The sequence below is a fragment of the Streptomyces scopuliridis genome (assembly GCF_042790125.1).
Taxonomy (GTDB): domain Bacteria; phylum Actinomycetota; class Actinomycetes; order Streptomycetales; family Streptomycetaceae; genus Streptomyces; species Streptomyces scopuliridis_A.
In genome coordinates, this window is the sequence record NZ_JBHTZS010000027.1 from 55,333 (window position 1) to 104,641 (window position 49,309).

Consider the following 49,309-nt stretch of genomic DNA (forward strand, 5'->3'; position numbering starts at 1 on the left):
GCGTTGGCGGGCGGCTTCGACATCGTCGGCGACGTGGTTGGTGTATTCGCCGATGACGGCGGCGACTAGGTCGGTTTTGGTGGGGAAGTGCCGGTAGAGAGTGCCCACGGCCACGCCGGCGGCGGCAGCAATCTCGTCTGTGCTGACGTCGGGTCCGTGCAGCGTGATCTGTTCGCGGGCGGCATTGAGGATCTTCTTGCGGTTGCGGACCGCGTCGGCTCGCAGGGCTCGGGCCTGGGGCACAGGAGGACTCGCTCTCCGGGTGTCGAAACTTGCAATAACATGAACCATGGCTCATTATAAAAGTGAGCCAACATTCATTTTACCTTTTGGGAACTATCATGACCACCACCAAGACCGCTCTCGTCACCGGCGCCTCCTCCGGCATTGGTGAAGCCGCCGCCCTGAAGCTGCACGCGGCGGGCTACACCGTCTACGCCGCCGCCCGTCGTACCGACCGCCTGCGTACGCTGGCCGACCGCGGCATCCGTCCCCTGGGCATGGATGTCACCGACGACGATTCCATGCGCGCGGGCGTCGACCGAATTATTGCCGACACCGGCCGCATCGACGTCCTGGTAAACAACGCTGGCTACGGCTCCTACGGCGCAGTCGAGGACGTCCCCCTCAGCGAGGCCCGCTACCAGTTCGAGGTCAACGTCTTCGGTGCCATGCGTCTGGCCCAGCTCGCCCTGCCTCACATGCGCGCCCAGCACTCCGGCGCCATCATCAACGTCACCTCCATGGGCGGGAAGATCCACACTCCCCTCGGCGGCTGGTACCACGGCACCAAGTTCGCCCTCGAAGCCCTCAGCGACTGCCTGCGCATGGAGGCCAAGCCCTTCGGTATCGACGTCGTCGTCATCGAACCCGGTGGCATCAAGACCGAATGGGGCGCCATCGCCGCCGACGCCCTGCGCAAGGCCTCCAGCGACGGTGCCTACGTCAAACAGGCCGATGCGGTCGCCGATTCCCTTACCTCCGAAGCCAACGCCAAGCGTCTGTCCTCCCCCCAGGTCATCGCGGATGCCATCGTCAAAGCCACAACCGTTCGCCGTCCCAAGACCCGTTACGCCACTGGCTTCGGTGCACGCCCGATGATGACCCTCCGTCGCATCCTTCCTGACCGCGCCTTCGACGCCTTCATCTCACGCGCCACCGGTCTCCCGCGCAACTGAGCCCGGTTGGCCTTCCTGGCTCGGTGGTCCCGATGTACCCGCTTCCCACGCCCAAACGGCGCCATCGCTGAACTTGTCGCCGAGCACGGTGCCTGGCCCATGGCGCCCCTTGCGGAGTGGCGACGGCACCACGCGGCGGGCGAGGCCGGCCTCGTGCCCGCGACACCATCATCGGCCGCCATGGCTGACATGTGCCGCACGGAGCGGACGACGGGGCGCGTCGCCTCAAGCACCTCCGGTGCGGCGTACGCCTTCGCGCCCGAGAACCTTGAAACGGAGATCTCCATGAGCAAGGTCTGGTTCGTCACCGGCTCGTCCCGTGGCCTCGGTACGGCAACGCCGTCCTGCCGCTGCCCCTTGACGTGACCGACAGAGGGGCTGTCACCAGCGCCGTCACAGTCGCGTACAAGCACTTCGGCCGTATCGACGTGGTCGTCAACAACGCTGATTACGGCCTGTTCGGCGTGATCGAAGAACTCACCGAACAGTAGTTGCGCGCCCAGAGCGAGTCCCTCGCCCAAGAGGTCCAGGGGGCGGGCATCAAGGTCACTGTGGTGGAGCCGGGAAGCTTCGACACCGACTGGGCGGGCAACTCCGCCGTACAGGCCGCGCCCAACCCGGCCTACAGGCAACTCCACGAGGAGATAAGGGCACGCGTAAGGCCAGGCGGCCCGCCGATCCTGCCGCTGCCGGCCGGGCTCTCCTGCAGATCGTCGAAGCGGACCGGCCACCGCTGCGGGTCCTTTTCGGCAGCCAGCCCGTCGACTACGTCAAGAACCTGTACGCCGACCGTCTGCAAACCTGGGCCGACTGGGAACACGTCGCCCGTGCGGCGCAGGGCTGACCGATGCCAATGCTTCACGGCTTAGACCGTGTCCTATGTGGAGATGGCTCGTTGGGCTGTGTATGGGGCGGGGTACGTGGAGTTGGATTGTTCCGGACGGCTTGTGGGAGATCGCTGAGCCGTTGATTCCTGCGTCGAAAGTCCGGTCGCAGGGTGGCGGGACACAGGACACGCCTGATGAGACGTTGTTCGCCGCGATCATTTATGTGCTGGTGAGTGGTTGTGCCTGGCGGGCGTTGCCGCCGTGCTTCGGGATATCGAAGTCGACGGCCCATCGGCGGTTCGTGATCTGGTCCAGGGCCGGGGTGTGGGGACGGCTGCACGAGGCCGTCATCGACCGTGTCGATGAGTGCGGGCTGATCGACCTGTCGCGTGTGGTCCTCGACTCCGCGCATGTCCGGGCCAAAAAGGGGGCGAACTCACAGGTCCGAGCCCCGTGGACCGGGGGAAACCGGGTTCGAAGATGCACGTCCTGTCGGATGCGAACGGACTGCCCCTGGTCGTCGGCGTCTCCGCGGCCAACACCCACGACAGCCTCGGGCTGAAGCCCATGGTCGCCGGCCTCCAATCGAGACACGACCCTCAAAACGGCTGGAACTACAAGCCCCGCAAACTCCACGCCGACAAGGCATACGACGTTCCTGACCTGCGTAAATGGCTCCGCGGCACACGTATCGGAGTTCGCATCGCCCGAAAAGGAATCGAGTCCAGCGAGCGATTAGGGCGCCACAGGTGGGTGATCGAGCGCACGATGTCCTGGCTGACCGGCTACCGCCGCCTCAACCACCGCTACGAGCGCCAACCCCGCAACTACCTGGCCTTCCTCGGCCTCGCCGCCACACTCTGCTGCTACAAACGACTTGTCCGCCTCACCACATAGGACACCGTCTTAGAGGTTGTCTCACGTGGCAAGTTCCGCGAGTTTCTTGAGTAGCTCAGGGCGGTGGCCATGGCCAGGCTTCGGCTCTGCCGGTCGTTGCGGTGGTCGACGTACGGGATCTTGAGGCCACGAGTAGCCCATGGCAGGCTCATGCCGCATGATCGATGAATTCGCGAAGAACAGCCTGCACGGGAGACTGCGGCGGGACCGCAAGGCGCTGCTCTGGAAACTCGACGGCCTGTCCGAGTACGACGCCCGTCGACCTTTGACAGTGACCGGGACCAACCTCCTCGGCCTGGTCAAACACGTGGCCAGCGTCGAGGCCAGGTACTTCGGCGAGGTCTTCGACCGGCCGTCCCCGCAACCGCTGCCTCGGTGGCAGGACCACGACGGCAGCGATCTGTGGGCGGCTGAGGACGAGGCGCGCGACCAGATCATCGAGTCCTACCGGCGCACGTGGGAACACTCAGACGCGGCGATCGACGAGCTTGCCCTCGATGCCCCCGGCCACGTGCCGTGGTGGCCGGAGCCTTATCGCAACACGAACCTGTTCGCCATCCTGGTCCACGTCCTCGGCGAGACCAACCGGCATGCCGGGCACGCCGACATCCTGCGCGAAGGCGTCGACGGCCGAACCGGGATGCGCCCCGAACACGAGATGCAGATCGATGAGGACGCCCGCACCGCCTACTGCGCGAAGATCGAGCAGGCCGCCAGATCGGCCGCATCAGGCAAGGCGTAGAAGGCTGTCCCACGCATCTTGATGTTCGAGCGGCATGATGCCGGCCGTGAGTGCTGATCTGCCGAAGCGTCCGGTTCCTGATGCACTCTGGGAGCTGGTCGCCCCGTTACTGCCGTCGTTCGCGGCTCGACCGCAAGGTGGCGGGACCGCTCCGCGTGACGAGCGGGCCGTGTTCACCGCAGTGGTGTACGTGCTGACCAGCGGCTGTGCGTGGCGGCAGCTGCCGCCGACGTTCGGCACGTCCTCCGCCACCGCGCATCGCCGCTTCACGGTATGGACCGAGGCCGGCCTGTGGCGTCGGCTGCACCGGGCGGTGCTGGACGAACTCGGGGTCCGGGGCGAGGTGGATTGGACCTCGGCGATCGTCGACGCGGCCTCCGTTCGCGCCAAAGGGGGGATCGCTGACGGGGCCGAATCTGGGCGACCCCGTGATCGTCACCGGCTTCAAGGCCACCGCGCCCGTAAGCTCACCGCCAGTCAGAAGGGCGCCAACCGGGTACTCGCCGCCGGACGCGCCCCGGTCGAACGAACAGGGTGGTCAGACCGTTGCGGACGTAGTCATGAGTGCGGCGCTCGGGCATGCCCGGCATCATCGGCAGCACGGGCTGGGAGCGGTCCAGAGCCTGGATCTGGGACTTCTCGTCCACCGACAGCACCACCGCGCCTTCGGGCGGATTGAAATACAGCCCCACCACGTCGTAGACCTTCTCCACGAACAACGGATCCGTCGACAGCGTGAAGGTGTCGGTCAGATGCGGCTTCAGTTGGAACTTCCGCCAGATCCTGCCCACAGTCGACTTCGACAGACCACTGCGCTCGGCCATCGACGCACGCGACCAGTGAGTGGCGTTCTTCGGGATCTCCTCCAGCGTGCTGACCACGACCGCCTCGACCAGATCAACACTGATGGTGGGCGGCCGGCCCGGTCGGGGCTCGTCCACCAGCCCGTCCAGCCGGCCGGCCAGAAACCGGCGACGCCACTTGCGGACCGTGTCCGCCGCGATCCGCAACTCCCGCGCCACCACAACAATCGGTGGAACATGAGCACCGGCACATGCCAGCACGATGCGCGCCATCGTTTGCCGGCACAGGGCCTATTTCTGGCGATGCCCGCGGGGGCTTGCAACAGCGTTCGTTCAGTCCTCGGGCCTGGGGGCGAGGGCGATGAGGGCGGTGGCAATCTGGTCGAGGCGGGCAGGGGCGAGGGCGTAGAGAACGTAGTAGCCCTCGCGCTGGGTGGTGGTGAGTCCTGCCTGGGTGAGCTGATGGAGGTGGCGGGAGGTGACGGAGGGGGACAGGCCGAGGAGAGAGGCGAGTTCTTGCGTGGTGCGGCTCTGGGCGGCGAGGTGGGTGACGATCCGCAGGCGTGGGGCGGCGGCCAGAGCCCGGAGCGCGGTGAGGGTGTCTTCCTGACTGGCGGGGCGGGCGGTCGAGGCGGGCGCGAGGGGCAGAGCGGGGTAGGTGATCCGCAGGGGCCAGGGGGCGTCGCAGGTGACGCGGACGTGGGGCCAGACGTAGTGGCTGGCGGTGAACGTCACGGGGTGTTCGCGTGTGACGGAGATGTCGTGGTCGTGCGGACGGTCGAGGCGCAGGGTCCGGCGGCCGGGGTCCACGCGGATCTGGGGAGCGAGGGTGCGGAGCATCGGGAACAGGCCGTGGTGGGCGATCCGGGCGCCTGAGCGGGTGATCGACTCGTACAAGGAGGGCTCGATGCGCTCCCACTCCTGGGCGAAGGCGGCGTCCCAGTAGTCCTCCAGCACGGTGAGCGCGTCGTCGAGGACGGGGAGGGGGTCGGTGAGGATGCCCTCCAGGCGTGCCGCCCGGCTTGGGTCGCTGTTGCGGTACTCGGTGAGTACCGCGTCGCGGGTGGCGCGGTCGTCGACGAGGTCGTCGCCGGTGTGGCGGGTGGTGTCGACGAGCGTTCGGGCGAGTTCGGCGGCCAGCAGAGCGGGCGGCAGGCCCCGTACGGCCGCGAGCTGGTCCGCGAAGTCGGCGTCGTGATCACCGGTGCGGCTCTCGAAGAAGGCGGGGATGTAATCGGCCACGACGAAGTCGTGCCCGCGCATACGCCGGCGCAGGGCGGCGGGCAGGCGGCGGCACCGCCTGACCCAGGGGACGTGCAGGGCGTGGTGGCCGGGGTCGGTGAGGACGTGCCAGGAGTGGACGGCTTCGAGCAGGGGGGAGACGGAGAAGGCGATGTCCTCCTCGGCCGTCTCGGCGAAGCGCAGGGTGATCACGATTGCAGGATTTCACAATCAGTTGATCGGAACCGGTCGTCCCGGTCAGGCTCAGGAGCGGATCGCGCGCCGTCCGGCCGCAGGTCGACTCCCCTCCGTTTCGAGCAAAGGCTGCAGGTGACTCCATGAGTACGCCCGAAGCGCCCTGGCAGGCCGTACTGGACTCTGACGGCTGCCCGTACACCGTCCACCAGCATGCCGCCGCGCACAGTGTCGCCGAGCGCCAAGCCCTGCCTTTCCCCTGGTCGCAGGCGGTGAAGACGCTCGCCTTCGCTACGTCGGACTTCCCGCTGTTGCTCGTGGTGCTGCGGGCGGAGGATCGGGTGGACTTCGCCCGTCTGGCGGCTCTTTCGGGCACTAGTCGTTCCCGGCTGCGCGCGGCGGACGCCGGCCTGCTCGCTGCGGAGGGCCTGGTGCCCGGTGGCGTGCCTCCGGTCAGCCACCGACCCGGGGTGCCGTGCCTGATCGATGCCGCGGTCGCCAACCCAGGCCGGCCCGTCTACTGCGGTGCCGGATCGGCCGACCGCACCCTCCAGATCAACTCCGCCGACCTGGCCCGCCTCCCCCGCGCCCAGGTGGGCGCCCTCTCTCGGTAGCCGTCCCACCTGCGCGCCGGGCCCTCCCCTCGTCACTGCTCACACCACCGCACCGCCCTTCGCCGGTTGCGCGGCACAGATTAGGAAGTCCCAGCTCATGGTGAAGACGGAAAGCCTTCTCGCGTTCGCCGCGATGTCCCTCGTCGTGATCGCGATCCCCGGCCCGAGCGTCCTGTTCGTCGTCGGCCGCGCCCTCGCGCACGGCCGCCGCACCGCGCTCGCCACCGTCCTGGGCAACCTCCTGGGCTGCTACGCCCTCGTCCTCGCCGTCGCACTCGGCGTCGGCGCCCTGGTCCAGAGCTCGACCACCGTGTTCACCGCCGTGAAGCTGGCCGGCGCCGTGTACCTCGTCTACCTCGGCGTCCAGGCGTACCGCCACCGTGGCCGGCTGCGCGCCGATCTGACGACAGGGGAGGGCGAACGACGCGGTGATCTGCGCACCGTCCTGGACGGCCTGCTGGTGGGCGCCACGAACCCCAAGAGCCTGGTCTTCTTCGCCGCGGTCCTGCCACAGTTCGTGAACCACGACGCGGGGAACATCCCGTTGCAGATGACGGCCCTTGGCCTGATCCCGGCCGGGATCGGCCTGGTCTGCGACACCGTCTGGGGCCTGGGTGCCTCGGCGGCCCGAACCTGGTTCGCCGGCTCCGACCGGCGCCTGTCGATGATCGGCGGCGCGAGCGGCATCGCACTGATCGGCCTCGGGCTCGCCGTCGCCACCACCCGCCACTGACCCCGCTGCAACGTCCACCCCGCGCGTCCGGCGGTGCGAGCGCCCCGGCTCCGCCCGCAGCCGCCTGCCTGTCAGTCTCCAGTGCCGTCGTCTTCGTCCAGTTCCGGCGCGTCCGGGTCGCGCAGCGGGCGCAGGGCGCCGGCGGCCGGGGTCGAAGCGGTGAAGCTGTAGCGGCCGAGGAGGTTCAGGTTGCGGTGCTTGAGCGGGGACAGGCGGGCGATGTCCTCGTCCCCGCGCGTCGTGGCCCTCGGCGCGGAGCTGGGCGACGGCGGCGTCGATGTACTTCGTGGTCCAGAGCACGATGGCGTTGAGGACCAGGCCGAGCGGCGCCGAGCTGGTCTTATCCGAACTTGGCCAGCACGGCCGCATGGATGTAGGAGCCGACGTTTCGCTCACTCCAAGTAGCCGCTGGGATGGTGTGAAGCAACGGCCCGCCGGGCGTGTCGTGCGCCAGCGTGATGCGCTGGCACACGACGAGGGTTTTGCTGGTCCGGACCGACATCACTCCTTATCCGGAACGGCGGTTGCCTGCGTACAACTTGCTCCCCACTGAGCACTCCTCGATGCCTGGCGCCGAAGCGTCTACGACTGGCCGGTCGACGGAACCCACTCTGGCCACCTCGTCGGTAACCTCGGCGAGTTTTCCGTCGATATCGATCGATGCGGCGAGAGCATCGTGAAACTCGGCGAGGCCCTCCCGCACGAACTGATCCATCTCGGCTGTGTACTCCGGCTCGGACGCGGTCATGTCACAACATCCCGTTCTTCTCGATCAGTCGAGACAGGTTTGAGCGAGCTCGGCGCAAGTTCTGCCGTACATTGTCAGCTGGTACCCCCATAGCCTCAGCGGTCTCCGCCGGGCTACATCCGTCGAACCCGAATGCCATCACAGCCTGCTGCATTGGCGGCAACTGCCGCAGCAGTTGAATGATCTGAGACCGGCCGACCACATCATTGGTGGCGTCGTCCGCAGGATCCTCCGGTAGGGAGAAGACCAGCTCGTCTATGTGGTTCTTGCGCACCAGTCGTAGCCACTTACGATAGGCCGTCGTGCGCAACCAGGCCGACCGGTGGCTCACTGCGTCCCACACACCCGCGAGCTCAACGAAAGCGGATTGGACAGAGTCCTCCGCGTCCGGCTGTCGGGCACCAGCCTTGATGAGGAAACCCACCAACCGAACGAAGTACTCGCGGAACAACGCCTCAAATTCTTCATCGAAACTGGGCCCCGGGCGCACACCGACAGAACGTTCGTACTCCAGCCGCGCGTTCTTCAGCAGCGTGGCCCACGACACCACAGTGGGGCGTCTACGGAGGAGCGCACGGCGCTCCCGCTCCGTCATCCCACCCCATACGCCGAACACAACACGGTTGTCGAGTGCATCGGCAAGGCATTCCGTGCGCACGGAACAGCCGGTGCAGACCGCCTTCTCTCGACCCTGCGCCAGTTCTTCGGTACTCAGCTCGCCAGGGTTTCTGGTCCTGCACGCGGCCTGGCTCGTCCAGTCAGTTACCCACACGCTCGTCCCCCTTTCCGGGGTAGCGCCGAGGTAAGCCCAAAAGGGGCCATGGAATGATCTTGAAGACGGGCGCGGCTTGGCACAGCGGCGGATGTGAAGTAGTTGAGGTGTAGGAACTACCGGCGAGAACGATCATCGTCGGGTGCGCACCTGGTTCCTGGCACACTCGGGCCATGACCAACCGCTCCACTTGTCGCCACGGACACGAATACGACGAGACCGCCAGTACTTGATCTTGATGGGTCCACTCAACGCCCGGTGCGAGCCGCGAGACTGTTGATGCGGTTCTCGTACTCGCGGTGGGCCTTGCGCTGTGCCGGAATCACCGAGGTGCCCGGGGTGCCGTCGAGGGGCTGGCAGAGGTCGGGGAGTCGGCGGTGGATCGTGGGGACGGCGGTGACGCGCAGGGTGTGGCCCTGGCCGCGCCGTACGGTCACGCCCTGGTCGAGCGTGGTGCGCTCGGCGGGTTCCAGGTCGGTGGCTCGGAGGAAGTCGGCGACCTTGCCCAGCATGTCGAGGGCGACCGGCAGTTCCGGGGCCGGGGTGCCCGGGTCGGCGGCCGTGTGCTCGGGCAGGAGGTCGGCGACGGCGGTGCGGATGGCGCCGCGGCTGACGTCGTGGTCGCGGGCGAGGGCGGCGATGGACCGGCCTTCCAGGTATGCGGTGCGCACGGCGTCGGTCTTCGCGCGGCCGGGGCGGCGGGGCGGCGCCCGCCCTTGTTGCCCTTGGCCTCGGCGGCCCGCAGCCCATCGTAGGTCAGTTCGCGCTGGAGGTCGCGCTGGAGTTCGCCGGCGGCGGCGAGGGTCTGCACCATGAACTTCACGGTGGACAGCAGTTCGCCGGTGCGCGGGTGGCGGGCGGTGAGGTCCATCGCGGAGAACGCGCCGTCGTGGATACGCAGCGCCACCTGGTCGCGGTGCAGGACGTCGAGCACGTCGAGGATGTGCCCGGTGCCGCGTACGAGGCGGAACATCTCGGAGATGTGCACGGTGTCGCCCGGCCGCGCGTAGGTGAGCAGTTCGCCGAACTTCGGTCGCTCAAGCGGGTGGAGGCGGCTGGAGGTACCGGCCTGCTCCTCGAAGGCGACCGGGTCCTCGATCCCGGCCTCGTCGAGGACGAGGTTCTGACGGTCGGTCGACTGCTGGTCGGTCGACACCCGCTTGTAGAGAGGTTGGCCATGCCGCTCCCCGTGATGGTGGCCGCATTCGACCCTAGCTGTCAGCAAACCCTGTCATCAGCCGTCATCGGATCTGATTGGATCCGCGCCGCCATCGGCCCCGGAAAATCAGGGTTCATTGGACGTCCGCCGCACCTGTCGTCATTCGTTCGTTTGCCGACAGGTGGTCCGCGGTCACGAGCCGGTCCCCCGCTGTCGGACCGGGCCCGGGTACCAGCTTCGTGGGTTGGTTGACGCGCTGAGCCAGGGCTGTGACGGTCGTATATGAGTGCTCAGGTGCCGTTGGCACCGAAGCCTGCGACGGCGACCCGGAAGGCGCGGTCCGCCTGCATCGCCGGGTCGGTGTAATTCTCGGTGGCCAGGGCGATTCCGACGATCAGTATGAGCAGATCGTCGATGGTGATGTCCGCCCGGACAGTCTGGTCGTCAATGGCCTTGCGTAGCAGCAAGGCGCCGGCCTCACCGATGGCCGCCGCACAGGAGTCCTGGGTGGCCTCGTCCTGGAGGGGCTGGTAGGAGAGGACGTCTGCCAGACCACGTGCGGCGAGCGAGTAGGCGAGCAGCTCGCGCAGCCATTCCACCAGCGCGGAGCGGCTGTCGTGCTCGCCGCAGAGCGTATGAGCGCGATCGCACAGGTCATGGACGCGCTGTTTGAAGACGGCTTCGAGCAGGGCTTTGCGGGTGGGGAAGTGGCGCCGCACGGTGGCTGATCCGACGCCTGCGATGCGGGCGATCTGCTCCAGGGATGCCTGGGCTCCTTGGGTCGCCACCTCGGCCTCGGCCACGGCGAGGATGTGCGTGTAGTTGCGGCGGGCGTCCGAGCGCTGGCCGGTCATGATCTCCCCAACATTGATAAGTGGCGGGCCCCGCCGTATTGTAGCGAACACGAAACGGCGGGCCCCACCGTTTGTAGTGTGCGTGACCATTGAGGAGATGTACACATGACCACTGCCGCAACACCGGTTCTCGTCGCCGGTGCCACTGGCCGCCAAGGCGGTGCCACCGCCCGCGCCCTGCTCGCGCAGGGAACACCGGTGCGCGCCCTGGTGCGCGACCCGAGCACGCCGCGTGCACGGGCCGTCGAAGAACTCGGCGCCAGCCTGTTCGTGGGCGATCTCACCGAACCTGCGACCCTTGAGGCGGCCATGGACGGCGTGCGGGCCGTCTTCTCCGTGCAGATGCCCGCATACACCGAGCAGGGGTTCGACTTCGCCGGCGAGGTCAGCCAGGCGGACAACCTCATGACGACTGCGCGGGCCGCCGGTGTGGAGCAGTTCGTCCAGTCCTCCACCAGCGGCGTGGGACAGCATGTCGAGGCCCCGGGCTGGGCCGAAGGACGGTGGGCGGTGATGGAAGCCCCGCTCGGCACGAAGGCTGCGATCCAGGACCGGCTGCGCGAACTCGACTTCCCCTACTGGACGTTGCTCAAGCCGTCGTTCTTCATGGAGAACTTCGAGCCGTCCATGCGGTTCTACTTCCCCCGCGGCGTCGAAGGTGGTCTGGTCACCGTCGTCAAACCGGGCACGCACCTGGCACTCGTAGCAGCCAAAGACGTGGGCCGAGCCGCGGCGGCTGCCATGTCCGCCCCCGCCGACTTCCACCGAGTGGAACTGGAGCTCACCAGCGATTACCTGACCATGACCGAAATCGCCGAGATCCTCTCCCGCGCCGTGGGCGTCCCGCTGACGGCCCCGGACATGACCGAGGAACAGGCCCGCGCCGCCGGAATGGGAGACATGGGTGCCACGCACGAGTTCATGGAGGTTGTCGGCCAGCCGGCCCGGCCACAGTTCGCTCGTGCGCTGGGTATCGACCTGACCAGCTTCGAAGAGTGGGCGCACGAACACCTGCGGACCGCCGCCTGAGCAGGGAGGTATGACGTCAGCGTGTCGCCGTGCGCCTGCTCGACGGCTTCGGGGTAAGCCTCGCGCTTGGCGTGCTCGGCCAGCGCCCGGTAGATGCCGGCCACCGAGGGCTTCTACCCCTTGCGCTAGGACGTCGCGCACATCGTCCATGGACATCATGATGCCGACCCGGACCCGGCCTCTCAGGCAGCGGGACCGAAGTCGGCCGCGGGCGCCCTCACGTACGGAGACGGCCACCCGCATCAGGTGGCGGAACTGCAAGTCGATCAGGTCGAAGTCGATGACGTTCTTGCCCACCTCGCCGAACAGGGCGTCGATGTGCACGTACTCCGTCTGCTTCGACGGCCGGTAGAAGGTCATGCCCTTCCAGTTCCTGATCCTGGGCATCAGGTCGAAGCCCAAGAGGTGCGCGAGCGCGAACACCGGCTGGGACTGACCCTGGGTATCCGCGTGCACGGTGGTCTGCTTCACCTCGGACGCGTTCTTGAGCAGGCCCTCGATGATGTACGGCTCGGGGGAGTCGCTGCCCGGCCGCCCGTCACGGCGTGGGCAGAGCTCTCGGCGCCGGTGTGCCCGGTGGGGGCGATGCGGCCGGGCGGCATGACTCGTGGCTGACGAGGGCCGGGGTCATTGTGACCGGTATGAACTGATGTTCGCGTGGGATCGGCGGGACAGGGCGAGTAGTTCGTCGATCGCCGGCTCTGGACCGTCATTGGTGAGGTGCGCGATGGCTGCCATGGGTGCGGTTACGTGGCTCCAGGCATACAGCCGGTCCCCGTCGAGTCCGCACGCGGCCGCCACTCGCTGGCAACGGGCCTCGACACCCTCGTGTCCGGCGCCGGCCATCACGTAGTCGACGGCGTCGAAGCACGGGTCGCCTGTGCATGCCTTGGGGTCGATCGCGATCAGACCGCGCGACGGGCCGCCGTCCAGGACGTTGCCGAGGTGCAGATCGCCGTGGAGCAACACGAGTCTGGCCTGACTGTCCAGGAGCGTCGCACAGCGTCGTATCGCCCGCTGCCACGCGGCCACGTCGATCCGTGCGCCGATGGCCGGCTCGGACAGCCGCCGGCCGATCCGGACGAAGGCCTCGTCACACCGACCGCGCAGATCCAGTGGCCAGTGCGCGGGTGGGGCCACGGCGTGCAGTGCGGCAAGCAGCTCTCCCCACTGCTGCGGCAGTGACGTCTGCGGCATGTCCTCGGCCGCGGTGCCGGGCAGGACCTCCTCCAGCACCATCGCTCCGGCGTCCGCGTCGGCAGACAGTACGGCCGGCACCCGGCCTGAGGGCGCGAACACGCGCAGCATCTCCGCCTGCTGGGTCAGCAGGGCCCGATCCGGGCTGAGTTTGAGCACCGTCGGCGTTCCGTCAGGCCATTGGCAGCGCAGGACGACAGAGGAGGCTCCGCTCTCGAACAGCTCACCGAGTACGAAACCCCGCCGCGCGGCCCGCCGCGCGGCGAGGTCCGGAACCTCAGCGGGCCAGCCCTCGGCCTCGGGGCCGAACCGGCCCGCCAACCGCGCGCCGGCCTCTTCCATGTTCACCCAGGCAGCTTGCACCCCGGACTGCCTTCATGCACACGCATATCGACAGAAGTGACGTTACGCGACGCGCCGGGCCGTGATCCGGCTCGGCCGGCCCGGTGACCGCACCGGGCGGCAACTCGGGGTCGTCCGGTGCCGTGCACCTCGCCCGGTACCGGGCCGCCGGATCATCTCCCTGTTGTCGTACGGCATACCGGCGCAAGCGCGGACCGGTCGCAGGGGTTGGGGCGCCGCGCGGTGGGCTGTCCGGCGATTTCGCCAGGGAGCGGTGGACGGCGCCGCGGCCGGTACCCCTGCCCCCTGCATCACGTGGAAAGGGGCATCACCCCACGAAGCGCCCACTCGCACCGATCGAGTTCGAACAGTGGATATGTTGTCGCTCGCCGTATAAAACTGGTGTCTGCTCCTGGGGATCAATCTCGGTGGAACTCGGAGCCCCCCGGCGCGGTAATCGGGCCTTCATGACGCCCACCCCCCGCCCAATGCGCCGAAATAGCCCATCGCTTGAGCTGGCGAGCCGTTATGCAATGTCGAAGCCAAGACTTAAACGCCTTTTTTGAGACAGCATATTGGCTTGAAATATGCAGCGGTCAATGCGGCGATCAAGGCCCTCTTGACACTCTCTGAACCGGCATCGTAACTTTGGTAACTCCCGCCCCAAGCGTTTTTCGCCGTCCTTGTTTCACGCGCGGTTGTTCGCTTTCCGTTCATGCGTCTTATCCTGCCTGTGGTCCGTCCGTGGATTTCTTTGGGGAGGGATTCTCGCCGATCGATTGACGAATGCAGCGACAACGTCGCGCCACGAATGCCTCATGCGGCTCGACCATGTCTTCGGCCGGCACCCGCTCATTTATCCTCGCAGCTCGGCGCACATTGCATCGGAGGAAAGATGGACAAGAGGAAACTGGGAATCATCGTGTGTGCGCACGACGGGATATCCAGCCTGTATGCGGGCGTTGGCACGGCAATCGACGGTTACTTCAGAGGCATTGACCGATTGCGGGACGAACTCGAGGCGGAGTACGAGATCCGGGTGTGGGCTATTACGCCCTGGTCCGCCCCGTCGAACTGCGGTTACAGTCCCGCCCAGCTGGAGAAAATTCGTCGTATCTGCCGGTCGACCGGCGGGGACGTGCTTGAATGCTTCAATGTCTCGGATGGATTTAATCAGTATGGTGACATCGAAAACTGGTCCATCACTTCGCCGACGGCGGCGCTGCTTGCTTATCAGGTACTGAAAGACTTTGCCCCTGACGATGCCATCGTTGTTGCTGCCTGTACTCCGTTCGCGATGATGCCGGCCATCCTCAAGAGGCATGTGGACTTTGACGTCGACCTTCGCGCGGTATGGATTCCGCACAACACTTCACTGATTGAGGAACGCGGCGCCTACGATACCAAGCGTATAGAATTCGAGCTGGCCGCGGTGGAGAGTATCAATGCCACGCCCGGATTTTTTGCCGGGTACCTGAACCCGTACATGAGAGAGCATCTTGGGCGTGACTACGGTGTTCAGGACGACAAACTCATTCCCCTGTTGAACGGTATATCGGAGAATGCGGTCCCCGCTTATCCGCAGGACGAGATCCGTCAGGCTGTGGAACAGAGAGGGATTCCTGCGGACAAACGGATCGTCTTCATGTTCGGCCGCGGTGTGCACATCAAGGGATTCGACATCTTCATGCGGGCCGCGGCGGAGCTGGCCGACCTGGATTGCCATTTCGTTCTTCAGGTCGCCGCCTGGTCGATGGATTACCCGATCGTGGCCGAGCTGAAGAAGCTGCAGCAGCCCAACATCACGTTGCTGTTCGGCCTTGACCTTGTCTTTCCCAAGCAGCTGATGCAATGGGACAACACCGACATTGTGGCGGTTCTGTCGCGTCATGAAGCGGCAGGACTGATCCCTATGGAGGTCCGATCGTATGGCAGCGCGCTTATTCTCGTCTCAAACGTGGGCGGACTGCCCGGTCAGGTGCGCGACGGGGTCGACGGGTTTGTTACGGAGTTGGGCGTCGACGACGTTGCCCGGACTATGCGGGAGATTCTGTCGCTTCCTGAAACGCGAAAGTCTGAAATTGCGGCTGCCGGCGTCAAGCTGATTCAAGAAGAATACATTATGTCGAAGAATTTTATGGCGACCATCATGCTGCTCCTGGAAGGAGGGCAATATTCTGGTGAAGGCTGCGAGCAAATTTCCTGAGTATGACGTATTGATCAGAAACTCGATCGAGGGGTTCTTGCTGAGGGTGTAGCGGACGTGGGGGCCGTGGAGGAAGCGGCGCATCTCGGCGGCGAGTTGGGCCTGGTTGCGGGCCCGGTGGCTTTGGGGGAGCTGTGTTTCAGGTCAGCGTTGACGGGCTCGTCGGGGTCCGGTCCGGGCGGGTACGGCGGCAGGCGGTACGGGCCGGTCTCACCGGCGTGACGGGCCAGGTGGTCCCGGGCCTTCTCCGGGCGGTACGCAACGTGCCCGCCGGCCACCGGAGGGACCTCGTGGCCGAAGTGTCCGGCCGGACGGGCCGGGAAGCGGCACAACACGGCGGAGCCGAAGCCCCCGGCGAAGACCACGAAGTGCCCCCGGCCTTCGGCGTTGACCGCGGACGTCGCGTTCACCGGGAACCGGCTGCCGCACCACCGCACGACCGGAGTCCCGCCCCTGGCACCCCCGGGCCCGTCCACGGGCCGGGCCGGAACGCATACCGGCCAGGCCCGGCCCACGAAGAAGAGCCCGCCGCCGGGGCCCGCGAAGAAGAGCCCGCCGCCGGGGCCCGCGAAGAAGAGCCCGCCGCCGGGGCCCGCGAACCGGATACCGGCGCCGCCGCCCCGGCACGGATCACCGGCCCGGCTCCGCCCGCGCCGGCAGGCCACCATGCCCCCATCTTCCATCCCGCATCCCGTCGCACGGCCCGTCCGCCGCGCCGCCGCGCCGCCGGAAGAAAACCCCCACCGCTCCAGACACACGCCCACACCCCGTCCGGCCGGCCGCACCCGGCAGAGCTCCCCGACCAGCCCACCGACCGCACGACACACCCACAACTCTCCGGCCGGCGGCCGCACCGCACGAACAATGACCGGGCACCACCTGCCGCACCACGCCACCCACCCAAAGCCCGGCCCAGAACCAGGAACACACCCACCGGACGGCCCTCCGGCCCGGCAACAAACACATCCCTCCCGCCGGCCCGCCACTCCGCCCACCAACTGCCCACCGCCTTCAACGACCCCCCGAACACCACAGCCACGCCCCACCGCCCCGCCACGCCCCGACCGCCCCGAACACCACCGCCCCGCCCCACCGCCCCGCTCCACCGCCCCGCCCCGACCGCCCCGCCCTCTCCAGCACCGCCACCGCCCGCAGCCCCAACGCCACCCGCACCCACAGCGACAAACACACCGCGCCCGCCACCAGCTCACTCACACACAACACAACAGCCCGGAATCACCGGCATTTCGGATCAACAGGTTCCGTGCCGGCCCGGGACGGATTCAACTGTGAGGCGGCGAGTCAAGGTTGACCGGTTGGGCACCGGCCGCGGCGGCCGGCACCGCGGGTGCGGCATCTGCCCACGCATCGACGACCGCGCGCCGCGCGCGGTGACCGGATCAGGCGAACCGCTCGGCCGCCGGCGCTGGAAGATCGAGAAACCCGCCGCCTTGGCCGGTCTTGAGAACGTTGCACAATCGGCCATGATCAGCCGGGGGCCGGGGAATCTGACTTAATTGCAGCGGTGAACTTGCCCCTGAAGGACCGAATAGCGAAGCGCTAAACCTCGTGGCGACCACTTGTTCACATCGTTTGCGGTATTGCCCGCAGCCACCGGAGTATGTCAGCCTGCTGACTGTAGGACTGGAGTCACCGACCACAGAGAAGGAGATGCCAGAGATGGATGATCAGATGTTTAAGAAGGAACCCGCCTTCTTCCCGTTCGTCAGCGCGGAGATATTCTTCGAGGCTGAATCCGACGTCGATGAAATCGACTTCGGAAATGCGCTCGACAACGAGCTCGACGAAATGCTGAAGATCAGCGACTCGGCATGATCATGGCGCCAGGAAGAGGACTTTCGGTCCTCTTCCTGGCGTCTCACTTCTTCTGAGATTGGAACAGCCTCTAGATGGAGTTTAAACGCAACTCATTTCACGATACCATGATCGGCCTCAGCTGCAGTCCCACTGAATACCGTGCCGACATTTTCTCCCGGGCATGCGTCGAGTCCTTCGACTCATGCGATTGGTTTCAGTTTGGCTATGCGTTCACCCAGGTGTTTGAGCCTGCGGTGCTCCACGAAATCGCTCTGCTGGAAGGTACCCGAATCGAGCCGCTTGCCAGGCTCGCAGATCGCCGGACGGAAGCGCTGGTCAGACTGGGCGCGATGCTCGACCAGGCGTCGGAGCACACGGTGGTCGAGCTGCTGAACGCAGCGTCTGCCTTGATCAGTATCTCGCGGTTTGAACTCGTGCGGAATGTACTCGCCATCCTTTCCGAACGCCAGACGACCCCCCGGGAGGATTTCGAGATCGGCTGGCTGGAGTTTGCCGTATCCAACCGCTGCGAAGGCGGCGCCGGCTCCCCGGCCGCTTTTGAGAGGATGCGCACGGCGGTTATCACGGGTGAAGTGCCGGCCAGCCGGGTGCTGGACGCATGCACCCAGGCAGTCGTGTGGTACGTGAAGCGCCGCGAGTTGCCGACCGCGGACTTCGAAAGATGGCGGGAACTCGGGACCTCACTTTCAGAAATCCCGGACCGGGTCGAGCCCGGCACCTTGTCGTCGTGGTACCGGGGTGTCGCCATGCTTCCCGCGGCGAGCGGGGATGCTGCGGCCACTCGCCACTATATGAATCAGGCCCGAGAGGCCGCGGACATGTGTACCGGCAGCGAGTCCCGGGCTGCTGATTTAAATGCGATAAAGACCTACTACGAATCTTCGGTGAAGGAGTATCTCTACGTTCAACGGGACGTGGATGCGGCCGAAGAGGCGGGTCGGGCACTCATCGCATTGGACCCGGTCTGGTCGGTCAGCTATGGAGAACTCGCAGATGTCTACGTGCAGTCGAAACGGATGGAGGATGCCGCCCGGCTGTACGAACAGGCCGCCGCAGCCGGCCCTCCCTACGTCGCGCACCATCTCCTGAAGGCGGCGACATGCCGTGAACGATGTGAGGACCTGTCCGGCGCCATGGCCCATTTCGAGACGCTGGCAGGCTTCGCCCCGTACAGCCGTCAGGTCATGACGGAGGGCCTCAATCTGGCCCGCCGCCTCGCACACCCGTCGGCGACGGCCTTTGAGCGTGGCCTCCTGGAGATCGAGTCTCATGCCGCCCACTGACGCACCCGCGTTTCGCCACGACCCGAGGAAAGCGGTGCTCGAACTGCGGAAACCCACCGACAGCACGTTCCGGTGGGACGACGAGCCCGTCGTGTGCGGTCACCGCCATTTCACGCACCCACGCAAGGACGGACAACAGGTCTCCGTGCCGGTCTGTGCCACACCTGTCGCGGTGGCCCCTCTCGGCGCCGTCTTCGCCACCTACGACGGCCGCGTCCGCCTCTTCGACAGCAGTCTGGAAAAGCTGTACTGGGAGCGTCGGCTCGACAACGCGGTGTACGCCTCCCCGGTGGTCGACCCGGCGAGGCAGGCTGTCGTCGTCGCAACGACCAGCGGCCTTGTACGGTCACTGGACCTGCGCGGCCGCACCCGTTGGTCGGCCAACGTGGACGCACCGGTGTATGCCACCCCCACCACTGTGCCCGGCACGGATGTGCTCGTGATCGCCGCGTTCGGCAGCAGGTGCGTCGGGCTGAGCCTCGACACCGGCGCGAAGGTGTTCGACCGGGAGCTGCCGCGCCCGTGGCACGCACAGTGGGGCGGCTCGGCCGCCCACCGGGACCCGTACGCGAGCCCGGCGACACTCGACACCGCAGACGTGGCCGTCGCATGTGCCGAGCACGTGGTGTGCCTGACCCCCGAGGGCACGCAGCGGTGGTGCCGGGATCTGGGTGCCAGCGTCCGGGCGTCGTTGGTGGCCGTCCACAGCGAAGGCGCACTCGTCGTGGTGACCGTGGACGGCCGCTGCACGTTCCTTGACAGCCGCACAGGCCAGGAGCGCGGCGCCGTGGTGCTCGGGGGCAAAGTGGTGGGCAGTCCCGCGCTGTCCGGCACCGTCCTCGCCGTTGGCACCCAGGACGGCGTCGGCTTCGGGATCGATGTGCGCACGCACGAGGTGTGCTGGCGCGTGCCCGGCGCCGCGCCACGAGATCACTCGTCATACACCGTCACCCCGAGCGGGGACTTCGCGGTGACGACAGCACGGGGCAACGTCGTCGGCCTCGGCCGCGACGGCCGGTTTCTGTGGGAGACCAGCCAGCTACTGGGTCTCCCCGGCCATGACCCGGCGCTCGACATCACTCCGGTCGTGGCGCCCGACGGAAACATGTACTGCGGCTCCTACTCCGGGATGGCCTACCGTTTCCGGTTCCGTCCCCGGCAGGATCCGACATGACAGCCGGCCTGTTCACCGATGACATCGATCCCGCCCGCGCGGCCCTGGCCCGCACGGCGGCCCGGTTCGGACAACTGGCCGCGCAAAGCCGGCTCGAGGACGCCGATGTGGAGGAGCTCGCGCTCCTGTCCGCGAACGCCGCGCACTTGCTCACGTATACCGAGGGCAACCAGCGCCACTTCGGGCCCGCCCACGCACTGCGCTCCAGCCGGCAGCGGCTGCTTGCCGGCCCGGAGGCCGACGCGGCCCTGCTGGTGCTGCTGGAAGGCTCGGTGTGCAAGGAGGACACAGCCGAGCGGACCCGGCGCGACCTGCTCCATTGGCTGCGCGGCCGAGCCAGGGTCCGGGAGGAGACCGCGACGGCGGAGGTGGCCGCCATGTATCGGCAGGCCCGTGACGCTCTCCAGCACATCGACCACGCCCAGGCGGCTCTGCTGCAACGCCTGGGGCTGCGCACCCACGGGGCCGCACCCGCCACCGTGTTCTACCGGGCGGTGAGCACGACGACAAAGCTGTCCACCCGCGACAAGCTCGTGCGCGCCTGGGAGGCACAGCGGGCCCGCCATGCCGGCCCGGTGCTGGAGCAGCTCGACGCCGTCGTCAGGCTCCGCCGTGAACAGGCGCGTGCTGAGGGTGCGTCAAGCGTGCTCGGCCGCACCCTGGATCGGTCAGGCCTGGACGAAGCCCGGGCCTCAGCGTTCATCGACGCGTATGTGGAACGTGCGGTGGACAGCACCGGCCGTCTCGCGACGCGCATCCGGGCAACGACCGGCGCGACGGACCATCCGCTGGCCCACTTCGGCGCCTACGCGCGCACGCTCACCGGCGGTGCCGCGCTGCCGTCCTTCCCCCTCGACGGCTGCCTGGACTACCTGGCCGCCATCACCCGCGATGTCTTCGGCATCACACTGACTCCATATGCCGGGGATCGGCCGGACGAACGCGTCGTCCTCGCAACCGCCGACGGACAGGCGATCGGCGTCGCCTCCTTCGACCTGATGGAAACGCCGCGTCGCACCACCCGCGGCCGGTCCGGGGCCGCACGTGGCGATGCCCCGGACCGGCGCGCGGAGTTGTCGGCAACGCTCCCCGAAGCGCGTGTCCTGTGCCGCTACCAGTACGACGCCCGCGGCGGCCGGACCGTCTCCTTCGAGAGCCTGCACAGCATGCTGCACGAGTTCGGGCACGTCATGAACCACTGGCTCCTTCGGCGGCACACCCCCAGCGAAACCGGACTGGACTACCTGCCACTTGAGCGCATCGAGGACCTGAGTACCTGGTTCGAGAAGTGGGCATACCATCCGCGGCTCGCCGAGCATCTGGCACTCTCCGCCGACGACGCGGCCGCACTGCGTATCTGCGCCCGCATCAAGCGGCTGGAGTTCCTCAACGCGAACCTCGACCGGGCGGTCGTCGCCGCCCTCGACTTCGACGTCCACCGTCAGCACTCCGGCGGCCTCGCCACCTCCTTCCGCCGACTCGGCACACGCTTCCGGCTCGGTGACCTGTGCCGCCTGGAGACGGTCGCCGGCTACCTGCTGTCACCACTGTGCCGGGCATACCCCGGCGCGAATTTCGCCTATCTCTGGGGAGCTGCGTTCGGTGCGCAGGCCTTCGAGCCGTGGCTGGGCACCGGCCGGGGCGACTGCGCTGCGAGACGGGCGCGGGCCGACCGGAGCCTCAGACCGTGCCTCGACCCGGACGCCCCCAGCCGGACGCCCGAGCTCGACCCCCTGTTCCTGTTCTACGACGCAGATGGTGAGCCATGCCTGTAGACCTGCCCGTCGTTCCTGACTACGAGAGCCTCGACCAGACCGATGCGGCACTGGACGCGATGATGACGCGGCTGCGTGCCTTGCTGGAGCCGGACGACCTGAGCGAGGACGCCTTCGTCGAGATCTGCGCGATCTACAACAACGTCGCATACATCTTCCTGTACCTGGAATCGAACGAGGCACACGTCAATTACGAGCGACTGCTGCCCTGGCGCAACGCGTTCCACCAGGACGCGGAGGCCGACGCGGCGCTGCACGACCGGCTCCTGGCGCTGCGCTGCGCCCACCCGGAGACCGAGGAGGCGCGCACCGCCTACATCGCCCACCTGCGCGCCAAGCTCGCGGCCGCGCCCGGACACAAGAACGACGGCGTGGATGAGCAGCTGCTCGTCGAGGCCAAGGACATTCTCGACGGGGTCCGGCACGACGGCGCCGTGCTGTTGCAGCGCATGGGCAGCACCAGCCGGGCCAACCCGAACGCCACCTTCTACAAACTCGCCAGCTCCACCAACAGCGCCGCGACCCGCACCAAACTGGGCCGGGTGTGGCGCGCGACACGCGACCGCCGGCTGGGCGAACTCACCTCGGTGGTCGACCGCATGGTCGATGCGCGCCGCGGCGAAAGCCGCGAGCAAGGTGCCCACTCGGCGCTGGCGGTCACGCTACGCCGCTGCCGGGTCTCCGAGGAGGCGGCCTGGCGTCTCGTCGAGCAGTATCTGATCGGTTCCCTGGAACACCAGGAGCGCCTCGACTCCGAGGTCCTCGCCGCAACGGGTGCCCCGGACAACGCCATGGACCACTTCGGCCACTACGTGCGCACTCTCCAGGCGGGCCGGGTCGTCCCACTGTTCCCGGTGGAGGGCTGTCTGTCATTCATCCGGCACGTGGCAAAGACACTGTTCGGTCTGACGTTCACCGAAGCGCCCGCCCGGTCGAACTCTCACGTACTCGCCTTCGACGTAGAGCTTGACGGGCGTCTCATCGGCCACGTGAACCTGGATCTGTGGCAGACCGATTCCCGGCGCCGTACCGCGAACACCACGAAGGGAATCCGAAACCGCACCCAGTGGCACGGCATCGTGCAGCGGCCCGTCGCCTATGTGTCCTGCCGGTTCCACAGGGCTGAAGACGGTTCGAACCGCATCACCTTCCAGAACGTGCACAGCCTCTTCCACGAGTTCGGGCACGCGGTCAACCACCTGCTCATTCGCAAACGGCTGCCCACACAGTCCGGATTGGAGTACTTGCCGCTGGAGCGACTGGAAGATCTGAGCATGTGGTTCGAGAAATGGGTGTACCACTCCCAGTTCGCCGATCACCTGGACCTGTCGCCGGCCGAGCTGGACGGCCTGCAGCTGTGCCAGGACGTCAAACGGCTGGAGTACCGGCGCTCACACGTGGACCGGGCCGTCACCGCGGCACTGGATTTCGAGCTGCACCGCAGGCCGGAGGGTGGAATCGAGGGCGCTTTCCGGCGACTTGACGAGCAGTACGGCATCGGTGCGCACTGCACGCTCGGCGACTTCCCCCCTTATTTCACCTGGCCCATGTTCCGGGCCAATCCGGGTGCCAACTTCGCCTACCTCTGGGGCGCCAGCACAAGCGCGCAGCTGTTCGCACCGTTCCTCGGCACCGCCGTCGAGGATGCCGGTGAACCAGCGGCTCTCTGGGAGATGTTCGCCCCATGTTTCGAGTTCGACCGGCCCAGTGTCGAGCCCGACAGCGCCGCTATTTTCGCGTTCTACGAAGGCCGGCCGCGCCCGGCGGCAAAAGGCGCGGTGACAGGAGAAGGGAAGGCTGAATAGTGCCGCCTCCAACACGTTACGTGCGGGCTGTGTTCCCTCCTCGCGAGGAACTGCTCGACCGTATCCTGCGCGAATCCCTCCTCACCAACGGCCTGCGGCCGATGCAGATCGACGACAACGCGGCGCGGGTACTTCAGCTGCTGACGACGCTGCAGCGCCCGCGGCAGGTGGTCGAGATCGGTACATACTTCGGCTACTCGGCGATCCACATCGCCCGCGGTCTGCCTCCCGGTGGCCGCCTCGTGAGCCTGGAGATCGATGCCGGCCTGGCGGCTCTGGCGCGGGACAACCTGAAGAAAGCCGGCGTGAGCGACAGCGTGGAGGTCATCGCCGGCCCCGCGGCAGACCACCTCACCGCTCTGGCTCCGGAGAGCCTGGACATGGTGTTCATCGACGCGGACAAGGTGTCCTACCCCACCTATCTCAAGCTCTGCTATCCACTACTGCGCCACGGCGGAATACTCGTGGCCGACGACGCATTCGCCGACGGCGACTTCAGCAGCGAGTCCCCGGGCGACGACGGAGCCGGCGCGGTCCGCGCCATCAACGCGTACAACCGGGCCACCGCCCGCAGTCCGCGGATGCTGTCCGCGTTCATCGGCACCGACAGCGGCCTGATGGTCAGTTACAAGCGATGAGGGATACCTACCACCGGCCAGGAGAGGCGCTGATATGCGAAAAACGATCGAAGTCGTCGACGACTTCTACCGAGATCCGTATGCGCAGCGTGAACGGGCGCTCGCCAACGCTCCAGCCATGCCCGACGGCACGCCGGCACGTGCGCGCAGCGACCGCGGCGTGGTGGTCCCCGATGCCGAGATGAGCACGCGGATCGCCGCGCTCCTCGGGTATGCCGATATTCCGTTACCGGAGCTGACCAGCCGCCTCACCTACGTCGGTGCCGACGAGAAGAGGGAGAGGGAGGGGGAGGGGGCGGATCCGCACACCTATGACAGCCAGTGGGCTGCTCTGGTGTACCTCGCGCTGCCGAAGGGCCAGTTCTCCGGCGGAGTCGAGTTCTGCCGTCCCGCAGCCGCCGCTTTGACACCTGGCGCCGGCGGCGGCCCGGCTGCCGGCGCCAACCCCCACTCCGGCCACTGGGAGGAGACCACCTACGTGCCGCTGACATTCAATCGGATGGTGCTGTTCCAAGGAGCGATGGCCCACCGGTACACGGTCCGCGGTACCGACCGCGGCCCCGTGGAAGACCGCATCGCCCAGCTGTTCCTCTTCAACGAACCGGACGGAGGGCGGTAGTCGTGTCAAGCAAGGTCATCATCGTCGACGACTTCTACGCCAACCCCGAAGCGGTACGGGCCAAGGCACTCACCTCACGCTTCGCCAATATCGAGCCGACCGACTACCCCGGCTTCGCCAGCCAGCTTGTCATCGGGTCACGCTCACTGGAGCAGGTATTCACCGCACTGATCGGCGCCAAGCTGAATGTCGACCGGGACCGGTTCACCTGGGGCGGCTTCCGCTACATCACCGAGAGCTCCGGACGCTCAGCGATCGTGCACGCCGATGTGGCCGCCGACTGGGCGGGAATGGTCTACCTCACACCGGACGCCCCCATGAGCTCGGGCACCGCGTTCTTCCGCCACCGGGCCACCGGCCGGTCGTCGCCGCCGACAGACCGCGAAGCACGCGCCATGGGCTACGCGGATTCCTCCGAGTTCGACGACCAGGTCATCCGCCCGGACAAGGCCGATCTGTCGAAGTGGGAGCAGATCGCCCGGATAGGCCCGGTGTACAACCGGCTCATCCTGTTCCGGGGCAGCGAGCACTACCACGCGCCGATGGGCGGCTGCGGTGACCGCGCGGAGACAGCGCGCCTGACGCACATCTTCTTCGTCAACGAACTGCCGCCGCTGGGTACGGTCGCGCACGAGATGACGGCGGCATGAGTACGCCATCGCCGAAGGAGGCGCCGCCGTCCGAAGCACCGCCCCGACAGCTCGTCGACCTCGCCGTGCACGCCTGTGCTCCGGGCGCCGGGACACAGGACTTCTTCCTGGTCCCCGTCGATCCGGTGGTACTGGCAGTGCACGGGACGTCAAGGGTGGTACGAGAAGCGCTGGACAGCGGTCGCACCGCCCGCACAGCGGCGGACGTGGCCCGTATCGAAGGCACGCTCCAGACGCTCGTGCTGGTCAAGCGGCCGGACACCGAGCCGCACACACGGTGGATCATCGACGGGTGGCGCCTGCTGCGGGCCGGCGCGGCAGGGGCGGATCTGCGCGGCGCACCGCTGCGGGGCGCCTCGCTCCAGGCCGCCCGGCTGGGCTCGGCCGACCTGTCCGAGGCAGACCTCGCCGGAGCCGACCTGGAGAAGGCCGATCTCTCCCACGCGAACCTGACCGGTGCCGACTTGACCGCGGCCAGCCTCTTCAGCGCGAGCCTGAAGGAGGCGGACCTCACCGAGAGCTCGCTGTGCCGCGCCGACCTCCGCCACGCGGACATGCGGGGTTCGCTCTGCGTCCGCACCGCGATGCGCGGCGCCGACCTGTGGGGCGCCTACCTCTGGAACGTCGACGTATCGATGGCATTCACCCAGGGCCTCGACGTCGACCGGGCCGACTTCCTCAACGCAAAGGTGGTGCCGGAATGATGACCCTGCCCCGAACGTTCGCAGCCGCAGCCCGGAGGCGCGCATGGCGACGATAACCACCCGCCGGCCGCACTACCGCGACAATCTGCCGGCCATCGAAGCGGACCTGGCCGAAGGGGCCGACCGTCTGCGCATGCTGGTCGCCCCGCCCGGGCAGTCCGGGCAAGGGCTGACCTCCGAGGCCCTGCGCGAGATCGTCCTGATCTACTCCAACGCCGCCTCCACGTTCGCCTACCTGGAAGGCAGCCAGCGGTTCGACGATTACCAGCACCTCCTGGGCTGGCACGAGACCTACTTCCACGACCGGGACCTGAGCGCCGCGACCGAGAAGGCCCTCGCGGCTGCCGGGCCGTTCACGGCGCACGACCTCGAGGAACTGCGCCTGACATGGCTGGCGTGGTTCGCCGACCGGCGGCACGCGCCCGAGCAGGCGCGGCGGCGCCAGGCCGAACTCGGCGCGGACATGCGGGCGATCCTGCGGCAGATGGATGCCCGCCAGCTCGAATTCCTCCAGCGAGTCCACATCACTTCACCCGGTACGAGCCCGTCGGTGGCGCTGGCCGAGGCGGCGAGCCGGCTCAAGGAGCAGGCGACACGGACCAAGCTGACGACGGCCTGGCGGCGGCACTCCGCGCCGGACATCGCCGCACTGACGAACGTGCTCGACGAGGCCGTGGAGGTACGCCGCAAAGCAGCCCGCGAGGGCGCGGGCGGGCACCCCACCGTCTTGGCACAGACCTTCGAGGGATGTTCCGTCTCCCCTGCTGAAGCCACCTCCTTTCTGCAGGAGTTCCTGACACACGCCCTGGAAAGCCAACGCGAGCTGGAGTCCGCGATCCGGACGGCGACCGGGTGCACGCAATACCCGATGGACCACTTCGGGCGCTACCTGCGGACACGCATGAGCGGGCGCAGGGCACCGACGTTCAGGCTGCAGGCGCTCCTGGATCTCCTGTGCACGCTGGCCCGGCGGGTGCTGGGGGTGACGGTCATCGCCGCCCCGGCGCAGCACGCCCATGCCCTGACGTTCCGTGTCGGCCGCGCAGGCGAGGAACTGGGGAGCATCGACTTCGATCTGCTGCGCCCCGGCGCACCAAGCCGGCGCCCGGCCTCCCCTCCCTCGACCGCCAAGAGCCGAACGCCGGCGCCGGTCAGGGCGAAGGCACACGTTCTGTGCCCGCTGCAGCCCGACGACGAGGCCGACCACGTCACGTTCGCCGCCGCGCAGGCGATCTTCCACGAGTTCGGTCACGCCCTCACCCATGTGCTGTTCTCCCGCCGGATGCCCAGCGAGTCAGGCATCGAGTACCTGCCTCTGGACCGTCTCGAATGTGCCAGCACCTGGTGGGAGCGGTGGGTGTACCACCCGGACTTCGCCGGCGCGCTGGACCTGACGGGCCAAGCACAAGAAGCCCTCGCCCTCGCCCAGCAGCTTCGAGCGCTCGAAACCTGGAGCACCACCCTGCAGTGCACCGTGGCCGCCGCGGTCGACCTCGACGTGCACGGCCGCTCCGAGGGCGGCCACCGTGAGGCGTTTGAACGTCTCAGCCAGAAGTACTCGCTCGGCGACCACTGCGCCTTCGGCGATCTGCCCGGCTACTTCACACACCTGACATGGCAGGCCGCCCCCGGAGCGGGCTTTCTCTACTTCTGGGGAGCCGCCAGCAGCGCGGAGACCTTCCAGCGGTACCGGACGGTTCGTGTCGCGGACCTCCCCGCCAAGGGCCGGCCGGACGAGCTCACCCAGCTGTGGCTCGACCCGAACCTGCCCAGCCCGCGGCCCCCGGTCAGCCCGTACTTCGAGTTTCTTCGAGACGTAGTCGACGCCGGCCCCATGGAGGTGGCCCGCCCATGAAGAAGGGCATCGTCATCGGCGCCAGCCACGGGTGGGGCGCCCATCTCGCGAGCCGGCTCGTCGAGGAAGGCTGGGACGTCACCGCCGTAGGACGGCGGCCCAAGCCCGATCTCCCCGACACCGACGCACTTCGATACGTGCAAGCCGACCTGACGACAGCGCACGGATACGAGACGGTGGAGCGCGAGCTCCAGGAGCAAGCGCCCGCGCTGGTCGTCTACAACGCGGTCTCCTACGGGCCGCGCGACGCGACGCTGCCGCCGCTCGATGAGCTGGAAGCGACGTTCCGGCTCAACACACTCGTGCCGTACCACCTCCTCCTCAACCACGTCGAGAAGCAGTCGTCGGCGGAATTCTGCACGTATGTGGTCACGAACTCGGACTCGATCTACCACGCCAACAAGTACTCAGGGATCTACGCCGCAAGCAAAGCGGCGCTGCGGGTGCTCACCACAGCTCTGGCAAGCGCCTGCCAGTCCCACAACGCCGCCGCCGCCACCCTGTTGCTCGGACCGCTCGCCGACGAGGAGAACTTCGAGAAGCTGCAAGAGATAGCCCACCGCACGGGGGCGGACATGGACGCTGTCACCCGCCGCTATCTGAACAGGTCGAACCAGGCGTACGTGATCAATTCGTTCCTGTCCTACGAGTCCTGCGTGAAGAACGTGCTGACGATCGCGAACCTGGGCCGCGACGCAAACGGAATGCTGTGCAAGCTGGACGGCGGATCATCCGGGTCGCTGATCTGATGGCCAGGGCGAGCACACGGGAGCAGGAGAACAACATGAACTCGTACGGGCCGCTGTGGCCATCGCTGACACCACTGGACCAACAAGGCCGCGACGACCTCTGCGCGAAGTCCGCGCGCGGAGTCCGCGTGACGCTGGCGAACGGCCGCGAACTGCTCTGCGCCACAAGCGGCCTGTGGAACTCCAACCTCGGGTACGGCAACCCCGCCGTGGCGCAGGCCGTCGCCGACACCCTGCGTGACGCCTCCTACCTCAGCGCCTGGAACGCCGAGAACGTACAGGTGCGCGCGGCCGCGGCCGAACTGGTCAAGCTCGCCGGAGCGGACCACTACGGCCGGGTCCTCTTCTCCACTTCCGGCGGCGCCGCGAACGACCTCGCAATCAAACTGGTACGCCAATACCAGGTACTGCGAGGCAAGTCCGACCGACGCGGGATCCTCGCACTGCGCACCGCCTTTCACGGACTGACGTTCGGGGCGGCGGCACTCACCGACGCCAACCTCGGACAGCAGATGTACGGCGTGGACCGTCGCCTGGTCGGGCACGTACCGGCGAACGACGGGCCCCAGCTCCAGGCAGCGCTGGAACGATACGACGGACGCATCGCCGCGCTCTTCGTCGAGCCCGTTCTCGGCTCCGGGGCCATCCCCCTCACCGAGGAGTTCGTCGCCGACATCCTCCGGCTACGCAGGAAATACGGGTTCGTCCTGGTCGCCGACGAGGTTTCCACCGGCTTCGGCCGCACCGGCAACACCGTCTTCGCCAGTGCCCGCTGGCCCGAGCCACCCGATGTACTCGTCACCGCGAAAGCACTGACGAACGGCACCCTCGCGGCGTCCGCGGTCATCGTCTCGCGCGAGATGGCGGAGAAGTTCCTGGCACCCAACGTGCTGCTGGGCCACGCCGAGACGCAGGCCGGCACGCCGGTCGTCGGCGCGGCCATCAGCGCCACCATGGCAGAGATGCGCCGACTGGACACCCCCGCACTCAGCGAGAAGATCGGCCAACGCCTCGGGGACGAACTCGCGGCGCTGGCCACAGAGCACCCGATGATCACCTCGGTCACCGGCAGAGGCTGCATGTGGGCACTGCACCTTTCCGCACCGAACGGCGCACCCATGGCCCAGTCGGAGGTGTCCGAGGTCATCCGGGCGATCCGTGAAGCGGGGGCGATTGTCCACCCCGGTCCCAACTGCTTCCAAATGATCCCCGCCCTCGTGTACACGGACACCGAGATCGACGAGCTGCTGACGATCATCCGCAGGGGTCTCGGCATATACGCGGCAGCCGGCGAGGAGCGATGAGCGAAACCTACGACATCGTCATCATCGGCAACGGCATCCTCGGGTACGCGACCGCACTCGACCTCGTCCGGGCCGACCCGGATCTCCGCGTCGCAGTTGTCGGGCCATCAGACCGTGAGGGCAGCGCCACCGCGGCTGCCGGAGCGATGCTGAACTGCTTCGGCGAGGTCACCCACCGGACACTGTCGAGCGAGCCGGGCCGCACCAAGCTGGACTTGTCGCTCCAGGCACTTGAGGCCTGGCCCACATGGCTCGACGAACTCAACAACGACCTGGCGCACGACCGGCAGCTCGCCATCCGCGAAGGAACCTACGTCCTCCTGAACAGCTGCGGCGGACAGCTCGACAGCCTCAACTACCGCGCAATCATCGACGCGCTGGGCAGCTACGGCCGCAAGTACGAGATTCTGCCCCTGGGCGAGGTCCCGAACCTCGACCCGGCGACGAACGCACGACCACTGGAAGCGGTATACCTTCCCCAGGAAGGCTCCATCGATGCCCGTGCCGTCCTGAACCGCGTCGTTGAGGTGGCCCGGCAGCGCGGTGTCACCGTGCTCGACGACAGCGTCGTGGGCTGGCGGCAGGCGGGCGGGCACGCTCAGAGCATCGTGCTGCGCTCGGGCGAGACTCTCAGCGCCGGCCGCTTCCTGGTAGCGGCCGGAGCCTTCACCCCCGCAATCGTCGAGGACCTGAAGGACACAGCGGCCCCGCTCATGCCCATACTCGCCGGCGTCGGAGTGGCCGTCACATGCAAGGCGACCTCATCAGGCCTGCAACACGTGGTCCGCACACCGAACCGCTCAGGCGGCTGCGGGCTGCACCTGGTGCCGGGCGACGACACGGTGTACATCGGCGCCACGAACGACGTACTGCTCGAGCCCGGTGCCTGGTCGAGCCTGGGCATGGCGCACTTCCTGGCCGGCGGAGCCATGGAACAGTTCGACCGGCGGCTGTTCGGCAGCTCGGTCACCGCGTGGCACGCCGGCAACCGGCCACTGTCCCTCGACGGCTTCCCGGTCATCGGAAAGCTGTGGCAGGACAACGTCTGGGTGCTGTCGGGCACTTACCGCGACGGCTTCCATTGCGCGCCGCTCCTCGCACGTCACGTGGCAGACCTCCTGCGCGGTGGTACCGGCGTACTCGGCCACGACCTGTTCACCCCGCTGCGGGCACCGCTGCGCACCATGAGCCGGGAGCAGGCGGTCGACGAGATGGTGCTGCACTGCGTATCGCAGTTCTACCAGTACTCCCCGCGCCTGGCTCCCTGGATGCGGATCACCGACGGAATCGAGGTACAGGTGCGCACGAGAACAGAGGCGACATACCGCGAACTGGGCAGCGATGCCGGCCTGGCGCCGGAACTGCTGGAACTGCTCAACTGGGGGGAGGGGCGGAAGCATGTCCTCGCGACGTTCCGCCAGTACCTCGATGCCGCGGCATGACGCCGGCCGGCCAGGCGGCCGGCCGGCAACCGCCGAGACCACCCGCTCATGGACCGGCCACGAACTCCTTCGCACCAACGCCCACCAAGTGGTCCTGTCCGACGACCTCGTGGCGCGGCTGCGCCGCCGGCTGCCGGACGTGTTCGAGCCACCGACACCGGCGACGCTGCCGGCCTTCCGCTCCGACATGGCGCAGTCGGTGGGCGACATCGCGCAGGCCGTCGGGCAGCGACTCGGGCCCGGCGGTCCAGGAATCGCCGTTGTGACACACGACGACCTGGAGACGCTGTCGGACGGACAGCTCACCACCCTGACGTTCGGAGTGTCGGTCCTTCTCGGCAAACCGGCACTCCAGCCGTCTCCCGAAGACTTCATCGTCCCGGTGGAGGACCAGAAACCGGCCGACGTCACCACCACCCCGGGCTACAAATCCAATGGACGCATGGGCATGCACAACGACCCGACCGACGCGGCTGTACTGGCCTGCCTCGCCGCAAGCGCGCAGGGCGGGGAAAACCTGTTCGTCAGCGCGGCAGCAGTACACGACGCACTGGCACGCGAGGCCCCCGCTGTCCTGGAAGGCTTCCGCCGGCCCTGGACATGGGACCTGCGCGGTGCGCAGCGCCCCGGAAGCGAACCCCTCGTCGACTCCCCGGTATTCAGCCACGACCCGGACGACGTCAAGTGCCGGTTCGGCTGGCTGCTCTTGCGTGAGGGAGCCCGCGCGAGGGGACGGCTCACTCCTGACGTGGACGTGGCACTCGCCCTCTTCGAGGAGGTCGCCCGCCGACCAGAACTGACGTTGCGTCACCGGCTGCGACGCGGCCAGAGCGTGTGGCTGGACAACTACCGCGTCCTGCACGCCCGGGAGGCGTTCGAGGACGGAGCGGACACCACTGCCGTGCGCCGCCTGATCCGGATCTGGCTGTGGCTGCACGAACGAGCCCCCTTGCCCCAGAGCTTTTCCGCGTTCTCCGCGGCGATCCACCGAGGTGCGCTCGGCTGACCCGCCAGGTGGTCAGGTGACAGGCCTCACCTGACCACCTGCCGGGCCACACGCCGGATCGTCACGCGGCCGAGCGAACCGCGGTCCTCACACCGCAACCCGACTCCCGAGGAAGACACCTGTGCATGGACACTCCCGCTCGGTGCTTGCTAGCCTTGATCATCAGGCTGACGGAAATCCACCAACGCCGTGGACGCGTCTACGCGACGAAGGGTGACGATGTATCAGCAGGTTGAGGTGGAGAAAGTGACCGCACTGAGCTCCGACGCCGGGCCGTCACCCACCCCGCATTCCGAACCGGTCGCGGCGACCGAACCACTGTCAGTGCTGGTGGTGGTGCCGCCGTGGTTCCCGGTCCCTCCCGTCGGCTATGGCGGGGTGGAGGCCGTGGCGGACTCACTGGTTCGCGGACTGGTCTCACGCGGACACCGGGTCGAGGTGGTCGCCGGTGGCGGGTCCACGCTCCCGGTGCCTGTGCACACCGCCTACTCGGAACCGCTGCCGCTGCGGATCAACGATTCGATCGTCGACATCCGGCACGCGATGCTGGTGGAGGACGTGCTCGCCGGATCACATTTCGACGTCGTGCACGACCACACACTGATGGGTCCGTGGCTGGCCGCGAAACGCGACGGCGTCTCGGTCACCACTGTGCACAACTGGATCGGCAGGAAAGACTACCTGGCCTACACCGAGCGTGCCAGCAGGCTCTCCCCGGTGGTCGGAGTCTCCCGTACCCACGTGCAAAGCCTGCCGACCGTGCAATGGGCGGGATTCGTGCACAACGGCATCCGCACCCAGGCCCTGCCCTTCGCCGACCGCAGCACACGCGAGGACTGGGTCCTGTACCTCGGGCGCAGCGTCGAGATCAAAGGCGTGCACCTGGCGATCGACGCGGCCAGGGCAGCAGGCCGGCGCATCCGTCTCGCGGTCAAGTGCAACGAACCCGAGGAGAAGCGCTACTTCAGCGAATGGATCGAACCCCGCCTCGGACCGGATGTGGACTGGCTGGGTGAGGTCGACTTCGCCACCAAGGGCGAACTACTGGCCCGGGCCTCCTGCCTGCTCAACCCGGTCGACTGGAACGAGCCGTTCGGACTGGTCATGGCCGAGGCTCAAGCCTGCGGAACACCCGTGGTCGCCCTGGACCGCGGAGCGTGCGCCGAGGTCGTCGAACACGGCGTCACCGGACTGATCTGCCAGAACACCGACGAACTGCCCGCGGCACTGTCCGCCGTGGAAGAACTGTCCTCACAGGCCTGCCGGGACCGGGCCGTGTCAGCGTTCGACGAATCGGTCATGGCCGCAGGCTACGAACAGCTCTACCACCGGCTGGCGGCCGCACGGTGAAGGTCCTGCACGTACTGGGACCGCACCACGAGGTACCCACCACCGGCTACGGCGGCACCGAACGGGTCGTCGAGGCACTGGTGACCCATCAGATCGCCGCCGGCCTGGACGTCGGAACATTCACCGTCGGCAGCAGCCAGGTGCCCGGCCGGCGACACTGGCACTTCCCCCGGACCCCGCAGCGCCTCGACGAACAAGGGCACAGCCACTGGGATTTCACCGACGACGTCGTCCACGTCGCGAAGGCGATGGAAGCGGCTTCCGACTACGACGTCGTCCACAACCACACCGAGTTCGCCCTGCCCCTGCTCGGCCTCTACCCGGTACCCGCACTGACCACGCTGCACTCCTACTCCGGCTCCGGCGGCAGCCTGGACCGGCTCGTCGAAGCATTTCCCGACACCCCCGCGGTGGCCATCAGCGCAGCCCAGCGCGCCCTGCTGCCCCCGGCCAACCAGGCCATGGCCACCGTGCACAATCCACTCCCGCTCGAGATGTGCAACGTACCGGCGCGGGTCGCACCCGGGGCACCCACGGTGGTCTTCCTCGGCTACGTCGCGCGCTACAAAGGACCCGACCTGGCGGTCAGGGCGGCCGCCGCGGCAGGACGCCCCGTCATCGTCGCGGGCCCCGTCTCACCCTCGAACCGCCCCTTCTTCGACCAGGACATCGCCCCCCTGCTGGACGGCGACCGCTCACGCTGGACCGGCGAGGTCGCCGGCCAGGACAAAATCGACCTCCTCCGGGACGCCGCGGTGCTGGTCTGCCCGGTCCGCTGGAACGAACCCTTCGGCCTGACCGCCATAGAGGCCATGGCTGTCGGCACCCCGGTGGTGGCGCTGCGCCGCGGCGGTCTGGCCGAGACGGTCGAGGACGACATCACCGGCGTCCTGGTCGACGACCCGGACGACCTCCCCGCCGCCATCGACCGGGCGGCGGCCCTTGACCGCGAACAGTGCGCCCTACGAGCCCAACAGCGCTTCGCACCCGAACACGCCGCCACGGCCTACCAGCGCCTCTACACCGACCTGGTGGAACGTGACTGATGTCGCGCAACCGCAGAAGGAATCGCAGGACCTGAGCCGGAGTGTGTTGTGGCGCGACCCGCGATGGTGGCGCTACATCACCACCGCGGGCCTGTCCGGAACGGCCACCGGCATGGGAGAGATCGCCCTCCCCACCTTCCTGCTGATCGAGCAGGGAACAGCCGTCATGGGCCTCTTCCTCGCCGGAGTGTCCCTGTCGAATCTGCTGGCCCTGCCCCTCGCGGGCAAACTGGCCGACCGGCTGCCGCGAGGCGCACTCATCCGGGCCGGCTACATCCTCTCGGCCATCGCCCCATTGCTGCTGCTCTGGTCCGACAGCAAAGCGGCGGTCGTCGCGGCCGCGGTGACCATGGGCGGCGGATGGGCGATGGGCACCCCGGCCTCCCGCGCCGGCCTGGCCGACCTGGTGGGTCTGCCCAACCTGGCACGGGCGCAAGGCACCGTGTCCGCACTGCAGAACGTCATCGGCATCGCCGCCCCCGGACTGGGGGGCGCCGCGATCCTCTGGTGGACGGCCGACGGATTGCTGTCGGTCCAGGCCGCCGCCTCCCTCCTCGCCGCCGTCGCCACCCCCGGCCTGCCGAAAGCCAGGAAGGCCGACCACGACGACACCGTCGACCGGAAACAGCTGCGCAGAGTGTTCCGGCCCATGTGGCTGCGCGCCGGACTCGCCCAGACCGCACTGCAGGTGCTGCTGGGCTTCGCACCAGGGCTCGTCCTCATGAGGATCGTGGCCACCGAACGCTACGGCAGCGAGGGCCTCGGTCTCGTGCTCAGCGCGGGCGCAGGCGCGGCGCTGGTCGGCTCCGTCGTGGCCGCGCTGGTGAAACCGCGGCGGCCGGGCCTGTGGGCGAACCTCGGGTTCGTGTCCTACGCCCCGGTGTTCGCCGTGCTGGCCATCGACGTGCCGCTGCCGCTGTTCATGGCCGCAGTACTCCTCGGCGGCGTCGGCATCAGCCTGCACGGCGTGTGGTGGTTCGTCGCGCTCAACGTGGCCAGCCCGCCGGAGACACGAGGACGGGTCCACGCCGTGGACGCCACCGTCACCAAAGTGCTGGAACCGGTCGGCATGGGCGCGGCGGCACCCGTGTCGGCCCTCGTCGGAGTACCGGCCCTGGCAGGCGTGGGCGCCACGGTATTCCTGCTCGCCCCGTTGCTGGCACTGCTCGTTCCCGGGTTCACCACCTACGGCAAGACCGGCTCCGTCACCCGACCCGACCCGCCCCCGCCCGCAGGAGAAACCGACCGTGACTAGCCCGGAGGAGCGAAGAGGTCTGCTGCTCCGGGCGCCCGGGAAACCCGACGCACTCCGGCAGCCGTACACGTGGGGACCCGCGAGGAGCACAACGCCCCGGCACCGAGCCACTGGCCCGCTCGCCGGTGTCCGGTCCCGGCTCCCACGACGTCAGGCGCCGCTCCGGATGGTTGCTGCTCCGCGAAGAGGCCCGCGCGACGGGACGGCTGACGGAACGGGGTCGGAGCGTGTGGCCCGACAACTGCCGCGCCCCGCACGCACGCGAGGCTTTCGAGGACGCGCCCGGCACGGACGCGGTGCGGCGGCCCGTCCGGATCTGGCTGTCGTCACACGATCGGGTGGCGCTCCCAGCGGAGTTCTCCGCTTTCGCCGCCGCCATCGACCGGAGGGTCCCTGGACTGAGCGTTCCCGGGAGTGTGCAGCTGTGTAGCCGGACAATCGCCGAGGGCTATCCTGTCCCGGGAAACTCACGCCGGTCAGCCCGGGAAATCGGGTGTTGCAGTGACGAGCAATCCGGTACACCGGCAAGAGAAGGATGAGGGACGTGACGGACCAGCTGAACCTCGGGATTGTGGCGCACGTTGACGCGGGCAAGACCAGCCTGACGGAACGATTCCTCTACGAGGTGGGCATTACTCGCCAGCTGGGCAGTGTCAACGCCGGTACCACCCAGACCGATTCCATGGACCAGGAGCGCAGGCGCGGAATCACCATCAAAGCCGCGGTCGTCTCATTCGACATCGGCGGCGTGACCGTCAACCTGATCGACACCCCAGGCCACCCGGACTTCATCGCGGAGGTCGAACGCTCACTCGCCGTTCTCGACGGCGCGGTGCTCGTCGTGTCCGCCGTGGAAGGCGTACAGGCCCAGACACACGTGCTGTACCGGGCGTTGAAACGCCTCGGCATTCCATGCCTGGTCTTCGTCAACAAGATCGACCGGCTCGGAGCGGACCCGGACCGGATACTGGCCGAACTCGAACAGAAGCTGCACATCCGGCCGCTGGCCATGGGTGACGTCGACGACCCCGGCACCCGCAGCGCCAAGTTCCGGCCGCATTCGCTCGCGGAGGACCACTTCGCGGAGTACCTCGCCGCCGGTCTCGCCGAGGGCAACGAGAACGTCCTGGACAAGCTCACGGACGCCAGCAGTGTCGATGTCGACCAGCTCTGGGAAGAACTGCGGCGCCAGACCGTCGAACTGATCGCATGCCCGGTCTTCTTCGGGTCCGCCATCACCGGCAGCGGGGTGGACCAGATCATGGCCGCCATCGTCGACCTGCTGCCCAGGACCGCCGATGACGCCGATGACGACGACGCGGAGCTTTCGGCAGCCGTCTTCAAGATCGACCGAGGACGCGCGTCCGAGAAGATCGTGTACGTCCGCGTTTTCAGCGGCGAGCTGACCGTGCGCAGCCGCGTGGACTGTGGCGAGCGCAGCGAGCGGATCAGCGCGATCCGCGTGTTCGACAAGGGATCGATCGTGGCGCGCGACGTCGCCAAGGCGGGCCAGATCGCCCAGGTGTGGGGGCTCAACCACGCGCGGATCGGGGACAACCTGGGCGCCGCCACCTCCCGCACGGCCCCCGGCTTCGCCCCGCCCACGATGGAGGCGGCCGTGGTGCCGCAGAACCCCGGTGAGAAAGGCGAGGTCCACGCCGCACTGGTCGAGCTGTCCGACGCCGATCCGCTGATCTCGGTGCGCCAGGACGACGACGGGATCACGTATGTCTCTCTCTTCGGCGAGGTGCAGAAGGAAGTCATCCGGGACACCCTCGCCCTCGAGTTCGGCCTGACCATCGACTTCGCCGAGACGACGACGCTGTACATCGAACGGCCGACCGGCGAAGGGACCTTCTTCGAGGAGGCGTACACCCCCTCGAACCCCTTCGTCGCCACGATCGGGGTGCGGATCAGCCCCGCCGAACCCGCCTCCGGTGTCACGTACCGCATCGAGGCCGAGTACGGCCTCATGCCGCCGTCGTACCACGCCGCCGCGGAGGAAGCGATCCACGAGACCCTCCGGCAGGGCCCCCACGGATGGCCCGTCACCGACTGCGTGGTGACACTCGTCCGCGCGGGCAGGCCGAGCGGCAGCACGGCTTCCGACGTCCGCCACCTGACCCCGCTCGTCGTCGCCGCCGCGTTACAGGAAGCCCGCACCGTGATGTGCGAGCCGATCTCCCGCTTTCGCCTGGAGATTCCCCTCGCGGCGCTCACACCGGTACTGGGAAAGCTGGGCCGAATGCGCGCGACTCCCGACGCACCCGAAGTCGACGGTGATGTCGCCGTGATCGCGGGCGATATTCCGGCGAGCGACGTGAATTCACTCCAGGCCGCCCTGCCGGGTCTGACAAGTGGAGAAGGAGTCCTGGAAGCCGAGTTCGGTTCCTACCGGCCGATATCGCCGCAGCCGGCACCGCGTCAGCACAAGGCAATGAACCCGTTCAACCGCCGCGAATACCTCATGCAGCTCAACAGGGTAGTCGGCTGAATGGCAAACGAGATGTTCGGACACCCCCGGCTGGCGGCAATCTACGACGTCCTCGAAGCGAACCGCACGGACCTCAACACCTACCTGGCCTTCGCGGAGCGGATCCACGCGAAACGGGTGCTGGACATCGGCTGCGGAACCGGCGTACTCGCACTGCTGCTGGCCGACCGGGGAATCGAGGTCGTGGGCCTCGACCCCGCCCGGGCCTCCCTCGATGTCGCGATGGCAAAGCCGGGCAGCGAACGCGTGCAGTGGATCTGCGGTGACGCGACCGCCCTCCCGCCGCTGCAGGTGGATCTCGTCACCATGACCGGGAACGCCGCCCAGCAGATCACCGCGCCGCAGATGTGGCGCCAGACATTGGCAGGCGCCCGCGAAGCCCTGCGACCGGGTGGGTTCCTGGTGTTCGAGACCAGAAACCCGACCGTACGCGTCTGGGAGGAGTGGAACCCCGCGGTCTCACACAAGTTCACCCCGCTCCCGAACGCGGACACAGTCGAAACCTGGGGCGACGTGGTCGACATGAGCCTGCCCCTCGTGACGTTCCGCTGGAACTACGTGTTCGCCACCGACGGCGAGCACATCACATCCGACTCGACCCTGCGCTTCCGCGAACGCCAGGAGGTCGAGGCCGACCTGGCAGCGCACGGCTACCGGCTCCACGAGATCCGGGACGCCCCCGACCGCCCGGGCAAGGAGTTCGTCTTCATCGCCCAGCGGCCCAGGACACCCTGAACCTCAGCCAGCCGTACGGGCCGGGTCCGCGGTCCAGCCGGCCGGCAGGCGCAGCTTCCCTTCCGACGCCGAGCCGGTGCCGGCGCTGTGGATGATGTGGCGGGCCGGCGGGGGTGTTTGTTGCCGGGCCGGAGGGTCGCCCGGTGGGTGTGTTCCTGGTTCTGGGCCGGTATCCGTTCCGGCCTGGCCTGCGGACGGGCCCGGGGCGCCAGGGTGAGGACCCTGGTCGTGCGGTGGTGCGGCAGCCGGTTCCCGGTGAACGCGACGTCCGCGGTCAACGCCGAAGGCCGGGGGCACTTCGTGGTCTTCGCCGGGAGCTTGGGCTCCGCCGTGATGTGCCACCGGCCGCAACCAGGCCCAACTCGCCGCCGAGACCCGCCCGATCAATAGCACCCTCTGAAAGGGGGGCATCCAAGGACACAGAATTGGAGCGGAACGTCCTCTGAATCAGACCGGAGGCGGGGAGGATCGCAAGGTGTGTTTCGCGAGGGTTCCACACCACCACCCGCCCCGGACCTCAAGACCACCTGACCCGCCCCGTACGGCCATGAGCAATGGAGGAGCGCGACCATGAGCGTTGCGAAGAACATGCCCGTCGGCCACGCGTGGTTCATCACTCCCGCGACCGCCGACCACCCGTGCAAGACAGCGAAAACCTGCGCTGCAGACGTCGTCGTCCTCGATATCGAAGACTCCGTCGCTCCCGCGCTGAAACAGATCGCGCGGGAGCGTGCGGAGCAGCTCCTCGCACAGCAGGCAGCCGGAGCATGTGCGTTGGGCATTCGCATCAACGCGCTCACGACTGTCGAGGGTGCCCAGGACCTGATCGCCCTCGCACAGTATGCCGTCAAGCCCCCGATCATCCTCGTACCGAAGGTTGAGTCGGCCCGGGACGTGGAGATCGTGGCCGGGTGCCTTGACACAGCCGAGTACACCCCGCAGATCTATGCCCTGATCGAGACTCCACGAGCAGTCGACATGCTTTCCTCCATCGTGAAGGCGGAGAGGCTCTCAGGGCTCTTCTTCGGAGCGGGGGACTACGCCAAACTCCTTGGCTGCGATGTGGATTGGGAGGAACTGCTGGATGCGCGCTCCCGCCTGGCAGCCAGTGCAGCCGTCGCCGGCCTGCCTGCCCTCGACGCTCCCTTCTTCGACACGCAGGACCTGGCCGGACTGCAGCGAGAAGCCGAGAAAGGCCGCGCACTCGGATTCTTCGGCAAAGTCGCCGTCCACCCCCGACAACTCCCGGTCATCACCTCGGTGTTCCAGCCGTGCGGCGGGCAGACCGCCCGGCCGGTTCAGGCATAGCCAAGACACCACAGCGGACCCTCGGCCAAAGAGCCTGCGGCAACCCAAGCCCGAGGACGCCCCTCCGGGAGCAGCCGTGAACCCCCAACCGTCATTTACGCCATCCGTACGCGTTTGGTACGCGAAAGGTTCGCTTCGCGCTAGGGTTGCAGGACAGGAGGTGCTGCATGTCCGAGCTGTTCGACGCGGTCGACGCACTCATCGCGTCCCGCTCCCCGTTGCCGCCCCCGGCGGAACGCAAGCGGCTGCGCCAGGCGCACGGCCTGACGCTGGACGAGGTGGCCGCCGCACTGCAGGTGCGGCGCGCCACGGTCAGCGGCTGGGAGGCCGGCAAGACCGAGCCGCGGCCGCCGGAGCGCGACGCATACGCCCGCATGCTCAAGCAACTCGCCCAGCTCTACCCCGCCAACGCTCCGGCGCCCCCTGAGGACACGGCGATCCCCGAGACGCCTGCCGTCGCGGCCGCTCCTGCGCCATCGGCAGTTGAACCGGCCCAAGCCCGCACCGCACCCACAGGCCCGGCCGCGGAGCCCGCGAACACCGCACTCCGCCCCGCTGCCCCTGCCGCTGTACCGCGCCAGGCGGTCACGACCAGGCCGACGTCGCGGCGCCCGGCCGCGAAGAAGGCCGCCCCCGCCAATACCCCGATGAGCGGCGCCGATCCGCGTTTCGAGAACGGCCCGCTCGCGGTCGTCGACGTCGCCGACGGCCAGGTGCTGGCGTACTGCGTCGGCGGCCTGGTCCTGGACGTACCGGCGAAGTCGATCCCGGCCCTGGTGGAGTGGACGCTGCGCGAAGGGCGGTTCGGCCAGCCGAAGTTGTCCGGGCCGGGCAAGGACGCCGACCCGCTGCTCGTGCTGACCGAGGCCGCGTGCGAGCACTACGGCCTGCCCGTCACGCTCACACAGCAGGAGCGCCTGGCCGGGCGGATCCCGGAGGGCCACAAGGTCATCAAGCAGCTGACGCGCGCCAACTGGCAGCTGACGAAGCGCGGGTTCGGGCCGTGGGCGAGGATCTACCGCCCCGCGCAGGGCTCGGAGCGGGCGTGCGTGCAGTTGTGCATCCCGTCCTGGGACGCGCTCGACACCCGGCACTGGGCGAATGCGGGGCACCTGCCGCCGGCCGACCTGGCCCGGCTGCTGGGCACGTATGCGTCCCGGGTGATGACGCCGCGCGGCTCCACCGCCGTCACGGGCCTGGAGCTGATGACCGCCCTGCACCCGCCGACCCGTGCCTCCGAGCCCGACGCCGATGGCAAGCGGCACTCCGAGCACAACCCCGGCTCGCTGGGCAAGAACCCGGTCGACTGCGCGCCGTGCGAGGCCCCCGACGGCCACCCGCTCCTCGCTGACCTGCCGCGTTTTCACCGCCGCACCCCGGCAGAGGTTCTGATGGAGGAGGCGTACGACTGGGCACGCCCGCTCACCGACGCCGAATGCCTGCGCCACAACCTGGTGGGCATCGACGTGAACATGGCGTTCGCCGCCGGCGCCAACGGCCTGCTCGTCGGTCTCGGTGCGCCGACGCACGTCAAGCAGCCCGTGTTCGATGCGAAGCTGCCCGGTTCGTGGCTGGTCGATCTGTCCCATGTCGACCCGTCGAGAGTGAAGGTCACCAAGGACAAGTGGGCGGACCTGGACGGCAGTCTGCTGCCGAGCCCGTTCACGCCGAAGGGCGAGCGGCCCGAGCACCCGGCCTGGTACGCCACGCCGACCGTGGCATACGCGGTGGAACTCGGCTACGACGTCGCGCCGACCGAGGCGTACGTCCGCTACGACAGCGGGCGTTACCTGGACGCCTGGTACAACCGGCTGCGCGATGCCTACCTGGCCACGATGGCCGACCTCGGGGTGGGCGCCGACCTGCCGCCGGCCGGCTTCCTCGCGGCGATGGACGGCTACCGCGACCGGGACCCAGAGCTGGCGATCGTCGTATCGGCGGTCAAGGCGACGGTGAAGGGCGGACTGGGCAAGCTGCGCGAGCGCCCACGCGGCGAGGGCTGGAAACCCGGGCAGCCATGGCGCGCCCTGTCCCGGCCCACCTGGCGGCCGGACATCCGCGCGGCCGTCATCTCCCGCACCCGCATCAACATGCACCGCAAGATCGTCAAACACGCCGCCTTCACCGGGCAGTACCCCGTCGCGATCCTCTCCGACTGCGCCGTGTACGCCTCCGACGGGCCCTCCCCCCTGGACTTCCTGCCCTACCGGGACGGCAAGCCGCTGCCCGGCGGCTTCAAACTCGGCATCAACCCGGGCCTGGTCAAGTGGGAGGGCACCCAGAGCGTCCTGTGGGGCGAGGAGGTCCGCGAGCGGTTCAACGCCCCCGAGCTCAACCTCGCCCGGTACATCAAGGACGGCACCGTCACCGACCAGGACAACGGAGAGTAGACCACGGTGAGCATCATCGGGGACGGCCTCGACAAGGCGGTACAGAAGTCATTCACCCGCCCCGTGCCGAAATCGGCCGGCGCCCAGATGCGCTACCTCGTCAAGCAGCTCAAGGGCACGAAGGCGGTCGCCCGGACGCTGCGGGTCTCCCAGCGCACCGTCGAACGGTACGTGAAGGACCAGATCAAAAAGCCCCGCCCAGACCTCGCCGCGCGCCTGGAACGCGAGGTGAAAGCCCGCTGGCAGCCGCAGATCCGGGCCAGGGCCCGCGAAAAGGCCGCGACCACCGGCGGCATCGTCATCGACACCCGCGCCCGCCTCGGCTACACCGCACCGATCGGATCGACGGACCAGGACCGTATCCGGCACCTGACCGTCGCCCTGCCACCGCATCACGCGGCCCGCCTCTTCGACGCCCAGGAGACCGGCGCTGGCGACGACCGCCTGCGGGAGCTCGCCGCCGAAGCCCTCAAGGAGACCTACTTCCAGGACGGCGGCCGCCGCGCCGGCTCCCTGGAAGAGGTCCGCTTCACGGACATCCAGCACCTGGAGTTCGACCTGTAGCAGCCGCGCCCCGGACAGCCCGCGATCCCCGGAAGTAACTATGCGTTTCAGTCGGCGAGGGAGCGCGAGATTCGGCGCACCGGCCGGCGGACCCCACCCGGCGCGGTACGAACCGTCGGCGTCCAGATCTCCTGGACGCCCGGGGCCAGGCTTGAGCCGTCAGTGAGCGTGGTCCTGCCGATGTCCGGCGCCGCCACCCGCCGGGGCCCGCTGTGTACCGCCAGGCGCACTCAACTGTCCACCCCGTAACCTCCGGGGCCCAGCCGGCTCCGGAGGCTTGTCCCTTGCTCCGCAGACCCGTTCAACGAACGGGGCCGCCGACGTCACGCCACGGCGGCCTGGTTCGCCGGCGCCGCGAGCGGGGAGCTTCGGCCTTTTTCCACCGCGCGCGGCTGCTCCCAGTCGGCATCGGTCCGTGCGGCGAGCGCGCCGACGGCCTGCGTCATGTGGAGCGCGACGTCGACGGCCCCGGCCCGGGAGGTGCCGAAACGGACCTCGAACGACCGAGGGGACATCCACCCGAGGCGCACCACGTGATCCCACAGGTCCTCGCGCAGCGGCAGACCTCATCAGCCTGCCCGGGGTGGTGCAGCGTCCCCTCGGGGTTCGCGCTCAGGCCGACCAGCAGGCCGCGGTCGACGAACCACCGCACCACGTCACATTCGCCCTCCCGCCGTACGTATTCGGGCTCGGAGTGCCGAGCACGCCGGCGATCCGGTCCGCCGCCGCGCCGCCGGAGATCGGCGGGGACGGCATTGCGGCCCGGATGGCGTCGGCGTCCAGCGCCTCCACGGCGGCCCGGGACCGCTAGGACCGCGCCCGCGTACGCGAAGGAGAATCACCCGCCCGAGCGGACCGCCGCGGTCGGGGCGACCATGAATCCGGCGGCCACCACACGGCAGAGGCCGGAGCCTCGCCCACCCGGGAGGCCGCCTTCACGCTCGCCGGCGCCCATGGGCCGTGGCTCCCACTGTGACGCCAACCGGGGTCCAGACGCACCGGCACGTGTGACGGCCGACGCGCGCGCCGCCACGGCAGCGGCCTCTGGCCGGTCCTGTGACCTGACGTACCTGCGCACCAAGTGCCCGCTCGGGATGTGACGTATCTCTGCCCCGTGACGCAGGCGCAAGTGAGCCGACTGGTCCCTGTACAGGCACGAGTGAAATGCCCGCCCGTGCCCAAACTCGCACGCACGACCCCAAGGAGGAGCCATGGGCAGGGAGTTCTGGCGGACAATGCGGCTGGCTATCGAGAAGGACACCTGGACGGCGCGCCTTGTCGTGTTGCTGTGCATCACCGGTGCCGCATTGTTCGGCGCCTGCACGATCGATGCGGTGAGGTAGTCAGGGCCGGGCGGAGTGCGGACAGGCTGAGCGCGAGCGCGGCCAGCAAACGCAGCACGCCTGGAACGCCACCTACGAAGCGCTCGCCGCACCCCGCCCCCGCGACACCACCGCCCTGCGCCGCCGCCTGCTGCCCCCGTCCGGACGGCCGTGGTGGCACCCCTACGAGGGCACCGTCCCCTTGACGCCGGCGGCGCGCTCTGAGCTGCGGCGTCCGCGCCCGCGGCAGCTGAGCGAGATGTACGGATGCCGCCGGCGTCCGGCCCGCACACCACAGCCGCTCGGTCAGCCGGCCCGGGTCCCGGCCGGCGGGCGCCTTCCCGCTCCATGAGGGCCGTCAGGCCGCGTCGGAAACACCTGCCACGACTTCCGCAGTTCGAAAGCCGCCCGCCATCTGTACCACCGACAGCGCCTTCGTCCATGGGATGCGGTGCAGGTCCGACCGTTGCCGCATCCCACGGACGCCTGGTCAGTCGAAGAGTCCCTCGACGACCTCTTCGGCGATCTCGCCGCCGATCTCTTCGGCCGTCTCTTCCACAGTCTCCTCGATGAGTTCCCCGAAGATGTCGTCCATACGCTGAATCCCTTCATGTCATCGTTGCTGACCCGCGGCACACGTGAGGTGTGGCCGCGGAGTCCCGGGCATCCGTTCAACGCGCTGTTCCTGGAAGCGAGTTCCCAGAAGATCTTCCTCGAAGATCTTCCTCGTACGGCGCGTCGGCTGCCGACCCGAGCGGATGAACAGCGACACCCGCTCCCCACCGGCCCTACGCCCACTCGACTCCCAGCTCAGACAGCGCGGCCCGCTGCTCCGGGGTGAGCTTGTCCCGCCTCGACCTGGTGTTGGAGACCCACACGCCCAGCTTCACGGCCACCGGCTCCGCCTCGCCGCCGACCGCGATCTGTTCGCTATGGCCGCGAGGAACCGCCCGCTGACCCTCCCGCTCTACCCACTGCGTGAGGGCTGCCAGGCCGCGCTGAAACGCATGCTGGCCCTTGCCCGGGCCCTTCGACGCGGGCGTGGCCCCCGGGGCGGGAGACGGGGCCCCACCAGGCTGCACACCCAGCGCGGACAGCCGCTCCTGCTGCTCGCTCGACAACTGCGCCCAGGTGCCCGGCTCCTGTTGCCGCCACCGCCACGTGCCCACGTCGTCGCCCTCGAAGACGACACCCGGCGCGATATAGGGCAGGACACCGTCGGCGTCGACCAGGTCGGCGAGGACGCGATAGTGGCGCTGCCAGTCCAGCGGCCACGGGCAGTCCCAGTCGCGGTCGATCTCCGTCAGCTGCGCCGCACGCACGGCGGCGCGCTCCGGATCCTTCCCCAGGCCGTTCTTCGCGCCCTTTCGCCGGAGGTTGGCCATGTGCTGCCCGACGGGCACCATCGCCCCGTCCTCGCCCCACACCGCGTCCTGACGGGGCGCGAGGTGCCCGGTGGCCCGCCGGTAGGACCGGAGCGCGGCGAGCTTGGCCTCCCACGCTTCCTCGCCGGGTTCCCACACCATCCCGGCTTCCGGGGCGTCCAGCAGGCTCTTGCGCCGCTCTTCCAGCTCCCCGGCCCGCAGGGCCTTGCGCTGCTGGTGCACCCACCGCCCGAGGGGGAAGTCCTTCGTGACGCCGACCCCGGTCTCCGTGTCATACGGGACGGCGTAGAGGCCGGCGATCTCGTTCTCCTTCCGCCACCGGAGCAGAGCCTGGTAGCCCTCCAGCCACACCAGGGACTCCGGCCGGTACACCCGGGTACGCAGGAACGCCGCGATCGTGGCGGCGTCACGCGGGCTGGAGAAATGAAGCAGGGCCGACTCGACGACGACACCAGTGCCTTCCTGCTCCCCGCCCTCGCCGCCGGCCCCGATGATCTGCCCGGTCTCGTCGCGCCGGACGTGAGCCTTTCGCCTCCCGCTGGTCAGCGCACGGGAGGCGAGCTGCTCAACCAAGCGCTCATCATGCGAGCGCAGCCCCTGGAGAACCGCTACGAGCGGGCGGAACGAGGCGGAGGCGACCATGTCCCTCGGGTCCTCTCCCGGCTCCAGGAAGACCGGCACAATGATGCGCGCGATCTTGGTGGTGCCGTCACGGTTGAGCCGCAAGCTCCGGCCGATGTTCTGCACGATCTCCACCTGAGAACCACGGGTGTCGGCAAAGCAGATCGCCTCCACCCCACGCTCGCCCGTGATGTCGACACCCTCACCGAGAACCCGCACGGAGGCGAGGAACGCCCGGTGCACCCGGTGGTTGCTCGCGTCGATGCCGTTGGCGAACTGTCGGATCACCTCACGCCGTTCGGACACAAGATGATCGCCGCACAGCCACGCCGACCACACCCGGTCCGGCGGGACGTGGCGGCCGGCCTCCAGCTCGTAGAACTCCGCGTCGATCGACGACGCGGGGAGCCGGCCCGCGGCCGCCAGGTCGTCGTCGGAGGCATCGTTCATATACAACTCGGCAGCGGCCTCCGGCAGCTTCTCCGCGAACGCAGCGGCCTCCTCCACCTTCTGGTGGAACGTCATGACCGTACGCAAGTTGTACGCCGCCGCGTGCTCCAAGAGCGCGGTCTGCAGGAGCGCCAGGCGCCGGCCCCGCCGCGCCTCCTCCGACTCCCCGAGGACCGGCGAGGGATCACGGATCTCCAGCACGTCGATCTCGAACCCGGCGAGGATCTCGCGCTCAATCGCCTCCGAGAGCCCCAGTTCGGCCAGCCACGCGCCGTACGTACCCCCCGGGTCGTCGGCCATGCTGGCGATCTCCAGCTCCTGGCCGCCCGCGCCCTCCCGCGGCCGGGCCACCGCGAGAATCCGCGGGGTCGCAGTGAGATACAGCCTGAAGGCCGCCGGAATCCGCTGGTTGTCATGGATCGCCGCCCACGGCCGCCCCAGATCACCGGCGGTGCCGTGCGCCTCATCCACGATCGCGAGGTCAAAGCCCGCCATCCGCTGCCCGTACAGCCCCTCCCCGCCCACCAGAGCGGCCTCCAGCGGCCCCCGAACCTTCCGCCGACCTTCAGGTGCGTCGATGTCCTCACGGTCCACGAGGGAGGCGTACGTGGCGAACACGACGACCGGCCCGGACCCCGCCCACAGGGCAAGCTGGATCGGGTTCGTGGTGGTGCGCACCCCAAGCGAGTTGAGAACCGCGTCGTTCTCCAGCGAGCACACCGCCACCATCGGAGCCCGGTGACCCACAAGGCGCCACGCCTGGGCGGTCTGCACGAGCAGGTCCAGGGTCGGCACGGTGACAAGGATCCGGCCGTCCGCGAACGACTCCAGCGCGCACGCAGCGGCCGTGATCGTCTTACCCGAGCCAGTCGCTGACACGATCGTGCCACGGACACCCTGCGGCGGCACAGCTGACCTTGCAGGAAATCCCACCCACCTACGAAACGCCGACCGCTGGTCTACCTGATGTTCCTTGAGCTGAATCACCGACATTTCCTCTCCTCCCCAATTCCTGAATTCAGATGATCTCTCAGATGGCTGCGTGCCGAATGCAGGCCGCACCGGAGCCGTTCCAGATCGACGCATCCGCCTCGTGCCAGCCGCCGGGCTCACCGCCCTTGAAGAGCGGCTTGTCGTCCAGGCCGTAGCGCCCGGCATCGAGCGCGCAGACGATGACGCCCCCGTCGCTGCTCACCGTCCGCGCGGCACACAGACCACCGGCCTCATCCAGCACCCTGCGCCGCTGCGTGGTCTACGGATGGCGCGCGGCAGGACTCCCGTACGAACTTCGTCAGCCGCACCAGGCCGGCCTGCTCACGCTGTCTCACGTCCGCGATATGTACGGCCAGTTCAGCGGCCCCGACCGGCCGCCGCGCCCAGTCCCAGCCCGCGATGCCCACCAGAGCCTCGCTCACGGCCGCCACGCCGTCATCCCAGCCATCCGCGAACAGCGCGCCCCGAGAGGCCGGCGCCATGCCGTCCAGCTCGACCACCGCGCCCTGCGCCCCGGCCTTCAACGCGGCCAACCAGGCCGTCCTCAGCGTGAGATCGGGTCCGGTAGATTCATGGCAACCGGCCATCTACGACCGTTCCTCTGGGAATTTCTGAGATGTTCTCCGTGTGATGAAGGGGTGTCCCGTGTTTTCGCCAACAGTACATGCTGCATCATTCTGATGCACGCGTTACACCAGAACCCACATGAACGAGCCCCCACCCTTCGTAGCCAGCCGGGCCCGCGTCAGCGGGCCCTAAGGTTCTGGAGGCGCAGCCGGAGGAACCGTCAGGCGGGGGAGCGCAGCGGACCCGCCAGGGAGTTGCGGAGCAACCTCCCAACTCCCTTACCTAAAGCCCTATTAGACATATCTGACACCCCACCAATCACGGCCGCGCATCGCGCGGCCTGCCGGGCGCGCAGCGGCCGGCGTCACCGGTGACCGGAGCGCAGCGGAGGGAACGGCCCGTGCGCAGCACGGGCGCGCCGGGCATCGCGAGGCGCTGCGCTTGCACATCGCGCAGCGATGTGGTACCC

At 68.3% G+C, this 49,309-nt stretch carries 44 protein-coding genes and 5 pseudogenes (1 of these 49 cut by a window edge); 34 read left to right on the plus strand and 15 right to left on the minus strand.

The genetic code is table 11. The features are described 5' to 3' along the window. Positions 1-243: the start of a TetR/AcrR family transcriptional regulator gene (locus tag ACFRKB_RS30530; RefSeq protein WP_383109844.1), read on the minus strand. 333 nt of this gene lie to the left of the window's left edge; only the first 243 of its 576 coding nucleotides appear in the window; the start codon lies at positions 241-243; its stop codon lies off the left edge, out of view. 98 nt (positions 244-341) lie between these two features. On the opposite strand from ACFRKB_RS30530, the gene ACFRKB_RS30535 reads away from it, so the two are divergent. The 6 genes and pseudogenes from ACFRKB_RS30535 to ACFRKB_RS30560 all read left to right on the plus strand — a co-directional run. Beyond that, positions 342-1,178, plus strand: a complete 837-nt coding sequence (locus ACFRKB_RS30535; RefSeq protein ID WP_383109845.1) for an oxidoreductase — start codon at positions 342-344, stop codon at positions 1,176-1,178. Between the two features lie 99 nt (positions 1,179-1,277). Then, positions 1,278-1,544 carry a hypothetical protein gene (locus ACFRKB_RS30540; protein WP_383109846.1) on the plus strand — a complete coding sequence of 89 codons (267 nt, stop codon included), beginning with the start codon at positions 1,278-1,280 and terminating at the stop codon, positions 1,542-1,544. Beyond that, positions 1,541-1,669, plus strand: coding sequence for a hypothetical protein (locus ACFRKB_RS30545; protein ID WP_383109847.1), 129 nt, complete (start codon positions 1,541-1,543; stop codon positions 1,667-1,669). The genes ACFRKB_RS30540 and ACFRKB_RS30545 overlap by 4 nt, the downstream gene beginning before the upstream one ends. 415 nt (positions 1,670-2,084) lie before the next feature. Then, a protein-coding gene (locus ACFRKB_RS30550) for an IS5 family transposase (protein WP_383109848.1) occupies positions 2,085-2,902 on the plus strand; the annotation gives its coding sequence in 2 pieces (ribosomal slippage) (positions 2,085-2,427 and positions 2,427-2,902; 819 coding nt in all). Between the two features lie 157 nt (positions 2,903-3,059). Further along, positions 3,060-3,644, plus strand: coding sequence for a DinB family protein (locus tag ACFRKB_RS30555; protein WP_383109849.1), 585 nt, complete (start codon positions 3,060-3,062; stop codon positions 3,642-3,644). Positions 3,645-3,681: 37 nt separating this feature from the next. After that, positions 3,682-3,939: pseudogene (locus ACFRKB_RS30560) on the plus strand (transposase); the annotation flags it as partial. A 232-nt stretch (positions 3,940-4,171) separates the two neighbouring features. Here ACFRKB_RS30560 and ACFRKB_RS30565 read toward each other — a convergent pair. Together ACFRKB_RS30565 and ACFRKB_RS30570 are read right to left on the minus strand one after the other, a co-directional pair. Beyond that, positions 4,172-4,717, minus strand: a pseudogene (locus tag ACFRKB_RS30565) (IS630 family transposase); the annotation flags it as partial. A 63-nt stretch (positions 4,718-4,780) separates the two neighbouring features. After that, the gene (locus ACFRKB_RS30570) at positions 4,781-5,881 is read right to left on the minus strand and encodes an ArsR/SmtB family transcription factor (protein ID WP_383109850.1); all 1,101 of its coding nucleotides are present in this window, start codon (positions 5,879-5,881) and stop codon (positions 4,781-4,783) included. A 125-nt stretch (positions 5,882-6,006) separates the two neighbouring features. Between ACFRKB_RS30570 and ACFRKB_RS30575 the strand changes: the two genes are divergently transcribed. Continuing rightward, positions 6,007-6,477, plus strand: a complete 471-nt coding sequence (locus ACFRKB_RS30575; protein WP_352088426.1) for an aminoacyl-tRNA deacylase — start codon at positions 6,007-6,009, stop codon at positions 6,475-6,477. A 97-nt stretch (positions 6,478-6,574) separates the two neighbouring features. Then, positions 6,575-7,210 (plus strand): LysE family translocator, encoded by a 636-nt coding sequence (locus tag ACFRKB_RS30580; protein WP_383109851.1) that lies wholly within the window; start codon positions 6,575-6,577, stop codon positions 7,208-7,210. A 71-nt stretch (positions 7,211-7,281) separates the two neighbouring features. Here the strand turns inward: ACFRKB_RS30580 and ACFRKB_RS30585 are convergent. From ACFRKB_RS30585 to ACFRKB_RS30610, 6 genes and pseudogenes are all read right to left on the minus strand, one after another. Continuing rightward, positions 7,282-7,550: pseudogene (locus ACFRKB_RS30585) on the minus strand (Tn3 family transposase); the annotation flags it as partial. 168 nt (positions 7,551-7,718) lie between these two features. Continuing rightward, a complete protein-coding gene (locus ACFRKB_RS30590; RefSeq protein ID WP_383109852.1) occupies positions 7,719-7,958 on the minus strand; it encodes a hypothetical protein in 240 nt (79 codons plus the stop codon). 1 nt (position 7,959) lies between these two features. Next, the gene (locus tag ACFRKB_RS30595) at positions 7,960-8,730 is read right to left on the minus strand and encodes a sigma-70 family RNA polymerase sigma factor (protein ID WP_383109853.1); all 771 of its coding nucleotides are present in this window, start codon (positions 8,728-8,730) and stop codon (positions 7,960-7,962) included. Between the two features lie 248 nt (positions 8,731-8,978). After that, a complete protein-coding gene (locus ACFRKB_RS30600) occupies positions 8,979-9,401 on the minus strand; it encodes a resolvase (protein ID WP_383109854.1) in 423 nt (140 codons plus the stop codon). 107 nt (positions 9,402-9,508) lie between these two features. Continuing rightward, a pseudogene (locus ACFRKB_RS30605) lies at positions 9,509-9,886 on the minus strand (recombinase family protein); the annotation flags it as partial. A 293-nt stretch (positions 9,887-10,179) separates the two neighbouring features. After that, complete coding sequence (locus tag ACFRKB_RS30610) at positions 10,180-10,743, minus strand: TetR/AcrR family transcriptional regulator (RefSeq protein WP_383109887.1); 564 nt, start codon at positions 10,741-10,743, stop codon at positions 10,180-10,182. A 105-nt stretch (positions 10,744-10,848) separates the two neighbouring features. On the opposite strand from ACFRKB_RS30610, the gene ACFRKB_RS30615 reads away from it, so the two are divergent. Then, positions 10,849-11,772, plus strand: coding sequence for an NmrA family NAD(P)-binding protein (locus tag ACFRKB_RS30615; RefSeq protein ID WP_383109888.1), 924 nt, complete (start codon positions 10,849-10,851; stop codon positions 11,770-11,772). Between the two features lie 270 nt (positions 11,773-12,042). Here ACFRKB_RS30615 and ACFRKB_RS30620 read toward each other — a convergent pair. Both ACFRKB_RS30620 and ACFRKB_RS30625 read right to left on the minus strand, forming a co-directional pair. Further along, positions 12,043-12,243: pseudogene (locus ACFRKB_RS30620) on the minus strand (Tn3 family transposase); the annotation flags it as partial. Between the two features lie 156 nt (positions 12,244-12,399). Next, positions 12,400-13,311 carry an aminoglycoside phosphotransferase family protein gene (locus ACFRKB_RS30625; protein WP_383109889.1) on the minus strand — a complete coding sequence of 304 codons (912 nt, stop codon included), beginning with the start codon at positions 13,309-13,311 and terminating at the stop codon, positions 12,400-12,402. 895 nt (positions 13,312-14,206) lie between these two features. On the opposite strand from ACFRKB_RS30625, the gene ACFRKB_RS30630 reads away from it, so the two are divergent. From ACFRKB_RS30630 to tpg, 23 genes are all read left to right on the plus strand, one after another. After that, the gene (locus ACFRKB_RS30630) at positions 14,207-15,517 is read left to right on the plus strand and encodes a glycosyltransferase family 4 protein (protein WP_383109855.1); all 1,311 of its coding nucleotides are present in this window, start codon (positions 14,207-14,209) and stop codon (positions 15,515-15,517) included. Positions 15,518-17,197: 1,680 nt separating this feature from the next. Next, positions 17,198-17,353, plus strand: a complete 156-nt coding sequence (locus ACFRKB_RS30635) for a hypothetical protein (protein ID WP_383109856.1) — start codon at positions 17,198-17,200, stop codon at positions 17,351-17,353. A gap of 74 nt (positions 17,354-17,427) precedes the next feature. Further along, positions 17,428-18,639 (plus strand): tetratricopeptide repeat protein, encoded by a 1,212-nt coding sequence (locus tag ACFRKB_RS30640; RefSeq protein ID WP_383109857.1) that lies wholly within the window; start codon positions 17,428-17,430, stop codon positions 18,637-18,639. Beyond that, a complete protein-coding gene (locus ACFRKB_RS30645) occupies positions 18,626-19,813 on the plus strand; it encodes an outer membrane protein assembly factor BamB family protein (RefSeq protein ID WP_383109858.1) in 1,188 nt (395 codons plus the stop codon). The genes ACFRKB_RS30640 and ACFRKB_RS30645 overlap by 14 nt, the downstream gene beginning before the upstream one ends. Continuing rightward, positions 19,810-21,588: a M3 family metallopeptidase gene (locus ACFRKB_RS30650; RefSeq protein ID WP_383109859.1), complete on the plus strand. Its 1,779-nt coding sequence runs from the start codon at positions 19,810-19,812 to the stop codon at positions 21,586-21,588. The genes ACFRKB_RS30645 and ACFRKB_RS30650 overlap by 4 nt, the downstream gene beginning before the upstream one ends. Next, a complete protein-coding gene (locus ACFRKB_RS30655) occupies positions 21,579-23,393 on the plus strand; it encodes a M3 family metallopeptidase (protein WP_383109860.1) in 1,815 nt (604 codons plus the stop codon). Before ACFRKB_RS30650 ends, ACFRKB_RS30655 begins: the two co-directional genes overlap by 10 nt. Before the next feature lie 29 nt (positions 23,394-23,422). Next, a complete protein-coding gene (locus ACFRKB_RS30660; protein WP_383109861.1) occupies positions 23,423-24,031 on the plus strand; it encodes an O-methyltransferase in 609 nt (202 codons plus the stop codon). Between the two features lie 34 nt (positions 24,032-24,065). After that, positions 24,066-24,650 carry a hypothetical protein gene (locus tag ACFRKB_RS30665; RefSeq protein ID WP_383109862.1) on the plus strand — a complete coding sequence of 195 codons (585 nt, stop codon included), beginning with the start codon at positions 24,066-24,068 and terminating at the stop codon, positions 24,648-24,650. Positions 24,651-24,652: 2 nt separating this feature from the next. Then, on the plus strand, positions 24,653-25,300 hold the full coding sequence (locus ACFRKB_RS30670; RefSeq protein WP_383109863.1) for a DUF6445 family protein: 648 nt from the start codon (positions 24,653-24,655) through the stop codon (positions 25,298-25,300). Next, complete coding sequence (locus ACFRKB_RS30675; protein ID WP_383109864.1) at positions 25,297-26,004, plus strand: pentapeptide repeat-containing protein; 708 nt, start codon at positions 25,297-25,299, stop codon at positions 26,002-26,004. The genes ACFRKB_RS30670 and ACFRKB_RS30675 overlap by 4 nt, the downstream gene beginning before the upstream one ends. 43 nt (positions 26,005-26,047) lie before the next feature. Next, positions 26,048-27,859 carry a M3 family metallopeptidase gene (locus ACFRKB_RS30680; protein WP_383109865.1) on the plus strand — a complete coding sequence of 604 codons (1,812 nt, stop codon included), beginning with the start codon at positions 26,048-26,050 and terminating at the stop codon, positions 27,857-27,859. Continuing rightward, on the plus strand, positions 27,856-28,608 hold the full coding sequence (locus ACFRKB_RS30685) for an SDR family NAD(P)-dependent oxidoreductase (protein ID WP_383109866.1): 753 nt from the start codon (positions 27,856-27,858) through the stop codon (positions 28,606-28,608). Before ACFRKB_RS30680 ends, ACFRKB_RS30685 begins: the two co-directional genes overlap by 4 nt. Before the next feature lie 35 nt (positions 28,609-28,643). After that, positions 28,644-29,912, plus strand: a complete 1,269-nt coding sequence (gene mpaD, locus ACFRKB_RS30690) for a daptide-type RiPP biosynthesis aminotransferase (RefSeq protein WP_383109867.1) — start codon at positions 28,644-28,646, stop codon at positions 29,910-29,912. After that, entirely contained in the window at positions 29,909-31,354 is a 1,446-nt protein-coding gene (locus tag ACFRKB_RS30695; protein ID WP_383109868.1) for an NAD(P)/FAD-dependent oxidoreductase, read from the plus strand. Before mpaD ends, ACFRKB_RS30695 begins: the two co-directional genes overlap by 4 nt. Next, the gene (locus ACFRKB_RS30700; RefSeq protein ID WP_383109869.1) at positions 31,341-32,360 is read left to right on the plus strand and encodes a TauD/TfdA family dioxygenase; all 1,020 of its coding nucleotides are present in this window, start codon (positions 31,341-31,343) and stop codon (positions 32,358-32,360) included. The genes ACFRKB_RS30695 and ACFRKB_RS30700 overlap by 14 nt, the downstream gene beginning before the upstream one ends. 246 nt (positions 32,361-32,606) lie before the next feature. Next, the gene (locus ACFRKB_RS30705) at positions 32,607-33,710 is read left to right on the plus strand and encodes a glycosyltransferase (RefSeq protein ID WP_383109870.1); all 1,104 of its coding nucleotides are present in this window, start codon (positions 32,607-32,609) and stop codon (positions 33,708-33,710) included. Further along, the gene (locus ACFRKB_RS30710) at positions 33,707-34,756 is read left to right on the plus strand and encodes a glycosyltransferase (RefSeq protein ID WP_383109871.1); all 1,050 of its coding nucleotides are present in this window, start codon (positions 33,707-33,709) and stop codon (positions 34,754-34,756) included. The genes ACFRKB_RS30705 and ACFRKB_RS30710 overlap by 4 nt, the downstream gene beginning before the upstream one ends. Beyond that, entirely contained in the window at positions 34,749-36,011 is a 1,263-nt protein-coding gene (locus tag ACFRKB_RS30715; protein ID WP_383109872.1) for an MFS transporter, read from the plus strand. Before ACFRKB_RS30710 ends, ACFRKB_RS30715 begins: the two co-directional genes overlap by 8 nt. 544 nt (positions 36,012-36,555) lie before the next feature. Next, positions 36,556-38,505, plus strand: coding sequence for a GTP-binding protein (locus ACFRKB_RS30720; RefSeq protein WP_383109873.1), 1,950 nt, complete (start codon positions 36,556-36,558; stop codon positions 38,503-38,505). Next, positions 38,506-39,240 (plus strand): class I SAM-dependent methyltransferase, encoded by a 735-nt coding sequence (locus ACFRKB_RS30725; protein ID WP_383109874.1) that lies wholly within the window; start codon positions 38,506-38,508, stop codon positions 39,238-39,240. Positions 39,241-39,810: 570 nt separating this feature from the next. Beyond that, on the plus strand, positions 39,811-40,548 hold the full coding sequence (locus ACFRKB_RS30730; protein WP_383109875.1) for an HpcH/HpaI aldolase/citrate lyase family protein: 738 nt from the start codon (positions 39,811-39,813) through the stop codon (positions 40,546-40,548). Positions 40,549-40,715: 167 nt separating this feature from the next. Further along, positions 40,716-42,938 (plus strand): telomere-associated protein Tap, encoded by a 2,223-nt coding sequence (tap, locus tag ACFRKB_RS30735; protein WP_383109876.1) that lies wholly within the window; start codon positions 40,716-40,718, stop codon positions 42,936-42,938. A gap of 6 nt (positions 42,939-42,944) precedes the next feature. Then, entirely contained in the window at positions 42,945-43,502 is a 558-nt protein-coding gene (tpg, locus tag ACFRKB_RS30740) for a telomere-protecting terminal protein Tpg (protein WP_383109877.1), read from the plus strand. Positions 43,503-43,825: 323 nt separating this feature from the next. On the opposite strand, the gene ACFRKB_RS30745 is transcribed toward tpg, so the two are convergent. Continuing rightward, a complete protein-coding gene (locus tag ACFRKB_RS30745; RefSeq protein ID WP_383109878.1) occupies positions 43,826-44,017 on the minus strand; it encodes a hypothetical protein in 192 nt (63 codons plus the stop codon). 68 nt (positions 44,018-44,085) lie between these two features. Here ACFRKB_RS30745 and ACFRKB_RS30750 point away from each other — a divergent pair, with 68 nt between their 5' ends. Together ACFRKB_RS30750 and ACFRKB_RS30755 are read left to right on the plus strand one after the other, a co-directional pair. Then, entirely contained in the window at positions 44,086-44,313 is a 228-nt protein-coding gene (locus ACFRKB_RS30750) for a hypothetical protein (protein ID WP_383109879.1), read from the plus strand. Positions 44,314-44,713: 400 nt separating this feature from the next. Further along, entirely contained in the window at positions 44,714-44,845 is a 132-nt protein-coding gene (locus ACFRKB_RS30755) for a hypothetical protein (RefSeq protein WP_383109880.1), read from the plus strand. A 767-nt stretch (positions 44,846-45,612) separates the two neighbouring features. On the opposite strand, the gene ACFRKB_RS30760 is transcribed toward ACFRKB_RS30755, so the two are convergent. From ACFRKB_RS30760 to ACFRKB_RS30770, 3 genes are read right to left on the minus strand one after another with little or no spacing between them, the layout of a single operon-like run. Continuing rightward, positions 45,613-48,273 carry a DEAD/DEAH box helicase gene (locus ACFRKB_RS30760; RefSeq protein ID WP_383109881.1) on the minus strand — a complete coding sequence of 887 codons (2,661 nt, stop codon included), beginning with the start codon at positions 48,271-48,273 and terminating at the stop codon, positions 45,613-45,615. 37 nt (positions 48,274-48,310) lie between these two features. After that, a complete protein-coding gene (locus tag ACFRKB_RS30765; protein WP_383109882.1) occupies positions 48,311-48,514 on the minus strand; it encodes a hypothetical protein in 204 nt (67 codons plus the stop codon). After that, a complete protein-coding gene (locus tag ACFRKB_RS30770; RefSeq protein WP_383109883.1) occupies positions 48,504-48,806 on the minus strand; it encodes a hypothetical protein in 303 nt (100 codons plus the stop codon). The genes ACFRKB_RS30765 and ACFRKB_RS30770 overlap by 11 nt, the downstream gene beginning before the upstream one ends. Positions 48,807-49,309 lie beyond the last annotated feature (503 nt).

Coding starts and splice junctions, on each gene's coding strand:
- ACFRKB_RS30680 (WP_383109865.1), top strand. CDS start 26,048: ATGGCGACGATAACCACCCGCCGGCCGCACTACCGCGACAATCTGCCG.
- ACFRKB_RS30625 (WP_383109889.1), bottom strand. CDS start 13,311: ATGGAAGAGGCCGGCGCGCGGTTGGCGGGCCGGTTCGGCCCCGAGGCC.
- ACFRKB_RS30760 (WP_383109881.1), bottom strand. CDS start 48,273: ATGTCGGTGATTCAGCTCAAGGAACATCAGGTAGACCAGCGGTCGGCG.
- ACFRKB_RS30675 (WP_383109864.1), top strand. CDS start 25,297: ATGAGTACGCCATCGCCGAAGGAGGCGCCGCCGTCCGAAGCACCGCCC.
- ACFRKB_RS30555 (WP_383109849.1), top strand. CDS start 3,060: ATGATCGATGAATTCGCGAAGAACAGCCTGCACGGGAGACTGCGGCGG.
- ACFRKB_RS30610 (WP_383109887.1), bottom strand. CDS start 10,743: ATGACCGGCCAGCGCTCGGACGCCCGCCGCAACTACACGCACATCCTC.
- ACFRKB_RS30645 (WP_383109858.1), top strand. CDS start 18,626: ATGCCGCCCACTGACGCACCCGCGTTTCGCCACGACCCGAGGAAAGCG.
- ACFRKB_RS30640 (WP_383109857.1), top strand. CDS start 17,428: ATGGAGTTTAAACGCAACTCATTTCACGATACCATGATCGGCCTCAGC.
- ACFRKB_RS30700 (WP_383109869.1), top strand. CDS start 31,341: ATGCCGCGGCATGACGCCGGCCGGCCAGGCGGCCGGCCGGCAACCGCC.
- ACFRKB_RS30685 (WP_383109866.1), top strand. CDS start 27,856: ATGAAGAAGGGCATCGTCATCGGCGCCAGCCACGGGTGGGGCGCCCAT.
- ACFRKB_RS30575 (WP_352088426.1), top strand. CDS start 6,007: ATGAGTACGCCCGAAGCGCCCTGGCAGGCCGTACTGGACTCTGACGGC.
- ACFRKB_RS30755 (WP_383109880.1), top strand. CDS start 44,714: ATGGGCAGGGAGTTCTGGCGGACAATGCGGCTGGCTATCGAGAAGGAC.
- ACFRKB_RS30655 (WP_383109860.1), top strand. CDS start 21,579: ATGCCTGTAGACCTGCCCGTCGTTCCTGACTACGAGAGCCTCGACCAG.
- ACFRKB_RS30665 (WP_383109862.1), top strand. CDS start 24,066: ATGCGAAAAACGATCGAAGTCGTCGACGACTTCTACCGAGATCCGTAT.
- ACFRKB_RS30745 (WP_383109878.1), bottom strand. CDS start 44,017: ATGTCCCCTCGGTCGTTCGAGGTCCGTTTCGGCACCTCCCGGGCCGGG.
- ACFRKB_RS30635 (WP_383109856.1), top strand. CDS start 17,198: ATGGATGATCAGATGTTTAAGAAGGAACCCGCCTTCTTCCCGTTCGTC.
- ACFRKB_RS30535 (WP_383109845.1), top strand. CDS start 342: ATGACCACCACCAAGACCGCTCTCGTCACCGGCGCCTCCTCCGGCATT.
- ACFRKB_RS30615 (WP_383109888.1), top strand. CDS start 10,849: ATGACCACTGCCGCAACACCGGTTCTCGTCGCCGGTGCCACTGGCCGC.
- tap (WP_383109876.1), top strand. CDS start 40,716: ATGTCCGAGCTGTTCGACGCGGTCGACGCACTCATCGCGTCCCGCTCC.
- ACFRKB_RS30580 (WP_383109851.1), top strand. CDS start 6,575: ATGGTGAAGACGGAAAGCCTTCTCGCGTTCGCCGCGATGTCCCTCGTC.
- mpaD (WP_383109867.1), top strand. CDS start 28,644: ATGAACTCGTACGGGCCGCTGTGGCCATCGCTGACACCACTGGACCAA.
- ACFRKB_RS30725 (WP_383109874.1), top strand. CDS start 38,506: ATGGCAAACGAGATGTTCGGACACCCCCGGCTGGCGGCAATCTACGAC.
- ACFRKB_RS30630 (WP_383109855.1), top strand. CDS start 14,207: ATGGACAAGAGGAAACTGGGAATCATCGTGTGTGCGCACGACGGGATA.
- ACFRKB_RS30540 (WP_383109846.1), top strand. CDS start 1,278: ATGGCGCCCCTTGCGGAGTGGCGACGGCACCACGCGGCGGGCGAGGCC.
- ACFRKB_RS30590 (WP_383109852.1), bottom strand. CDS start 7,958: ATGACCGCGTCCGAGCCGGAGTACACAGCCGAGATGGATCAGTTCGTG.
- ACFRKB_RS30650 (WP_383109859.1), top strand. CDS start 19,810: ATGACAGCCGGCCTGTTCACCGATGACATCGATCCCGCCCGCGCGGCC.
- ACFRKB_RS30730 (WP_383109875.1), top strand. CDS start 39,811: ATGAGCGTTGCGAAGAACATGCCCGTCGGCCACGCGTGGTTCATCACT.
- ACFRKB_RS30695 (WP_383109868.1), top strand. CDS start 29,909: ATGAGCGAAACCTACGACATCGTCATCATCGGCAACGGCATCCTCGGG.